The sequence below is a fragment of the Lacticaseibacillus camelliae DSM 22697 = JCM 13995 genome, from assembly GCF_001436615.1.
GTDB lineage: Bacteria > Bacillota > Bacilli > Lactobacillales > Lactobacillaceae > Lacticaseibacillus > Lacticaseibacillus camelliae.
Genome location: NZ_AYZJ01000067.1, coordinates 1 through 57,671, shown reverse-complemented (window position 1 = coordinate 57,671; position 57,671 = coordinate 1). Strand labels below are relative to the sequence as shown.

Annotated in this window: 53 protein-coding genes and 1 tRNA gene; 45 read left to right on the top strand and 9 right to left on the bottom strand. The window is 55.5% G+C overall.

What is annotated here, in order from left to right:
- Positions 1-85: 85 nt before the first annotated feature.
- Complete coding sequence (locus FC75_RS09755) at positions 86-724, bottom strand: YigZ family protein (RefSeq protein ID WP_056989778.1); 639 nt, start codon at positions 722-724, stop codon at positions 86-88.
- 27 nt (positions 725-751) lie between these two features.
- Here FC75_RS09755 and FC75_RS09750 point away from each other — a divergent pair, with 27 nt between their 5' ends.
- The 45 genes from FC75_RS09750 to smpB all read left to right on the top strand — a co-directional run bounded on the left by FC75_RS09750 (position 752) and on the right by smpB (position 48,889).
- Positions 752-2,011 carry a helicase-related protein gene (locus FC75_RS09750; protein ID WP_056989777.1) on the top strand — a complete coding sequence of 420 codons (1,260 nt, stop codon included), beginning with the start codon at positions 752-754 and terminating at the stop codon, positions 2,009-2,011.
- Positions 2,012-2,019: 8 nt separating this feature from the next.
- The gene (locus FC75_RS09745) at positions 2,020-2,670 is read left to right on the top strand and encodes a ComF family protein (RefSeq protein WP_235808731.1); all 651 of its coding nucleotides are present in this window, start codon (positions 2,020-2,022) and stop codon (positions 2,668-2,670) included.
- A gap of 112 nt (positions 2,671-2,782) precedes the next feature.
- The gene (hpf, locus tag FC75_RS09740; RefSeq protein ID WP_054661691.1) at positions 2,783-3,343 is read left to right on the top strand and encodes a ribosome hibernation-promoting factor, HPF/YfiA family; all 561 of its coding nucleotides are present in this window, start codon (positions 2,783-2,785) and stop codon (positions 3,341-3,343) included.
- A 138-nt stretch (positions 3,344-3,481) separates the two neighbouring features.
- On the top strand, positions 3,482-5,845 hold the full coding sequence (gene secA / locus FC75_RS09735; protein WP_056989776.1) for a preprotein translocase subunit SecA: 2,364 nt from the start codon (positions 3,482-3,484) through the stop codon (positions 5,843-5,845).
- A gap of 73 nt (positions 5,846-5,918) precedes the next feature.
- Positions 5,919-7,035, top strand: a protein-coding gene (gene prfB, locus FC75_RS09730) for a peptide chain release factor 2 (RefSeq protein WP_156314273.1) whose coding sequence is annotated in 2 segments (ribosomal slippage) — positions 5,919-5,990 and positions 5,992-7,035 — 1,116 coding nt in all. Because the reading frame shifts where the segments join, the coding sequence is not laid out codon by codon here.
- An 82-nt stretch (positions 7,036-7,117) separates the two neighbouring features.
- Entirely contained in the window at positions 7,118-7,804 is a 687-nt protein-coding gene (ftsE, locus tag FC75_RS09725) for a cell division ATP-binding protein FtsE (RefSeq protein WP_056989775.1), read from the top strand.
- The gene (gene ftsX / locus FC75_RS09720; RefSeq protein WP_054661694.1) at positions 7,794-8,681 is read left to right on the top strand and encodes a permease-like cell division protein FtsX; all 888 of its coding nucleotides are present in this window, start codon (positions 7,794-7,796) and stop codon (positions 8,679-8,681) included. Before ftsE ends, ftsX begins: the two co-directional genes overlap by 11 nt.
- Positions 8,682-8,799: 118 nt before the next feature.
- Complete coding sequence (locus FC75_RS09715; RefSeq protein ID WP_156403609.1) at positions 8,800-9,915, top strand: PDZ domain-containing protein; 1,116 nt, start codon at positions 8,800-8,802, stop codon at positions 9,913-9,915.
- A complete protein-coding gene (locus FC75_RS09710) occupies positions 9,912-10,616 on the top strand; it encodes a response regulator transcription factor (RefSeq protein WP_054661700.1) in 705 nt (234 codons plus the stop codon). The genes FC75_RS09715 and FC75_RS09710 overlap by 4 nt, the downstream gene beginning before the upstream one ends.
- On the top strand, positions 10,609-12,279 hold the full coding sequence (gene pnpS, locus FC75_RS09705; RefSeq protein ID WP_056989773.1) for a two-component system histidine kinase PnpS: 1,671 nt from the start codon (positions 10,609-10,611) through the stop codon (positions 12,277-12,279). The genes FC75_RS09710 and pnpS overlap by 8 nt, the downstream gene beginning before the upstream one ends.
- Positions 12,280-12,377: 98 nt before the next feature.
- Positions 12,378-13,262, top strand: coding sequence for a phosphate ABC transporter substrate-binding protein PstS family protein (locus FC75_RS09700; protein ID WP_054661703.1), 885 nt, complete (start codon positions 12,378-12,380; stop codon positions 13,260-13,262).
- Entirely contained in the window at positions 13,249-14,172 is a 924-nt protein-coding gene (gene pstC / locus FC75_RS09695) for a phosphate ABC transporter permease subunit PstC (protein ID WP_056989772.1), read from the top strand. The genes FC75_RS09700 and pstC overlap by 14 nt, the downstream gene beginning before the upstream one ends.
- Positions 14,169-15,053, top strand: a complete 885-nt coding sequence (pstA, locus tag FC75_RS09690; RefSeq protein WP_056989771.1) for a phosphate ABC transporter permease PstA — start codon at positions 14,169-14,171, stop codon at positions 15,051-15,053. The genes pstC and pstA overlap by 4 nt, the downstream gene beginning before the upstream one ends.
- An 18-nt stretch (positions 15,054-15,071) precedes the next feature.
- Positions 15,072-15,878 (top strand): phosphate ABC transporter ATP-binding protein PstB, encoded by an 807-nt coding sequence (pstB, locus tag FC75_RS09685; RefSeq protein WP_054661760.1) that lies wholly within the window; start codon positions 15,072-15,074, stop codon positions 15,876-15,878.
- A gap of 12 nt (positions 15,879-15,890) precedes the next feature.
- Complete coding sequence (gene pstB, locus FC75_RS09680; RefSeq protein ID WP_056989770.1) at positions 15,891-16,649, top strand: phosphate ABC transporter ATP-binding protein PstB; 759 nt, start codon at positions 15,891-15,893, stop codon at positions 16,647-16,649.
- Between the two features lie 24 nt (positions 16,650-16,673).
- Positions 16,674-17,351, top strand: a complete 678-nt coding sequence (phoU, locus tag FC75_RS09675; protein ID WP_054661709.1) for a phosphate signaling complex protein PhoU — start codon at positions 16,674-16,676, stop codon at positions 17,349-17,351.
- Between the two features lie 160 nt (positions 17,352-17,511).
- Positions 17,512-18,957 carry a daptomycin-sensing surface protein LiaX gene (gene liaX, locus FC75_RS09670; protein ID WP_056989769.1) on the top strand — a complete coding sequence of 482 codons (1,446 nt, stop codon included), beginning with the start codon at positions 17,512-17,514 and terminating at the stop codon, positions 18,955-18,957.
- A 12-nt stretch (positions 18,958-18,969) separates the two neighbouring features.
- Positions 18,970-19,269 (top strand): hypothetical protein, encoded by a 300-nt coding sequence (locus FC75_RS09665; RefSeq protein ID WP_054661712.1) that lies wholly within the window; start codon positions 18,970-18,972, stop codon positions 19,267-19,269.
- The gene (locus FC75_RS09660; protein ID WP_056989768.1) at positions 19,269-19,613 is read left to right on the top strand and encodes a phage holin family protein; all 345 of its coding nucleotides are present in this window, start codon (positions 19,269-19,271) and stop codon (positions 19,611-19,613) included. The genes FC75_RS09665 and FC75_RS09660 overlap by 1 nt, the downstream gene beginning before the upstream one ends.
- Positions 19,614-19,721: 108 nt before the next feature.
- On the top strand, positions 19,722-20,696 hold the full coding sequence (gene hprK / locus FC75_RS09655; RefSeq protein WP_054661715.1) for an HPr(Ser) kinase/phosphatase: 975 nt from the start codon (positions 19,722-19,724) through the stop codon (positions 20,694-20,696).
- A gap of 1 nt (position 20,697) precedes the next feature.
- The gene (gene lgt, locus FC75_RS09650) at positions 20,698-21,519 is read left to right on the top strand and encodes a prolipoprotein diacylglyceryl transferase (RefSeq protein WP_056989767.1); all 822 of its coding nucleotides are present in this window, start codon (positions 20,698-20,700) and stop codon (positions 21,517-21,519) included.
- Between the two features lie 10 nt (positions 21,520-21,529).
- Positions 21,530-22,576, top strand: a complete 1,047-nt coding sequence (locus FC75_RS09645) for an NAD(P)H-dependent glycerol-3-phosphate dehydrogenase (RefSeq protein WP_054661718.1) — start codon at positions 21,530-21,532, stop codon at positions 22,574-22,576.
- Positions 22,577-22,627: 51 nt separating this feature from the next.
- Positions 22,628-23,596, top strand: a complete 969-nt coding sequence (gene trxB / locus FC75_RS09640) for a thioredoxin-disulfide reductase (protein ID WP_056989766.1) — start codon at positions 22,628-22,630, stop codon at positions 23,594-23,596.
- Positions 23,597-23,816: 220 nt separating this feature from the next.
- Complete coding sequence (locus tag FC75_RS09635; RefSeq protein WP_056989765.1) at positions 23,817-25,535, top strand: phospho-sugar mutase; 1,719 nt, start codon at positions 23,817-23,819, stop codon at positions 25,533-25,535.
- Positions 25,536-25,676: 141 nt separating this feature from the next.
- Positions 25,677-26,312: a YfbR-like 5'-deoxynucleotidase gene (locus FC75_RS09630; protein ID WP_056989764.1), complete on the top strand. Its 636-nt coding sequence runs from the start codon at positions 25,677-25,679 to the stop codon at positions 26,310-26,312.
- Positions 26,313-26,447: 135 nt separating this feature from the next.
- A complete protein-coding gene (uvrB, locus tag FC75_RS09625; protein ID WP_056989763.1) occupies positions 26,448-28,460 on the top strand; it encodes an excinuclease ABC subunit UvrB in 2,013 nt (670 codons plus the stop codon).
- A 6-nt stretch (positions 28,461-28,466) separates the two neighbouring features.
- Positions 28,467-31,334, top strand: coding sequence for an excinuclease ABC subunit UvrA (gene uvrA / locus FC75_RS09620; protein ID WP_056989762.1), 2,868 nt, complete (start codon positions 28,467-28,469; stop codon positions 31,332-31,334).
- Positions 31,335-31,401: 67 nt separating this feature from the next.
- Positions 31,402-31,941 carry an HdeD family acid-resistance protein gene (locus FC75_RS09615; protein WP_054661721.1) on the top strand — a complete coding sequence of 180 codons (540 nt, stop codon included), beginning with the start codon at positions 31,402-31,404 and terminating at the stop codon, positions 31,939-31,941.
- Positions 31,942-32,156: 215 nt separating this feature from the next.
- Positions 32,157-33,044 (top strand): RNase adapter RapZ, encoded by an 888-nt coding sequence (rapZ, locus tag FC75_RS09610; protein ID WP_056989761.1) that lies wholly within the window; start codon positions 32,157-32,159, stop codon positions 33,042-33,044.
- Positions 33,044-34,075 (top strand): gluconeogenesis factor YvcK family protein, encoded by a 1,032-nt coding sequence (locus FC75_RS09605; RefSeq protein WP_054661763.1) that lies wholly within the window; start codon positions 33,044-33,046, stop codon positions 34,073-34,075. Before rapZ ends, FC75_RS09605 begins: the two co-directional genes overlap by 1 nt.
- Before the next feature lie 4 nt (positions 34,076-34,079).
- Positions 34,080-35,027 (top strand): DNA-binding protein WhiA, encoded by a 948-nt coding sequence (gene whiA / locus FC75_RS09600; RefSeq protein WP_054661724.1) that lies wholly within the window; start codon positions 34,080-34,082, stop codon positions 35,025-35,027.
- Positions 35,028-35,104: 77 nt separating this feature from the next.
- Complete coding sequence (locus tag FC75_RS09595) at positions 35,105-35,554, top strand: MarR family winged helix-turn-helix transcriptional regulator (RefSeq protein ID WP_056989760.1); 450 nt, start codon at positions 35,105-35,107, stop codon at positions 35,552-35,554.
- An 82-nt stretch (positions 35,555-35,636) separates the two neighbouring features.
- Positions 35,637-35,708: transfer RNA gene (locus tag FC75_RS09590), tRNA-Arg, on the top strand.
- A gap of 201 nt (positions 35,709-35,909) precedes the next feature.
- Positions 35,910-36,500 carry an ATP-dependent Clp endopeptidase proteolytic subunit ClpP gene (gene clpP, locus FC75_RS09585; protein ID WP_056989759.1) on the top strand — a complete coding sequence of 197 codons (591 nt, stop codon included), beginning with the start codon at positions 35,910-35,912 and terminating at the stop codon, positions 36,498-36,500.
- A 71-nt stretch (positions 36,501-36,571) separates the two neighbouring features.
- Positions 36,572-36,751 carry a hypothetical protein gene (locus FC75_RS09580; RefSeq protein WP_056989758.1) on the top strand — a complete coding sequence of 60 codons (180 nt, stop codon included), beginning with the start codon at positions 36,572-36,574 and terminating at the stop codon, positions 36,749-36,751.
- An 86-nt stretch (positions 36,752-36,837) separates the two neighbouring features.
- Positions 36,838-37,875 carry a sugar-binding transcriptional regulator gene (locus FC75_RS09575; RefSeq protein WP_056989757.1) on the top strand — a complete coding sequence of 346 codons (1,038 nt, stop codon included), beginning with the start codon at positions 36,838-36,840 and terminating at the stop codon, positions 37,873-37,875.
- 37 nt (positions 37,876-37,912) lie between these two features.
- On the top strand, positions 37,913-38,935 hold the full coding sequence (gene gap, locus FC75_RS09570; protein ID WP_054661729.1) for a type I glyceraldehyde-3-phosphate dehydrogenase: 1,023 nt from the start codon (positions 37,913-37,915) through the stop codon (positions 38,933-38,935).
- A 229-nt stretch (positions 38,936-39,164) separates the two neighbouring features.
- Positions 39,165-40,355 (top strand): phosphoglycerate kinase, encoded by a 1,191-nt coding sequence (locus tag FC75_RS09565; protein WP_054661732.1) that lies wholly within the window; start codon positions 39,165-39,167, stop codon positions 40,353-40,355.
- 26 nt (positions 40,356-40,381) lie between these two features.
- A complete protein-coding gene (tpiA, locus tag FC75_RS09560; protein ID WP_054661735.1) occupies positions 40,382-41,137 on the top strand; it encodes a triose-phosphate isomerase in 756 nt (251 codons plus the stop codon).
- A gap of 73 nt (positions 41,138-41,210) precedes the next feature.
- On the top strand, positions 41,211-42,515 hold the full coding sequence (gene eno, locus FC75_RS09555) for a phosphopyruvate hydratase (RefSeq protein WP_056989756.1): 1,305 nt from the start codon (positions 41,211-41,213) through the stop codon (positions 42,513-42,515).
- A 174-nt stretch (positions 42,516-42,689) separates the two neighbouring features.
- Positions 42,690-43,907 (top strand): MFS transporter, encoded by a 1,218-nt coding sequence (locus FC75_RS09550; protein ID WP_056989755.1) that lies wholly within the window; start codon positions 42,690-42,692, stop codon positions 43,905-43,907.
- Between the two features lie 63 nt (positions 43,908-43,970).
- Entirely contained in the window at positions 43,971-45,515 is a 1,545-nt protein-coding gene (locus FC75_RS09545; RefSeq protein ID WP_056989754.1) for a ClC family H(+)/Cl(-) exchange transporter, read from the top strand.
- A gap of 100 nt (positions 45,516-45,615) precedes the next feature.
- The gene (gene secG, locus FC75_RS09540; protein WP_054661738.1) at positions 45,616-45,852 is read left to right on the top strand and encodes a preprotein translocase subunit SecG; all 237 of its coding nucleotides are present in this window, start codon (positions 45,616-45,618) and stop codon (positions 45,850-45,852) included.
- Positions 45,853-46,016: 164 nt separating this feature from the next.
- Positions 46,017-48,398, top strand: coding sequence for a ribonuclease R (rnr, locus tag FC75_RS09535; protein WP_056989753.1), 2,382 nt, complete (start codon positions 46,017-46,019; stop codon positions 48,396-48,398).
- A 17-nt stretch (positions 48,399-48,415) separates the two neighbouring features.
- Positions 48,416-48,889, top strand: coding sequence for an SsrA-binding protein SmpB (gene smpB, locus FC75_RS09530; protein WP_056989752.1), 474 nt, complete (start codon positions 48,416-48,418; stop codon positions 48,887-48,889).
- 44 nt (positions 48,890-48,933) lie between these two features.
- On the opposite strand, the gene FC75_RS09525 is transcribed toward smpB, so the two are convergent.
- From FC75_RS09525 to FC75_RS09490, 8 genes are all read right to left on the bottom strand, one after another.
- Positions 48,934-49,335 (bottom strand): HIRAN domain-containing protein, encoded by a 402-nt coding sequence (locus FC75_RS09525; RefSeq protein WP_054661741.1) that lies wholly within the window; start codon positions 49,333-49,335, stop codon positions 48,934-48,936.
- On the bottom strand, positions 49,328-50,140 hold the full coding sequence (locus tag FC75_RS09520) for a J domain-containing protein (protein WP_054661743.1): 813 nt from the start codon (positions 50,138-50,140) through the stop codon (positions 49,328-49,330). The genes FC75_RS09525 and FC75_RS09520 overlap by 8 nt, the downstream gene beginning before the upstream one ends.
- A 97-nt stretch (positions 50,141-50,237) precedes the next feature.
- Positions 50,238-51,422 carry an SAM-dependent methyltransferase gene (locus tag FC75_RS09515; RefSeq protein ID WP_054661745.1) on the bottom strand — a complete coding sequence of 395 codons (1,185 nt, stop codon included), beginning with the start codon at positions 51,420-51,422 and terminating at the stop codon, positions 50,238-50,240.
- Positions 51,423-51,584: 162 nt separating this feature from the next.
- Positions 51,585-52,826: an MBL fold metallo-hydrolase gene (locus FC75_RS09510; RefSeq protein WP_056989751.1), complete on the bottom strand. Its 1,242-nt coding sequence runs from the start codon at positions 52,824-52,826 to the stop codon at positions 51,585-51,587.
- A 184-nt stretch (positions 52,827-53,010) separates the two neighbouring features.
- Complete coding sequence (locus FC75_RS09505) at positions 53,011-54,312, bottom strand: ABC transporter substrate-binding protein (protein ID WP_056989750.1); 1,302 nt, start codon at positions 54,310-54,312, stop codon at positions 53,011-53,013.
- Between the two features lie 8 nt (positions 54,313-54,320).
- Positions 54,321-55,142, bottom strand: a complete 822-nt coding sequence (locus FC75_RS09500; protein WP_056989749.1) for a carbohydrate ABC transporter permease — start codon at positions 55,140-55,142, stop codon at positions 54,321-54,323.
- Between the two features lie 15 nt (positions 55,143-55,157).
- The gene (locus tag FC75_RS09495) at positions 55,158-56,051 is read right to left on the bottom strand and encodes a carbohydrate ABC transporter permease (protein WP_054661751.1); all 894 of its coding nucleotides are present in this window, start codon (positions 56,049-56,051) and stop codon (positions 55,158-55,160) included.
- Entirely contained in the window at positions 56,041-57,102 is a 1,062-nt protein-coding gene (locus FC75_RS09490; RefSeq protein WP_056989748.1) for an ABC transporter ATP-binding protein, read from the bottom strand. The genes FC75_RS09495 and FC75_RS09490 overlap by 11 nt, the downstream gene beginning before the upstream one ends.
- Between the last annotated feature and the right edge of the window lie 569 nt (positions 57,103-57,671).

The window sequence follows — 57,671 nt, the reverse complement described above, 5'->3', positions numbered from 1 at the left end:
TCATCAACTCCAAAGATGATCCAAGCCCAACCGCTGACGATAAAGACGATCAGTAAGCAAAAATCCCAGGCGACCGCCTGGGATTTTACTGTGTCACGGGAATCAGGGATGGAATCAAGTGACCGCTTTGCGGGGTCACTTTGCCCGCCGTCAAATCGAGAATACTGCGGCTGACGGCTGCCGCCTCACCGGCGGGCACGTTGACCTTCAGCGTGACGACGACCTGATAATCACTGGCAGAGATGGCTAGGCTTTGCTCAGCCAGAAAGTGGGTCACGCGGTCGAGCAGGGCGTAGGGCACACTGAGTGTCAGCTGGCGCATCATGCGGCGTTGACTAATGCCTGCTTGCTGAACCGCGGCGGTGATGCTGCCCGCATAGGCGCGGATCAGCCCACCGGCGCCGAGCTTAATCCCGCCGAAATAGCGCGTCGTGACGGCGACGACATCATGGAGTCCCATTTCTTGCAGTGTGTGCAGCATCGGCACGCCGGCAGTCCCTGCCGGCTCGCCGGCGTCGCTTGCCCGCTGAATGTGGTCATCATCGCCTAGCAGATATACCGGGACGTGATGATTGGCCTTAGGATGGGCCGTCTGGATACGCGCGATGAACGCTTTGGCTTCGTCTTCACTGGCGACTGGGGCGACGGCGCAGATGAAGCGCGATTTTTTAATGACCTTTTCAGCCTGACCGGGTTTGGTCAGTGTGTAATAAGTGGCTGCCATGGCGTAATCTCCTTTGAGGTGAAACCAATGATACCAACCGGAATGCAGCTGAGCGATGAAGAAGTCAGCGCAGCGGCGGTAACTGAGTCAAGTTTAGCACAGGCCGAGGTCGGACCAGGGATTGTTGAAGGAGTTTGCCAGCGCTGCCGGCAGCGCGCCTTGGTCAGTCTGCCGGATGGACGTCAGTATTGTCGGGCCTGCATCGGTTTGGGCCGAATCACCAGCACCACCCGGCTTTGGCGCTTTCCCAGCAGTGCTAGTGAAGGTGGCCGGTTGACTTGGACGGGCACGCTGACGCCCCCTCAAGCGGCCGCCGCGCAGGCCGCCATCGCTTCCGTGGCCACTGGCCGCGATCACCTGCTGTGGGCGGTGACTGGGGCCGGCAAGACGGAGATGCTGTTTCCGCTGATTGCGCATGAGCTGGGACTGAATCATCGGGTAGCAGTCGTCACCCCGCGCATTGACGTGGTCCTGGAACTGGCACCGCGGCTTCAGGCGGCGTTTGCAGGGACGAGCATGGCAGTGCAGTATGGCGGCACCCCTTGGCCTGAGGCACCGACTTCGCTGTTGGTCGCCACCACGCACCAACTGTTACGCTATTATCACCATTTTGATCTAGTCATTGTCGATGAGGTGGATGCTTTTCCGTTCAGTCAAACGCCAATGCTGGCAGCTGCGGTGGCGCAAGCAAACCGTGGCCCCACGGTTTATTTAAGTGCAACGCCACCGCGGCGTTTAAAAAGGGCGGCCAGGCGTGGGCAGATGGGGGTCAGTTTTTTGGTGCGGCGGTTTCACGGGTTCCCGTTGCCAGTGCCAAAACTGGTCGTAGCCCCGCTGAAGCAGGTACCGACGAAACTCTCAAACGCGGTTTTGGCCCTGCTGAGGGTTGGCACTCAAGGCCGGCAGTGCCTCCTGTTTGTCCCCCGAATCGAATGGCTTGGGCCGCTGGCCCAGGCGCTGAGTCAGGCCGGCTACTCGGTTGAGACGGCCCACGCGGCAGATCCCGACCGGGTGGCGAAAGTTCAACAGTTTCGCGATGGGACCTTCACTGTCCTGGTGACAACCACGATCTTGGAACGCGGGGTCACTATTCCGCGTTGCAGTGTGCTTGTCTTGGCCGCAGATGACCGGCAGTTTGGCGCCAGCGGCTTGATTCAGATGGCAGGGCGCGCCGGGCGCAGTCAGGCCAGTCCCGACGACCCGGTTTGGTTTGTCGGCCGCCACATGACCTTAGCCATGCTGGTTGCGCGGCATGAGATCCAGGTGATAAACGGGCGAAAGCCATGAGGTGCCTATTGTGCAATCAGCCACTACGAGACGACCAGCCGCTGGCCCGGCTGCTCAGTGGCCAGACAACGCGGCTGCCCGCGCTTTGCCGGCGGTGTTTGGCTCAGTTTGAGTTGATCGACCAGCAGGATGCGTGCCCTGGCTGCGGCCGCGGCAGCTCATCAACGCTTTGTCAGGACTGTCAGCGGTGGGCGGCGCAGGGGGAAACGCTGCTGCACCATCGCGCCTGGTTTCGCTACACCGCGCCGATGAAAGCATTTATTCAGCAGTACAAGGGCCTAGGCGACTACCGTCTGCACTCGGCGTTTGCGGATGTCTTGCAACTGGCTTCTCGAAACCAGGCGTTAGTGCCGATCCCCAGTGAGCCCGGGCACTACGCTCGGCGCGGGTTTGATCCGGTGCTGGGCTTGTTTGGTCACTTGCCTTTGGCCTTGTGGCTCACTAAGGGGGAGACGGCAGTCCCTCAGGCGCAAAAGACGCGCGCCGAGCGCCTGGTCACCGCGCAAAGTTTTACGGCTCATCTGCCGGCAGTGGTGCCACCGCGGATTGTCCTGCTAGATGATTTGTACACGACCGGGCGGACGTTGTATCACGCGAAGGCGGCCCTGCGCGCTGCGGGGTATCAAGGCGAAGTGATCAGCCGCTCGCTGATCAGATAAATATTTGTTTCACCGCGGTCAGTTCGATATAATAAAGTCGAAGGGTGAAAGGGCTTTACCAGCTCATTTACCTGTGTGCAACGAGTTGCACGGATGAAAGGGGAGAAGTTTTATGCTCACATACAACGTTCGTGGCGAAAACATCGAAGTCACTGATGCCATTCGCAGTTATGTTGAGAAGCGGATCAGCAAGCTGAACAAGTTCTTCGAAAGTTCAGTCGAGGCGATCGCGCACGTCAACTTGAAGGTTTATCAGGATAAAACCGCCAAGGTCGAAGTGACCATCCCATTGTCTTATTTGACTTTGCGGGCTGAGGAAACCAGTCCGGATCTGTACGCCAGCGTCGATTTGGTCACTGATAAGCTGGAGCGTCAGGTGCGTAAGTACAAGACCAAGATCAACCGCAAGTCGCGTGAAAAGGGCTTTGCACCAATCGATGTGGCACCGGAAGGCACACCAGCACCAACTAGTACCGATGACAACGAGGACGATTTGTCCGTCGTTCGGACCAAGCGGGTATCGCTGAAGCCGATGGATTCGCAGGAAGCCATTTTGCAGATGGACATGTTGGGGCATAACTTCTTCATCTTTGAGGATGCCGATACTAACGGCACCAGTATCGTCTACAAGCGCCGCGATGGGCGTTACGGCCTGATTGAAACTGACGAGTAAACGTCAGTAGGACGCGCCGCAGATCTTTAAGATCTGCGGTTTTTTTTGGCTAAACGTGTAAAGACCCAGGAACAATGATAGAATAACTTAGATACTGTCAGAAGTATGCAAAGTTGGATGACAGGAGAGGATTACTGAATGGCAAACGTATTAAAATCTTGGGTCGAAAGCGATAAACGCGAAGTCAACCGTCTCGGAAAAATTGCCGATCAGGTGATGGCTTATGAGGATGAGTATGCTGCGCTGAGCGATGAGGACCTGCAAGCGAAAACCCCTGAGTTAAAAGCCCGGCTAGAGCAGGGCGAGACCCTTGACGATATCTTGCCGGAAGCGTTTGCGACTGCCCGTGAAGGCGCCAAACGCGTTTTGGGTCTGTTCCCGTTTCGGGTTCAAATCATTGGTGGGATCACCCTTCACGAAGGCAATATTGCCGAAATGAAAACCGGTGAAGGGAAAACCCTGACGGCCACGATGCCTGTCTACTTAAACGCGTTAGCCGGCAAAGGCGTTCACGTTGTCACCGTCAACGAGTACTTGTCCGGCCGTGATGCCACTGAAATGGGCGAGCTCTATAACTGGCTTGGTCTGACCGTTGGCCTCAACACCCACGACTTGTCGTCTGAGGAGAAACAGGCGGCGTACAACGCCGACATCACTTACTCGACGAACAGTGAACTGGGGTTTGACTATTTGCGTGACAACATGGTTGTCTACAAGCAGCAGATGGTTCAGCGGCCGCTGAACTACGCCATTGTCGATGAAGTTGACTCGATTTTGATTGATGAAGCGCGGACGCCGCTGATCATCTCTGGCGGGGCGGAAAAGTCGACGGGGCTGTACATTCGCGCGGACCGGTTTGTGAAGACCCTCAAAGAAGAGGACGATTACAAGATCGATTGGCCGACGAAAACCGTTGCGCTGACTGAAAACGGCATTCGCAAGGCGGAAAAGATCTTCGGGTTGAAGAACCTCTACGACACTGAAAACACCGCCCTGACTCACCATTTGGATCAGGCGCTGCGGGCTAACTACATCATGCTCAAGGATATCGACTACATGGTCCAAGATGGCGAAGTGCTGATCGTTGACCAGTTCACCGGCCGGGCTATGGAAGGCCGGCGTTTCTCCGACGGCCTGCACCAGGCAATCGAGGCCAAGGAAGGCGTCGAGATCCAGGACGAAAATGCGACCATGGCCACGATCACGTATCAGAACTTCTTCCGGATGTACAACAAGCTGGCCGGCATGACCGGGACGGCGAAAACCGAAGAGGAAGAATTCCGTGAGATCTACAACATGGAAGTCATTTCGATTCCGACTAACAAGCCGGTCATCCGGGTGGATTCACCCGACATTCTGTACCCGACTTTGGATGCGAAGTTCAAGGCGGTGACTCGGGATATTAAGGCTCGTCACGCCAAGGGCCAGCCGATCCTGGTCGGGACGGTGGCCATCGAATCTTCCGAGCGGCTGTCCAAGCTGCTGGATGAAGAAGGCATTCCGCACAGCGTCTTGAACGCGAAGAACCATGCCAAGGAAGCCGAGATCATCATGAACGCGGGCCAGCGCGGTGCGGTCACGATCGCGACCAACATGGCCGGGCGGGGGACCGATATCAAGCTCGGCCCTGGCGTCACGGCCGTTGGCGGGCTGGCAGTTATCGGGACAGAGCGGCACGAGAGCCGCCGGATCGATAACCAGCTGCGTGGCCGCTCTGGGCGGCAAGGCGATCCTGGCGCGACCCAGTTTTATCTGTCGCTTGAGGATGACCTGATGAAGCGGTTCGGCTCGGAACGAATCAAGCAGATGCTTGACCGCTTTAAGTTGGATGACGATGAGCAGGTGATCCGCAGTCGAATGATCTCGCGCTCCGTTGAATCTGCGCAAAAGCGCGTTGAAGGGAACAACTACGATACGCGTAAAAATACCCTGCAGTACGATGACGTCATGCGCGAACAGCGTGAGGTCATTTACAAACAGCGGCAGCAGGTGATCAACGAAGATGAGACCCTCAAACCGGTGCTGATGGCCATGATCGATCGCTGCATCACGCGCATGGTGCAGGCGCACACCCAAGGCGAGAAGGCCGAATGGGAACTCGACAAGATTTACGATTACGTGACGACAAACATGGTCACGGATGAAGACTTCAAGAAGAGCGACCTGGCTAAGCGCTCAAGCGATGAGATCATCAAGACCCTTGAGCAGTTGGCTGAGGACAACTACACCAGCAAACTGAACCAGCTTGGCGACAAAGCCCAAATGTTGGAGTTTGAAAAAGTCGTGATCCTGCGCGTGGTCGACAGCTTGTGGACAGAGCATATCGATGCGCTTGATCAGCTGCGGCAAAGTGTTGGCCTGCGCGGCTACGGGCAGATGAACCCGCTGGTCGAGTACCAGGAAGAAGCGTACCGGATGTTTGAGGAAATGATTGGCAACATGGACGACGGGGTCACCCGCCTGTTCATGAAGGCACAGATTCGTCAGAACATTCGTCGTTGATCAAGACGCCAGGGCAGACAGTAGTCGCCTTGGCGTTTTTGACGAAATCACGGATCGGGAAAGGAACGACACGATGGAAATCGCTGAAATACGCACCACGCTCGCTGAAATGCGGGCCAAAATAAATCACTTTAGGGGGTCGCTTTGACCTCGATGCCTTGAACGAACGCATCGCTGAAAACGAGGGGCGGATGGCCGAACCAGGATTTTGGGACGACCAGGAGGCCGCACAAAAACTGATCGATCAAAACAATCAGCTGAAGGTCAAACACGACAACTTCATTGCGTTGCAAAGTAAACTCGATGATCTCGACGTGGCGTTTGAGCTGCTTCAAGAAGAACCGGACAAAGAACTGCAGCAGGAGCTGGAACACGACATGGCGGCCCTGCAGGACAAGCTCAGCAAGTACGAAATGGCGCTGCTTCTCAATGGTAAATACGACCATAACAATGCCATTATCGAAATTCACCCCGGCGCCGGTGGCACTGAAGCGCAAGATTGGGGCTCAATGCTGACGCGCATGTACGAGCGCTGGGCGGAGCAGAACGGCTACACCGTCGAAGTGGCGGATTATCAGGCCGGCGATGAGGCCGGCATCAAAAGTGTGACGCTGCTGATCAATGGTGAGAACGCTTATGGCATGTTGCGTTCGGAAAAAGGGGTGCACCGGCTGGTCCGCATCTCGCCGTTTGACGCGGCGGGCCGGCGGCACACGAGTTTTGCTTCAGTCGATGTGATGCCTGAGTTGGATGACACGATCGACGTTGACCTGCGGCCGGAAGACATCAAAATGGAGGTCTTCCGCTCCAGCGGGGCCGGTGGTCAGCACATTAACAAGACCTCCAGTGCGGTCCGACTGATCCATATTCCGACGGGCATCGTGACCTCGAGTCAGGCTCAGCGCAGTCAGTTTCAGAACAAGGCGACTGCGATGGCCATGCTGAAAGCCAAACTGTATCAACGTGAACAGGAGAAAAAGGCGGAACAGGCCGCGGCTATCAAGGGCCAGCAAATGGATGTGGCGTTTGGTTCGCAGATCCGTTCCTACGTTTTCCACCCGTACACGATGGTGAAGGATCACCGCACCAACTACTCGACCAGCAACGGTCAGGCGGTGATGGACGGTGCGCTTAACCCGTTTATCTATGCCTATTTGCAGTGGGAACTCGCCAGCGCCAACCCGGCGTAATCAAATGTAATCTGGCTGCAATCAGTCTGACGTATTGCTTTGCTATACTCAGCGATAGTGTTTTAAATAAAGGAGCGAAGTCATGATTCAGATGAAAAACGTGATGAAGCAGTACGACAATGGCGTCATCGCGATCAAGGATTTGAGTTTGACCGTCGACCCGGGGGAATTTTTGTACGTGATCGGACCCAGCGGTGCCGGCAAGTCGACCGTGATCAAGATGCTTTACCACGAATTGAAGCCAACGCATGGCACCATCCAGGTCGGCAATTACGACTTGGCCAAAATGGCGCCCAAGGAAGTGCCGTATTTTCGGCGCGGCATCGGCATTGTCTTTCAGGATTTCAAACTCCTGCCACGGCTGACGGTGTACGAGAATGTCGCCTATGCGATGCAGGTGGTTGAGGCCAAAGAGGCAGACATTAAGCCGCGCGTGCTGCATGTCCTCAAGCTGGTAGGCCTGGAGCAAAAAATTCGGCGGTTCCCTAATGAGTTGTCCGGCGGCGAACAGCAGCGGGTCTCCATTGCCCGGGCCATCGTGAACGCGCCTGACGTCGTGATCGCCGATGAACCGACGGGCAATCTGGATCCGGATACCTCAGAAGGCATCATGGACATTTTAGAGAAGATCAACTCGGAAGGTACCACTGTGATCATGGCGACGCATAACCGCGAAATCGTCAACGAGCGGCCGCACCGTCTGCTGGAAATTGCCGGCGGCCGGCTGGTCCGGGACGAGCAAGGAGGCAGCTACAGCGATGAAAACTAATATCTTTATGCGTCACGTGAAGGACTCACTCAAGAGCCTGAAGCGTAACGGCTGGATGTCAGTGGCTGCAGTGTCCGCCGTGACGGTGACGCTGCTGTTGGTGGGGATCTTTCTGGCCCTACTGATGAACGTGAACCGAGTTTCGACGCAGGTCGAAAACGATGTGCGCGTCCGGGTCTACATTCAAAAAGGAACCAGCAAAAAGCAGCAGGCCAACCTGAAGCAGAACTTGGAAGGGTTAGCCAAGGTGAAGAAAGTCACCTACCGGTCAGCCAGCCAAGAACTGAATTCGATTGTTGGCAGTTACGGCTCGCAATGGGCCATGTTTCGCGGGGATCAAAACCCCTTGAACAATATTTTCATGGTCGATACCGATTCTGCGAAGGACACCATCAGCGTGGCCAAACAGGCGGAAAAAATGCCTCGCGTGTCAGAGGCCACATACGGTGGGACAACGGCCAAAAAGCTTTTCCGGACGGTGGCCACGATTCAGCGGTGGGGTGCCTTCTTTATGATCCTGTTGCTGTTTGTGGCAGTGTTCCTGATTTCGAACACGATTCGCATCACGATTTTGTCGCGCAGTGATGAGATCAAAGTCATGCGGCTGGTCGGGGCGACCAACGCCTATATTCGGTGGCCGTTCCTACTGGAAGGCGCGTGGACGGGGCTTTTCGGCTCGCTATTGCCTATGCTGATCGTCGATTTTGGGTACAGCCTGGTGGCCCGTAACGCGCATTTCACCGAAGCGGCTAATGGTTTCTCGCTGTATCCGAACATGCCGTTTCTACTGTGGCTTGATTTGGGGATGGCCTTGATCGGCGTGATCATTGGCGGCCTTGGCTCAGTGGTCTCGATGCGCCGGTACCTCAAAGCTTGATCAATTAATCCGCTTACAACCGTTTTGCCATGAGGCAGGACGGTTTTTTGGTAGTCCTGGGCTTTTGGTGCGCAGAAAATCCATGCTATACTTACGATGAATAGTGAGGAAGGTGCGTATGGGACATTTGCTGGTCACGATATTTCTGAGTCCGGTAACGGTGTGTGGGTTACTCGTGGCACTTTTTTGGCGCGAACATCGGATCAGGCAAGAACGAGCGGTGTTTGGGACCAGTATCGACCGTCACTGGACGAACTGGTGGGCGGGCCTGCTTGGGGGGATCGGCTGTGGGCTGATTCTCAGTCTGATGTTGGTCCTCTTAGGGGCAACTTTGCCCCAGCCCGTCATGCTGATGTCTGGTCTTCTTGAGGTGCTGGCGTTGCTGCTCTCGGGGCTGGGGTTTGCGCCATGGTTTTTGGCGCTTGCCGGTCTGATCGTGGTGCTGCCGGCCTGGTTCGGGCCAGTGCCTGCCCCTGCGCGCTGGGCTGGCGGTTATGTGGCCATGGTCGCGCTGGTGTGGTTGGCCAATGCGCTGCTGCTGCGCTTTCTGAATCCTGCGGTTGATGTGCCCAAGCTGCGACCGGGCAAGCGTGGGGCGCGCATCGCGACTTACAGTCGGCGGCAGTGGTACTGGCTGCCGTTGGTGCTGCCGGTGCCTGGCGACTGGCTGCAGGCGTTTGGGTGGTGGCCAACTTTGGGCATCGGGGCGACTCGTTTTGCCTTGGTTGGGCTGCCGCTGATTGTCGGCGCGGCCTTGACCACCCGCAAGCAGCTGCCGACGCGGGCCACCGATGCGTGGGCGTGGCAGTACTTGGGGGCCGGACTGGTTGCCTTGATTGTGGCCGGCTTGGTGTACTGGCGGCCGGCCGCCGGTCAAATGGCCATTTTTGCTTTGGCGGCGCTGGGCTGCATTCTTGGGCTCGCCAACTGGGCGGCGACCCGGCGCGGCACTGGCCTGATTTCACAGACCAGCACCGGGGTTCGAATCGTGGCGGTGCAGCCGGACACCCCGGCCAGCAAGATGGGTCTTGTCGCAGGCGACATTGTCCTGACCTGCAACCATCAGGCCGTCCACACGGAAAATGAACTATACGCGGCGCTCCAAACGTCTCCGACCTACTGCCGGCTGAAGGTGATGCGGCTTGACGGCGCCATCCGACTGGCCGAAACAGCGGTTTTTAACGGCGTCCCGCACGAACTGGGAATGATCACATTTGCGGAGGAACAAGCATGAAAAAGATTCTTGTCGTCGATGATGAACCAGCAATCGTCACCCTGCTTCAGTACAATTTGGAGAAGGAGCACTACGACGTGACCACTGCGGAAGATGGGGATACAGCGCTCAGCCTGGCTCTGCAGCAAAGCTTTGATTTCATCATTTTAGATCTAATGCTGCCCGGCCTGGATGGGCTTGAGGTGACCAAAAAGCTGCGGGCCGCCAATTTAGAAACACCGATCATGATCCTGACGGCCAAGGATAGTGAAACGGATAAGATTGTGGGGCTGGAGCTTGGCGCTGATGACTATGTGACCAAGCCGTTTTCGCCGCGTGAAATCATTGCGCGGATCAAAGCCATTGAACGCCGCGTGGATAAGCCGCGCCAAAGCGGGCCTAAACCGCCTGCGCAAGCATTGGTGGTGGGTGAGCTGACCATTGACCCCGAAAATTACCGCGCCAGCAAGGCTGGGGTCCGCTTGCAACTAACCCCCAAAGAGTTCGAACTGCTAGTGTACTTTGCTAAGCGGGTGGGCAAGGTGCTTTCCCGCGATGCCCTTTTGAATGGGGTCTGGGGGTTTGAGTATCCGGCCGAAACGCGGATGGTCGACATTCAGGTCAGCCACTTGCGCGATAAAATCGAGAAGGATCCGAAGCATCCGGATTACATCAAAACGGTGCGCGGGTTCGGTTATCAGATGGAGGCGCCTCATGAGTAAGCATGTGCGTCGAATTGCCTGGGTTAGCATACTCGCTATCGCAGGCTTTTTTGCCCTGTGGGTCGCCATTGATCGCGTGTTGTACACCCAGCAGGGGACCCACTTGGCGGCGCTTTACCAGACGTTCAGTGACGATCAGCCTGGCACTGCCTCGACCAAGCAACTGGCGATGGACAACCACGTGACCTTTACGGTGCTCAATGGCCGGGAAAGCGGCACGCGGGCCAGGCTACTGACGAAACTGGTGGATCAGCAGCGAACGATTCTCGGCCACAGTACGACGATGACAGTCAACGGCCAGTCGGAGCAGGTTTACGTTGGCCGGCGCCACAATCAGTTCGTCGGCGTCTGGCAAAAAAGGGCAACGCTGTTCAGCGTGGCGCCGGCGGTGGCCTGGGGGATGATTGGGGTGGCGATTCTTGGGCTGGTCGCACTGCTCGCCTTGATGGCGCGGCGTCACCGGTACTGGACGGGGCATTTGGCGAAAATGACCAGCAACCTGGCGCGCATCGAGGCCGGTGGTGCCCCTGAACCAATCATTCTCACGCCTGATTCGCCGTTTTTGGCGATGGGGAAGCAAATCGAGTCGCTTCACGCGGCCACGCAAACCCTGCAGTCCCAGGTGGAGATCCGCCAGGCCACGTTCGGCCGCCTCATCGATCATCTGCCGCTTGGCGTCATGCTGCTGGATGCAAACCGCCAGGTGCTGCTGGCTAATTCCGCCATGGCGGAGTTGGTCGGGCACCCGATTCAGGAGACCAAGCACGATTATTTTGACGACATCAAAACTTACCGCCTGGCGCGCATGATCGAGCATACTTACCGCAATCAGAAGACGCACCATAAGGAGCTGACCATGCTGAACACGCAGAAGTCGGTCGATGCCAGTGTGATTGCCTTAAACCGCGGCACTGCCGAGCTGCAGGTGTTAGTCATCTTGTACGACGTGACCTACCTGCGCCAGGTCGAGCAAATGCAGCTGGACTTTGTCGGCAACGTGTCGCACGAGTTAAAGACGCCGGTGACTGCGATTAGCGGGTTTGCCGAGACCCTGCTGGCCGGCGCAAAAGACGACCCCAAGACGTTGGACCAGTTTCTGCAGATCATCTACGACGAAAGTTCTCGCCTGACCCAGCTGATCACCGACATTCTGACCCTTTCCCGGCCTGATTCAGGGCAAGCTCAGGCCAAGGCAGTGAACGTGCTGGACCTGGTGAATGACGCGCTGAAGAGCCTGAAACAGCCGATTGCCGAAAAAGGGCTTGAGGTGAAGACGGATGTGCCTAAAGACCTGACCATCACCACTGTCCCTGCTAAATTTTCTCAAGTGGTCAGAAACCTCTTGAACAATGCGGTGTTCTATAATCGCAAAGACGGCGTCGTCACCGTGACCGCAACGGCGGACGAAAAGAATCTGAAGCTGAGCGTCCAAGATACGGGCATCGGGATCGCGGAGAACGATCAGGAACGCATTTTTGAGCGCTTTTACCGGGTCGATAAAGCCCGCAGCCGCCACAATGGCGGGACCGGCTTGGGCCTTGCCATTGTTCACGACATGGTGATGCAACTTGGCGGTGAGGTCACATTGGCCAGTCAGGTGGGCGTTGGGTCGACCTTTACGGTGAGTCTGCCGTTGGCTGATTTACCCAGGTTTTACAAATGATGCGGCAACAATTTACATCACATTGATACACTTTTCTTGTTATGGATTAACGCGAAAGCAACCACAACTGGGCCGATGACGGTCGTGGAGGGGTGAACATGAAAAAGCGCCATTTATTGTTATTCGCCTTAGCCGGACTTCTGGCCTTGGCCGGGTGTGGGACGAGTCAGAGCAGCGGCGAGTCGATCACGGCGGTCGGCTCAAGTGCGCTGCAACCGCTGGTGGAAGCCGCGGCTGAGCAGTATCAGACCGATCACACAGGCGTGTTCATCAACGTGCAGGGAGGCGGCACAGGGACCGGCCTGTCGCAGATTCAGCAAGGCGCAGTGGAAATCGGCAACTCAGACCTGTTTGCCGAGGAAAAGCCTGGGATCAACGCGGGCAAACTGGTCGATCACAAGGTGGCGGTCGTGGGCATCACCCCCATTGCCAACAAACAGGTGGGGGTCAAAGACCTCACCGTCGTCCAGCTCCGGCGTCTGTTCACTGGCGAGATCACGAATTGGAAACAGGTCGGTGGCAAAGACCTCCCAGTCGTCGTGGTCAACCGCGCCCAGGGGTCGGGGACTCGTGCGACCTTTGAACGGTGGGTCCTTGGTGATCGCCAGCCGATGCCGGCGCAGGAGCAGGACTCGACCGGGATGGTCCGGTCGATTGTGGCCAGCACGCCAGGGGCCGTTTCTTACGTGGCGTTTTCCTATGTTGATGCCACGGTCCAGGCATTATCGCTCAGTGGGGTCAAGCCGACGGACCAAAATGTTACGACGAACGATTGGCCGATTTGGTCTTACGAGCATATGTACACCAAGGGTCAGCCCAAGGGCTTGACCAAACAGTTCCTGGCGTACATCCAAAGCCCGCAAACGCAAAAGCGGTTGGTCGGCAAGATGGGTTATATCCCGATCACCGCGATGAAGGTCACGCGGGATGCCAAGGGGAACGTGATCGCCGAGCAGGGGGAAAAGAACAATGGATCCAATTAAAGCGGCAATGCTTAAACGCTCCCGTTCTGCCAAGCTTGAGCGGCGGGGGAAGCTGATCAGCCTGTTTTGTATCAGTCTGATCGTGATCGTTGTGGTCGCGATTTTCTTCTTTGTCGCGTCCCGCGGGCTGGCCACTTTTTTTGAAGATAAGGTGAACCTGTGGTCGTTTCTCAGTAAAAGTGTTTGGTCGCCCTCTGTGAAGGATGCGCACGGTAATCCCCAAGTTGGGGCGCTGCCGATGATTGTTGGCTCGTTCGGGGTGACCTTCCTGTCCGCGGTGGTGGCCACTCCTTTTGCCGTCGGTGCGGCGATCTTCATGACGGAGATTTCACCTAAGATGGGCAAAAAGATCCTCCAGCCGGTGATCGAATTACTGGTTGGCATTCCCAGTGTGGTATACGGCTTCATCGGTTTGTCGGTGGTCGTCCCGGCGATTCGCCACGTGTTCGGGGGCACCGGCTTTGGGATCCTGGCGGGCACTTTTGTTCTGTTTGTCATGATCCTGCCGACGGTGACCTCGATGACGGCGGATGCCCTGAACGCCGTGCCGCGCTATTACCGCGAGGCCAGCTTGGCGCTCGGCGCCACGCGCTGGCAAACCATCAGTCGCGTGGTTTTGCGCGCCGCCCTGCCAGGCATCCTGACCGGGGTCGTCTTCGGCATGGCGCGGGCGTTTGGTGAGGCGCTGGCGGTGCAGATGGTCATCGGGAACGCGGCGCTTTTGCCGCACAACTTGATCAGCCCGGCCTCGACCTTGACTTCAGTTCTGACCTCCGGCATTGGGAATACGGTCATGGGGTCGCTGGAAAACAACGCCCTGTGGTCGCTGGCGCTGTTGCTACTGCTGATGTCTTTGGCCTTTAACCTCGTGATTCGGTGGATCGGGAAGAAAGGAGAGATGAAACGATGAACGCCAAGCAAAAAGATCGGTTGGCCACCGCGGTGCTGTACGGCATCGCCGTGCTCATCGTTTTGATCCTTGCCAGCCTGCTGGGCTACATTTTGGTTGAGGGGCTGCCTCATGTGTCATGGCACTTTCTGACTAGTCCGGCCAAAGCGTTTGAGGCTGGCGGTGGGATCGGGATTCAGTTGTTCAACTCGTTTTACTTGCTCCTGCTCGCGATGCTGATCTCGGTACCGATTTCACTTGGCGCCGGCATTTACCTGGCCGAGTATGCCAAGGCCAACCGGCTGACCGACATTATTCGCACCGCAATCGAGATCCTGAGCTCGTTGCCGTCGGTGGTGGTTGGGTTGTTCGGGTTTCTGGTCTTCGTGCTGCAATTCCAATTTGGCTTCTCAATTTTGTCCGGCGCACTGGCGCTGACGATGTTCAACCTGCCGCTGCTGACGCGGAACATCGAGGATTCTCTTCGGCAGGTGGACTTTGCGCAGCGCGAAGCGGGCCTGGCCCTGGGCCTGTCACGCTGGGAGACCGTGATTCACGTGGTGATTCCCGAGGCGCTGCCGGGTATCATCACGGGGATGATTCTCGGCGCCGGCCGGGTCTTTGGCGAAGCCGCGGCGTTGATTTACACCGCTGGCCAAAGCGCGCCAGCCCTCAATTTCGGCGACTGGAATCCATTAGATATTGCCAGCCCCTTGAATATTTTCCGGCCGGCTGAGACGTTGGCTGTGCACATCTGGAAAATCAATTCAGAGGGCATTCAGCCCGATGCGGCCGCGGTGTCTGCCGGGGCCAGTGCCGTGTTGATCCTCGCAGTGTTGCTGTTCAACGTCTTGGCCCGTTTTCTGGGGCAACGCCTGTACAAAAAAATGACCGCCGAATAAGGGCAGAAAGGTCGCCACATGAACAATTATTCTTTAACCGATACCTTTATCAGGCCATTTGACGACAATCAGGAAATCGCCCTGGCAACGCATGACGTCAAGGTGTTTTACGGTGACAATGAGGCCCTTCACGGGGTTTCCTTACCGTTTGAACGCTACAAGATCACTGCCTTGATTGGGGCTTCCGGCTCCGGCAAATCCACTTTTCTGCGGTCGCTCAACCGGATGAATGACACCATTGAAGGCACGCGGGTCACCGGCCAAATCATGTATCGCGGCGTTGATATCAACTCCCAGCAGGTCGATGTTTACGAAATGCGCAAGCACATCGGCATGGTGTTTCAGCGGCCCAATCCGTTTGCCAAATCGATTTACGACAACATCACGTTTGCTCCGCGCCGCTTTGGCGAGCACAATAAGGAAAAGCTGGATCAGTTAGTCGAGCAGAGCCTTAAGGACGCTGCACTTTGGGACCAGGTGAAAGATGACCTCAACCAGAGTGGGCTGGCCCTTTCCGGCGGCCAGCAGCAGCGGCTGTGCATCGCCCGCGCCATTGCCATGAAGCCTGATATTTTGCTGCTGGACGAACCGGCGAGTGCGCTTGATCCGATCTCCACCTCGGTCGTGGAAGACACGTTGCTGCAGCTGAAGGCACACTACACGATCATTATCGTGACGCACAACATGCAGCAGGCGGCGCGAATCAGCGACTACACCGCGTTCTTTTATTCCGGGACGGCCATTGAGTACGATGAGACCAGAAAAATTTTCACGCGGCCAAAGATTCAGGCGACGGACGATTATGTTTCTGGCCACTTTGGCTAGCAGGAGGCGCCCATGAAAAATCAAGTGATCACCAGCAAAGACGTTCACTTGTTCTACGGCAAGTTTGAGGCACTGACGGGCATTGATCTGGACTTCAATGAGCACGAGATCACGGCCATGATCGGCCCCAGCGGCTGTGGCAAGTCGACTTACCTGCGGATCCTGAACCGCATGAACGACCTGATTCCAGGTGTCAAGATCACCGGGGAGATTCGGTTGGAAAATCAGGATATCTACGCGCCGGACACCGATGTGGTCGCCTTGCGCAAACGCGTGGGGATGGTGTTTCAGCAGCCCAATCCGTTCCCGTTCTCCATCTACGACAACGTGGTCTACGGGCTGCGCCTGGCCGGGGTCAAGGACCGCGCGACGTTAGACGCGGCTGTTGAGGCCAGTCTGAAGCAGGCGGCCATTTGGGACGAGGTCAAGGACAACCTTCACGACAGCGCGCTGTCACTTTCCGGGGGCCAGCAGCAACGGGTCTGCATTGCCCGGGTCTTGGCCGTGCAGCCGGAAGTCATTTTGCTCGATGAGCCGACCTCGGCGCTGGACCCAATTTCTAGCACCCAGATTGAAAATATGCTGCTGGAGCTGCGCGATCAGTATACAATCATCATTGTGACGCACAACATGCATCAGGCATCGCGAATTTCCGACAAAACCGCGTTTTTCCTTCAAGGTCGGTTGGTCGAATTCGATGACACGAAAAAAATGTTTCTGAACCCGAAGGAAAAAGAAACCGAAGACTACCTGAGCGGCCGTTTCGGCTGAGTTCGGGCCAAGGAGGGAATCGTCATGCGGCGACTATTTTCAGATGAGCTTAATGACCTACACGCACGTTTTTCGGAGATGGGCATGATGGTCAACGAGGCCATTTTTGACTCGGTGAAGGCCTTCGTTAATCACGATAAGACGCTGGCCCATGCTGTGATCGATCACGACTTTCACATCAACAAGCGAGAGGTGGACCTGGAAAAACGCAGCTTTGAGATGATTGCGCTGCAGCAACCCGTGACGTCCGATTTGCGCATGATCGTGACAATCATGAAGGCGAGTTCCGACTTGGAGCGCATGGGCGATCACGCCGTGTCCATCGCCAAGTCCACGATTCGCGTCAAGGGTGAGACGCGAGTGCCTGAAATCGAGCAAGTGATCGCGCAAATGGCGGCCGCGGTCAAGGAGATGGTCGAGCAGGTGCTCGATGCCTACGTCAAGGAAGACGTTGATGCGGCCCGGCAAATCGCTGAGGAGGACCACGGCATTAATGATTTTTCCAGCCAAATCTACTATCTGTGCATCGACGAAATGACCCGTGATGCGGATACCATCGTTGGCTCGATGGATTATATGTTGGTTTCCTCGTACCTGGAGCGAATCGGCGACTACGTGACCAACATCTGTGAGTGGATCTTGTACCTCAAAACCGGCAAGTTGCTGGAACTCAATTCGAATGCGAAAGAAGACGGCTTCTAATCTGCATGAAAGGCGGGGAAACCGCCTTTTTTCGTGTCCTCTGCCCGCCTCCTGCGCCTTGGGCTGGGGGTAAAATCAACCTTAGGACCTATGCATTTTTGGCCAGGACCGACCATACTATAACTACAAGCAGTAGTCAGAAACCCTGGAGGTAAATCTCATGAATGAACGTGAACGGATCCTAGACTTAGTTAAACAAGGTGTGATCACGAGTGAAGAGGCGTTGGTCCTCTTAGAGAACCTGGCCAAGAAGCAGAGCGCCCCACAGGGCAAGCAGTCTCAGCCTGACGCGACAACCGGCCAGACGCAGGCGGCGCCTGACGAAGACTCGGCCCTCACCAAACTAAATACTAAAATCGCGGAAGTCAGTGGCAGTTTGGACGCCACGAGCAATCAGATCAAGAAAACTCAGGCCAAGGTTGCCGCGAACAAGGAGCAGATCATTGTGCTCGACACGATGGAGGACCTTGACACGTTGACCGCGGCGAAATACGAAGAGCGCGGGACGTTGAAGCGGGAAAATGCGCAGTTAGGTGAGAAGTTGGTGCAACTTGCTGATCAGCAGGAACAGCTGCGTCAGACGCTCGCGGATCTGCACCGCCAGAAGCGCCAGCTGACTAAGCAAAGCCTTGCCGGCATCTTGCCAGACGACTGGCAGGATCAAACCAAGGATGCCTTGAACGATTTAGGCAAGACCGTCAGCGTGACGACGAACCAAATCGGGTCGATGGTCAAGAAGACCGTCAGCTCCGTTCTTGATAACGTGGATTGGAAAGACGTGAACATTAAGGTCCCGGGGCTGGCGACAGAGAAGTTCAGCCACACCTTTAGCTACCCGGACAGTCAGGCATCGATCATCGACGTTAAGGTGGCCAATGGTGATGTGACCCTAGTAGAAGGCGACGGCCGCGATGTGGTCATTCAAGCCGACATCAAGCTTTATGGTAAAATGGCCGGCGAGTCGCCGCTCCAGTCGTTTCTCGACCGGAGTCGGGTCGAAGTGACAGATGATCACCTCATTTTCCAAGTGCCGAACAAGCGGATTCAGGCGGATCTCATCATTACCGTGCCCAAGCGCGATTACGACCATGTTTCGCTGCGACTGCTGAACGGCAACCTAAAGGTCAACGCGCTTTCTGGCAAGGACTTTTTCGCCAAGAGCACGAATGGCGACCTGACGTTTTCAGGGTTGACTGCGGTCATGCTGGAAACCGAGGGCGTCAATGGCAGCGTGAAGGTCAACGGCCAAGTTCACGACTTGGTGGTTGACGCCGTCAATGGCGACATTAAATTTAAAGGCGACGCGAAGACGCTGGAACTCAAGACCGTTAACGGGACGATTCGGACCACACTGGTGAGCGACTTCAAAGCGCTGACAGCAAGCTCAGTTAACGGTGATGTGAAGCTTGCCATGCCGGCCAGCGTTGCGGTGACCGGCGAGGCGCGGACTCGGTTTGGCAGCATTAAGAGCCGAATGAGCGGCGTTGAAGCTGATGCGAAGACCAAAGCGCTGTCGCTTGACCGGCCTGGCACCGGCGCCGGCACCTTGAAGGCCAGCGTGTCCTCAGGCACGATTCAGCTCAAAGACACCGACTTATCGAAGTAAAGGGGTGACATGATGCCACTGTTGTTCTTACCAATCATTCTGATCATTGTGGGGATCGTGTTAGTCCTAGTGATTGGGTTCAGCTTCTTCATTGGGATCGCCTTGTTGCATATTCTGATCTGGCCGGTCCTGATTGGCTTGCTGATTTGGTGGCTGGTCCGGCGGCAGTCAGGCCACACCAGTCGGTCGCGGCGCCACGATCACCGCGACTGGCAGGAATACATCAAGCCGGGGCCGAAACCTGCCCAGCACGTCAAGGAAGAATCTCATCATGAGCGGCAGGCGCACCATGATGACTGGAGTGATTTTTAATGGGTTTTATCCGCAAAGTCATTTTGACCATGGTCGTGTTCATTGTTTACGCCGAGCTGCTGCCCAATCAGCTGTACGTGGCTGATTGGCAGGCGGCGCTCACCGGGGCAGTGATTCTCGGCCTGCTGAACGGGCTGCTCAAGCCGATTTTAAAACTACTGACCTTTCCACTGACCATTCTCACCCTGGGGCTGTCGCTGCTGGTGCTTAACGCGCTGATGGTCGTCTTGATGACTCAGGTCGTGCCGGGGATCACGTTTTTCAGCTTTGGTAGTGAATTGATTTTTGCTTTGGTGGTCAGTATCGTAAACGCGACGCTGGGTGAGCCCAGAAAGGACCGCTAAGCTAGAGCCAGGCAGGATTGCCTGGCTTTTTCTGATGGGCGCGGCCCTGTTAAGTTGCCAGCAGTGATGATACACTATTAACAATGAGTGAAAGGCGGGGTGGATCCAATGGCAGACCAAGTCTCAGTCAAGCAGCTGGTCAAAGACATTAACTTACTCGTGTATAGTGGTGAACCGTACTTAGCAGAGCGCCAGGTGGTCGTCAGCGATATTTCGCGGCCAGGCCTCGAGCTGACCGGTTACTTTAACTATTATCCCCATGAACGGATTCAACTTTTCGGGCGCACCGAAAGTGCCTTCGCGCGTAACATGACCGCTGCCGAGCGGCTGGTGATTCTTAAACGCATGGCGGCCGAAGATACGCCGGCGTTCTTGGTGTCGCGCGGGATCGCACCGCTGCCGGAAATGCTGGAGGCGGCCGATGCGGCCCACGTGCCGGTACTAGGCTCAAAGCTGCCGACGACGCGACTGTCCAGCTTGCTGACGGACTACCTTGAAAGCCGTCTGGCCGAGCGGCAAAGCATGCATGGCGTTTTGGTCGACCTTTACGGTTTGGGGGTCATGATCACGGGTGATTCCGGGGTCGGCAAGTCGGAAACCGCGCTGGAGCTGATTCAGCGCGGCCACCGGCTGATTGCGGACGATCGCGTGGATGTCTACCAGAAGGACGAGCAAACGATCGTCGGCGAGGCGCCAGCCATTTTGTCCCACCTGCTGGAGATTCGCGGCCTGGGCATTATTGACGTCATGAACCTGTTCGGCGCCGGTGCGGTGCGGTCGCATGCCAACATTGATTTAATCGTCCACTTGGAGAATTGGACGAAGGACAAGCAGTTTGACCGCTTGGGCTCCGGCGAACAGAGTCAGCAGATTTTTGACGTGAGTGTGCCGAAAATCACCATTCCGGTCAAAGTCGGGCGGAACCTGGCCTCGATCATTGAGGTCGCGGCGATGAACTTCCGCGCCAAATCGATGGGCTACGACGCCACGAAGACGTTTGAAAACAATTTGAATCAGTTAATTAAATCAAATGAACAGGCCGATCGGGCAGACGCCAAGGATTCGACCGATAGCGAGGGATAGTATGATTGCAGCTTTAAATCCAATTGCACTCAGGCTCGGCGGGCTCGAGATCCACTGGTACGGTGTGATTATTGCCTGCGGGGTCCTGCTGGCCGTGTGGCTGGCGACACGTGAGGCGAACGCCCGCGGGATCGGGGAAGATCACATCATCAACCTTGTCCTGTGGGCGTTGCCGTTTGCGCTGATCGGCGCGCGGTTGTATTACGTGGCCTTTGAGTGGCCGTATTACAGTGCACATCCCGATCAGATCATCGCGATTTGGAACGGCGGAATCGCCATTTACGGCGCGCTGATCGCGAGTGTTATTGTTTTCCTGATTTACTGCCGGGTAAAGTGGCTGCCAGCCTGGCTCGTGTTGGACATCGCTGCGCCAACCGTTATGATCGCGCAAAGCATCGGGCGCTGGGGCAACTTCATGAACCAGGAGGCCTTCGGGGCCAAGACCACGCTAACCTACCTGCGCGGCTTGCACCTGCCTGAGTTCATCATTCAGCAGATGAACATCGGTGGTGCGTACCGGCAGCCGACTTTCCTGTACGAATCCATGTGGAATCTGATCGGCTTCGTGCTGATCATGAGCGTCCGGCGCCACAAGGGCTGGTTCAAGCGCGGCGAAATTGTGCTCAGTTACGTCATGTGGTACAGCTTTGGCCGCTTCTTTGTTGAAGGCATGCGGACGGACAGTTTGTACCTGATGCCTGGGCTGCGCGTGTCTCAGCTGCTTTCGGTGGTCTTGTTTGTGGCCGCGTTAGGGCTTGTGATTTGGCGGCGCCACAAGAATGTGCCATGGTACATGGACGGCTTTTCCCTGAACAACTTATAGGAGTGATCTTTTGACTGATAAAATTGCGGTACTCGGCGCCGGTTCTTGGGGCACGGTACTGGCCAACCTGTTGGTGGAAAACGGCTTGAACGTCGCGCTTTGGACCCACAATCCCAAACAGATTCCCGAAATCAATGAGACGCACCACAATCAGCACTACTTGCCTGATTTTGTGTTGCACGATTGTTTGCGCGCGACGACTGATCTGGCGGCGGCCGTTGCTGGGGCCACGGTGATTTTATTTGTGGTGCCGACCAACGCGATTCGCAGCGTGGCCGAGCAAGTCGCGCCGTTGTTAACAGATCAACAGCCAATCATTGCCCATGCGGCCAAGGGCCTGGAGCTTAACACGAAGCTGCGGGTGTCTCAGGTCCTGACCGCCGTGCTGCCCAAAGGCGCCTTCCGCGGGCCGGTGGTGATCTCCGGGCCGAGTCACGCGGAGGATGTCGCAACCAGGGATATCACGACGCTGACCGTGGCGTCGACGGACCTGCAAGCGGCGCAGACGGTCCAGAAGCTGTTCATGAACGACTATTTCCGGCTTTATACCAACACCGACGTGCTCGGCGTCGAGCTGGGCGCGGCACTGAAAAATGTGATCGCGATCGGGGCCGGTGCGCTGCACGGCTTGGGTTACGGTGACAATACCAAGGCCGCGTTAATGACGCGGGGCTTGGCCGAAATTACTCGGCTTGGCACGCACATGGGGGCGAACCCGATGACGTTTATCGGCCTGTCTGGCGTCGGGGATCTAATCGTCACCTGCACCAGTGTCCACAGCCGCAACTGGCGGGCGGGCAACGCGTTGGGCCAAGGCGAAAAGTTGCCCGATGTGTTGGCGCACATGGGCATGGTGGTCGAAGGCGTCTCCACCGCGAAGGTCGTGCACGAGCTTGCCAAGGATCAGGACTGCGACATGCCGATTTCCGAAGGCATCTACCAAGTGCTGTATCAAGGCGCGCCAATTAAAACCGTGATCACTGACCTGATGGCGCGAGAAGGCAAGCCGGAATTTGATTTTGGCCTGACTTTACAAAATGCCTCGAAGCAGGTATAGTGGCTTAAGACTTACAAAACGTAAGCAAAATGCTGCGAAGGAGTGTTTGCCATGGCAAAACAATATGATGTGATCGTGATCGGTGCTGGCCCTGGTGGGATGACGGCGGCGCTGTATGCGTCACGCGCGAACCTGTCGGTGCTCATGCTTGACCGGGGAATTTACGGCGGCCAAATGAACAACACTGCGGCTGTGGAGAACTATCCTGGCTTTAAGTCCATTCTAGGGCCGGAACTGGGCCAGCAGATGTACGATGGGGCCACGCAGTTTGGAGCCGAGTATGCATACGGCAACGTGACTGATTTGACGACTGATGGCCAAATCAAAACCGTGGTCACGGATGAAGGCGAGTACCAGGCCAAGGCAGTGATCATCGCGACCGGGGCCGAGCACCGCAAGCTTGGGGTGCCTGGTGAAGAAGACTATGGCGGCCGTGGGGTCTCGTACTGTGCCGTCTGCGACGGGGCCTTTTTCAAAGGCCAGGAGGTTGCCGTGATCGGCGGCGGGGATTCCGCTGTTGAGGAAGGCCTCTACCTGGCAGGACTTGCTTCAAAAGTGACCGTGATTCACCGCCGCGACCAGCTTCGCGCGCAGAAGATCATTCAGCAGCGGGCGTTTGCCAACGATAAGATGCACTTTGTTTGGAACGCACAAACGGAGGAAATTCTTGGCGACGACAACAAGGTCACTGGTGTGCGGTATCGCGACAAGGTCACCGGCGAGGAGAAGGTTTTGCCGGCTGCCGGCGTGTTCATCTACGTTGGCATTAAGCCGCTGACGGACAGCTTTAAGCACGTTGACGTGCTCGATGACGCTGGCTGGATCCCGACTAACGAGCTGATGGAAACGCGGGTCCCGGGCATTTTTGCCATCGGTGACGTCCGCGCGAAGAACCTGCGGCAGATTGCGACTGCGGTAGGCGAAGGCGGCCAAGCGGGACAAAGCGCGTTCAATTACATTCAAGGCTTGCAGGACGACCAGCTGCAGGCCGGTGCTGTGCCTTCAGCCGAGGAAAAGTAAATGTTAGCACCAATCGGTAAACGCTGATTGGTGCTTTTTTCTTGGCTGCGGATGAGAGTTTGGACCGGCCGATTGAATCAGGAGGCGGCTGTGCGATAATAAACGAGTAAACCCTCGGGTGTGAATTGCTTGAGGAGGCGCTTGTGCGCGCTTTATTTTGAATCCAGGGTTACAATAAGCGTGTCAATCGCAGCCTGAATAATAGACAGGAGCTGATCACATGGGATATAAGGAGAACTATCAGGCGTGGCTAAATGAGCCCACACTCGATGCCACACTGAAGAAAGAGTTACAGACAATGGACGATGCCACGCAGCAAGAAGCCTTTACCGCGCCGCTGAGTTTTGGGACCGCAGGGATGCGCGGAATCATTGGTGCCGGCATTGGGCGGATGAATATTTACACTGTTCGTCAGGCCACTGAGGGCTTGGCCCGGTTCATGGACACGCTGCCAGCTGCGCAGAAGCAACAAGGCGTGGCCGTCTCGTTCGACTCGCGCTACATGAGCCAGCAGTTTGCCACTGAGGCGGCGGCGGTTCTTGGGGTGCACGGGATTCCGAGTTTTGTTTTCGATAGTTTGCGGCCGACACCGGAGTTGTCATTTGCGGTGCGCCACCTTAAAACCTATGCGGGTATCATGATCACGGCCAGCCACAACCCGAAACAGTACAATGGCTACAAAATTTATGGGCCAGATGGCGGGCAAATGCCACCGGCTGAATCCGATAAGATCACCGAGTATGTTCGCAGTGTCACGGATCTGCTCGGCATCCAAGTGATGGATGTGCACACGCTGCGCGAAAAGGACCTCATGCACATCATCGGGGAAGGCGTGGATGAGGCTTATTACCGCGCCGTGGGTACCGTGACGATCAATGCCGACCTGGTCAAGACGGTTGGCAAAGATATGAGCCTGATCTACTCGCCGCTGAATGGGACTGGCCGGATCCCGGCCCAGATGGTGCTGCGCAACGCCGGTTTTGAAAACTTTGAGCTCGTTTTGCCGCAGTCCACAGCTGATCCGGAATTTCCGACAACCCCGTTTCCGAACCCGGAATTCCCGCAAACGTTCGATTTGGCGATCGAGATGGGAAAAAAGAGTCATGCGGATGTCCTGATCGCGACTGATCCGGATGCCGACCGATTGGGCACCGCGGTTTGGACTGGCAGCAGTTATCAGCTGCTGACCGGCAATCAGATTGCCAGTCTGCTGCTGCACTACATCCTTGAGGCCCGCAAGCAGGCCGGCACGCTGCCGGCTAACGGGGCCGTGGTGAAGTCGATTGTTTCCACCGAGCTGGCAACGGCGATTGCCAAGGATTACGGCGTTGAGATGATCAACGTGGAAACCGGCTTTAAGTTCATCGGCGATCAGATCAAACAATACGAGGAAACCGGCAGCCACGAGTTTCTTTTCGGGTTTGAGGAGAGCTACGGTTACCTGATCAAGCCGTTTGTGCGTGACAAGGACGCCATTCAGTCCACAGTGCTGCTGGCGGAAGTGGCCGCGTACTACAAGTCCCAAGGTAAGACGCTGTGGGATGGCATTCAGGGCCTGTATGATCGTTACGGGCACTACGCGGAAAAAACGGTTGGCTTAGACTTCCCAGGCCTTGAGGGGCCAAAAGAAATGGCGGCCTTGATGACCAAGTTCCGTGAGGAAAGCCCGGCTGATTTTGCGGGCGTCAAAGTGGTTTCGACCGAGGATTACAAGTTGCAGCGCAAGACCAACGCGGATGGCACCAGCACGGCGATCGACATGCCGGTTTCCGACGTGCTGAAGTATCTTCTTGCTGATGGCACCTGGATCGCGATCCGGCCGTCCGGCACCGAGCCGAAGGTCAAGTTCTACGTGGGTACGGTGGCGGATTCGAAGGATGCCGCAGACAAAAAGCTGGCGGACTTTGAGACTGCACTGACCAATTTTAAAAACTCATGATGAAGTCAGGGCCTGGCACTAGAGGCCCTGTTTTTGTCCCGTGGGGTGAGTCTGGTCACGCCACTGGCAGGGGTGCCGAGGGTTGAATCATGACCATCGGCGTGGTAAGCTTTTTAAAATTTGCGTGAGGAGGCCAGCATCATGGGCATGCATCAATATATTCAAGGATTGGGCAATTTGGAGACGCTGCGGCGGGCACCGGGGTTCTTCAAGTACGCGGAGCACAGCGTTGCGGCGCACTCGTTCAAAGTGGCCGAGATCGCCCAGATGCTGGGCGACATTGAGGAACACGCGGGCAACGCGGTCAACTGGCAGATGCTCTACGAAAAGGCGTTGAACCACGACTACACCGAGCGATTTATCGGTGACATCAAGACGCCAGTCAAATACGCGACCCCGGCCTTGCGGTCCATGCTGGCGGACGTCGAGGAATCGATGACCGAAAACTTCATTCAAAACGAGATTCCTGCCGAGTACCAGGACGTCTACCGCCGCCGGCTTGGCGAAGGCAAAGACGACACGCTGGAGGGGCAGATCCTCAGCATTTCGGATAAGGTGGATCTGCTTTACGAATCGTTCGGCGAGATTGAAAAGGGCAATCCAGAGCGCGTGTTTGTCAATATTTACACAGAGAGTCTCAGCGTGATCATGAGCTTTGAGGCCCGGCCGAGTGTCCAGTATTTCTTGAAAGAGATCCTGCCGGACATGCTCAATGAGGAGTTTGCCGACCGCGATATGCTGAAGAAATTGACGCGGTCCGTGATGGCAAAAAAATAGTGAGGGTGAGCACGAATATTTGTTCGCTATGGTATAATAAGTGTCAGTCAAAAGTTGGGATCTCGGTTCCGACTTTTTTGTTGCAGGGCCTAGCTTTGGCGCCGATTGCGACGCCGGGCCACTGGAGGTAATCATATGATCACACGAATCGCTGATAAGAAATTTGAATTGGTCTCACCATACGCCCCGGCCGGGGATCAGCCTCAGGCCATCGCCAAGCTCACCAAGGGCTTCAAGGCGGGCAAAAAAGAGCAGATCTTGCTGGGGGCCACGGGGACTGGGAAGACCTTCACCATGAGCAACGTCATCGCGAACCTCAATAAACCCACGCTGATTTTGTCACACAACAAAACCTTGGCAGGGCAACTCTACGGCGAGTTCAAGCAGTTCTTTCCCCACAACGCGGTCGAGTATTTCGTCTCCTACTATGATTACTATCAGCCAGAGGCGTATGTGCCGAGTTCCGACACGTACATCGAAAAAGACTCGGCGATCAATGATGAGATTGATAAGCTGCGGCACAGTGCGACGGCGGCACTGCTGGAGCGTAACGATGTGATCGTGGTGGCCTCAGTGTCCTCGATTTTCGGACTGGGCTCACCAACGGAGTACCGAGACCATGTGCTTTCCATCAGGAAGGGCATGGAAATTGACCGGAACACGCTGTTGCGGCAGCTGGTCGACATCCAGTTCGAACGGAACGACATTGATTTTCAGCGCGGTCGGTTCCGGGTGCGCGGCGACGTCGTGGAAATTTTCCCGGCGAGTCGCGACGATCACGCCATTCGCGTCGAGTTTTTTGGTGATGAGGTGGATCGCATCACCGAGGTCGACGCCCTGACCGGTGAGGTTGTTGGCGAGCGGGAGCAAGTCTCCATCTTCCCGGCGACTCACTTTATGACCTCAGATGACGCGATGGAACGCGGGATCGAAGGCATCTCTAAGGAATTGACCCAGCGGTTAAAGGAATTGCAAGATCAGGGTAAGCTGCTTGAAGCGCAGCGCTTGGAGCAGCGGACGAATTACGACATTGAAATGCTGCGCGAAATGGGCTACACCAACGGGATCGAAAACTACTCCCGGCACATGGAGGGGCGCAAGGCCGGCGAACCGCCTTACACCTTGTTGGACTTTTTCCCCAAAGACTTCATGATCATGGTCGACGAAAGCCATGTCACCATGCCTCAGGTCCGCGCCATGTACAACGGCGACCGCGCCCGCAAGCAGACCCTGATCGACTATGGGTTCAGGCTGCCTTCTGCCTTGGACAACCGGCCGCTTAAGCTCAATGAGTTTGAGCAGCACGTGAACCAGATTCTCTACGTCAGCGCGACCCCTGGCCCGTACGAGCTGGACCGCGTGCCGAAGGAAGACGTTGCCGAGCAAATCATTCGGCCGACCGGGCTGTTGGATCCGGAAATCGAAGTGCGGCCGATTATGGGGCAGATCGATGACCTGACCTCGGAAATCAACAAGCGGGTCGAGCAGAACGAGCGCGTCTTTGTCACCACGCTCACCAAAAAAATGGCGGAGGATCTGACCGATTACCTCAAGGAAGAGGGCATTAAGGTCGCCTACCTGCACTCCGACATTAAAACGCTGGAGCGGACGCAAATCATCCGCGACTTGCGCTTGGGTAAGTACGACGTGCTGGTCGGCATCAACCTGTTGCGTGAAGGGATCGATGTGCCTGAAGTCTCTTTGATCGCGATTCTGGATGCCGACAAGGAAGGCTTCCTGCGCGCCGAGCGGTCGCTGATTCAGACGATTGGGCGGGCGAGTCGCAACGAGCACGGGAAGGTCATCATGTACGCGGATTCCGTCACGGATTCGATGAAAGGTGCGATCGATGAGACCAAACGGCGGCGGACGATTCAAATGGCGTTCAACGAGAAACACCACGTCACCCCAAAGACCATTGTGAAACCGATACGGGATGCGATCACGGCGGTCGATACCAGCGGTAGTGCGGATCCGGACAAGGACCGCAGCTTTGCCGAGGTGGATCTGCACGACATGAGCAAGGCCGACCGGAAGCAGCTGATCGGCAACCTGCGGACGCAGATGCAGGCGGCGGCGAAGAAACTCGACTTTGAGCAGGCGGCCACGCTGCGTGACACAATACTGGAACTAGAAGCAGAAAAGTGAGGATTTATGGCTAACGATAAAATTGTGATCCACGGGGCAAGAGCCCATAACCTGAAGAACATCGATGTGACCATTCCCAAAAATAAACTGGTGGTCATGACGGGGCTGAGTGGTTCCGGCAAGTCCAGTTTGGCTTTCGACACACTGTACGCTGAAGGCCAGCGCCGTTACGTGGAGAGCCTTTCCGCGTACGCCCGCCAATTTTTAGGGCAAATGGACAAACCGGACGTTGACTCAATCGACGGCCTCAGTCCAGCCATTTCGATTGATCAGAAAACAACGTCGAAAAACCCGCGGTCAACGGTCGGCACGGTAACGGAAATTAATGATTACCTGCGTTTATTGTGGGCGCGCATTGGCACACCCATCTGCCCCAACGATGGCACGGTGATTTCCAGTCAAAGCGTTGAGCAGATGGTCGACCGCGTGCAGAAGCTGCCCGACAAGAGCCGCATTCAGATCCTGTCACCGGTGGTTCGCCGCAAAAAAGGGGCCCACAAAAAAGTCCTCGAGAAAATCGTCCGTGAGGGTTACGTGCGGATGCGCGTGGATGGCGAGATCATGGACGCGAGTGCCGACGTCGACTTGGATAAAAACAAGAATCACGATATCGATATCGTGATCGACCGCATCGTGGTGAAGCACGGGGATGCCGACAATCGCTCCCGGCTGTTTGACTCGTTTGAAGCTGCACTGCGCCTGTCTGACGGCTACGCGAACGTGGACGTGATCGGCGGGGAGCCGCTGGTCTTCTCCGAGCACTTTGCCTGCCCGCTGTGCGGCTTTACGATTGGTGTGCTTGAGCCGCGGCTGTTTTCGTTCAACGCGCCGTTTGGGGCCTGCCCCGAGTGTGACGGGTTGGGCGAGAAGCTGACCGTCGATGTTGATTTGGTCGTGCCGGATCCGACCAAGTCGATTCAGCAGGGGGCCGTTGCCGCTTGGTACTCGGCCTCCTCGACGTATTACCCGGCCATGCTGGAACAGGCTTGCAAGGCGTTTAAGATTCCAATTGACAAGCCATTCAACAAGCTGACCGAGCGGCAGCGCGACATCGTCCTGAACGGCAGTCACGGGAAGAAGTTCCATTTTCACGCCGACTCTGATTTTGGCGGGGTCCGCGACGTGACGGCGCCGTTTGAAGGCGTGCTGCCAAACATTGAACGGCGCTACCACGCGAATAATTCGCCGTTCGGCTCCGATCAAATGCGGCAGTACATGACCGCGTTGGTTTGCCCCGTGTGCCACGGCAAGCGGCTGAACCGTCAGGCGTTGGCCGTGAAGGTCGCAGGCAAGGATATCGCAGATGCCTCGAACCTCTCGATCAAGCACGCCCTGCCGTTCTTCAAGAGCATTAAGCTGACCCCCAACCAGCAGGTGATCGCCCAGCCAATCGTGAAGGAAGTCAACGATCGCCTGACGTTCCTGGAAAACGTGGGTCTGGATTACCTCACCTTGTCCCGCTCCGCCGGCACGTTATCCGGCGGAGAGGCCCAGCGCATTCGGTTGGCCACTCAAATCGGGTCTAACTTGTCTGGGGTGCTGTACATCTTGGATGAGCCTTCAATTGGCCTGCATCAGCGCGATAACGACCGGTTGATCGCCTCGCTGAAGAAAATGCGCGATCTGGGCAATACGCTCATCGTGGTTGAACACGATGAGGACACCATGCTGGCCGCCGATTATCTCATCGATGTTGGACCCGGTGCCGGCGATAACGGTGGTCACATCATGGCCGCAGGAACGCCGAAGCAGGTCATGCGGTCGGCAAAGTCTCTGACTGGTCAGTACCTGGCAGGCAAGAAGTTTATTCCTGTGCCTAAAACCAGACGGCCGGGCAACGGCAAGGTGATCCGGGTCGAAGGTGCGGCCGAGCATAATCTGAAGCACATCAACGTGGACTTTCCCCTGGGGAAGTTTATCGGGGTGACCGGTGTCTCTGGCTCCGGTAAATCCACCCTTGTCAATTCGATCCTAAAGCGCGCGCTGGCGCAAAAACTGTACCGCAATTCGGAAAAGCCGGGCAAATACGCCAAGCTGATGGGGTGGCAGAACATTGAGAAGCTGGTCGATATCGATCAGAGTCCCATTGGGCGCACGCCTCGCAGCAACCCTGCGACCTACACGGGCGTCTTCAACGATATCCGTGCGCTGTTCGCCCAAACCAATGAGGCCAAGCTGCGCGGGTACACGCAAGGCCGGTTCTCATTCAACGTGAAGGGGGGCCGGTGCGAGCATTGCAAAGGCGACGGGATCATCAAAATCGAAATGAATTTCCTGCCAGATGTCTATGTGCCTTGCGAAGTCTGTCATGGGACGCGGTATAACTCGGAAACGCTCGAAGTCACCTACAAGGGCAAGAGTATTGCCGACGTGTTGAACATGACAGTCGACGAGGCCGTGAAGTTTTTTGCGGCGATCCCGAAGATCGCGCGCAAACTGCAAACCATTGTCGATGTTGGCTTAGGGTACGTCCAGATGGGCCAAAGCGCCACGACGCTTTCCGGCGGCGAGGCGCAGCGCATGAAGCTTGCCTCTGAGTTGCAGAAGATCTCGACCGGACGTAACTTCTACATTTTGGATGAGCCGACCACCGGCCTGCACACTGACGACATCCGCAAGCTCTTGGATGTGCTTCAGCGGCTGGTCGACGAAGGCAATACGGTCCTGGTGATTGAGCATAATCTCGATGTGATCAAGACGGCCGATTGGCTGATCGACCTGGGCCCCGAAGGCGGGGACGGCGGCGGCCAGGTGATCGCCACTGGCACCCCTGAGCAGGTGGCAAAGGTCAAAGCCTCGTACACCGGTCAGTACCTTGGCCCGATTCTGACCAGGGACAAGGCCCGGGCCGCTAGTCAAGCGGCAGCGCGGTAGGCAGCGCTCAGTTTGCCTTGTGGATTAATGGTCGAGTCAGTATGATGAACTCAAGAGGTGGCAAATTATGTTTAGACAGACACACTTTGGCTTTGACTGGGGCGAATTGTTCACCGGGATTGCATTGATCCTGGCGGCAATCGTCGTTCTGAATCACCCAGGTGCCACGATGGCAACCTTGACCTTTCTGTTTGCGTTAGTCGCGATTATCCGCGGCATCGCGATTTTAGCCAGCTTTACGAAGCTGCGCGCCTTGACCGGCGGCCTGGCTTGGATCAGCCTGATTGCCGGAATCTTCGATGTCCTGCTGGGGCTCGTCTTCTTGTTTGATCTCGAGTCTGGTGCGATCACGCTGGCTTACCTGTTTGCGATTTGGTTTCTGGTCGACAGTATTGCCAATCTGGTCAACGCGGGTCACATGCGCGAAGCTGGGACCGGCTGGTTTATTCTGACGCTGATTCTTGATATTTTCGCCGTGGTGGTCAGCCTGCTGCTGATCATGCAGCCGGTGGTGGCAGCCGTCGGATTGATTATTTTGCTGGCGACAGCCTTCTTCATTCTCGGGGTCAATGCGATCCTCACCGCCTTTGCGCGGCGTCAAATCTGATTGTTGCTGAGGCTGTGAGATAAAGCAGTTTTAGCCCAAAAGTACATGCGCCTTTGCGCCACGATTCGGGTTTAAAGTCGTGGAGCAGAGGCGTTTGTGCACGTGGCGGGGTTTGGTGGACCGGCGCTAGGCGATTTTCGCCTTGCGCGGAGAGACGCCAGGACTGTTGATGACACGCCCGGCATGTTACAATAGCAAAAGAAAGAAGGGATAGGATGGCAGACTCGATTAACCTCGTGGTGATCACCGGGATGTCTGGGGCCGGAAAGACTGTTGCCATGCAGTCATTTGAGGACCTTGGCTATTTTACCGTCGACAACATGCCCCCGGCGCTATTACCCAAGTTCTGGGAGTTGATGAAAGAAAATGGCAAAATCACAAAGATCGCGCTTGTGGTGGATCTTCGCAGTCATGCTTTCTACGACCAGATCAACGACATGCTCGCCAATTTGGACAACACCTCCTTTGTGACCACCAAGATCCTGTTTCTTGACGCCACCGACGCTGAGCTGGTGTCCCGGTACAAGGAAACCAGGCGCAGCCATCCGCTAGCCCAAGAGGGCCGACTGATGGATGGCATCAAGGAGGAACGGGGCCTGCTGACTGAGCTGCGCAACCGCGCCCAGGTGGTGATCGACACCACCAACCTGTCGCCGCGGCAGCTGCGTGAGAAGCTGTTTGTCATCTTTAAAACGGCTGACCATCCGACCTTTCATCTTGAGGTCATGTCCTTTGGGTTCAAGTACGGCCTGCCCATTGATGCCGACATCGTGATGGATGTGCGGTTTTTGCCCAACCCCTACTATGTCCAAAAGTTCCGCAATCGCGACGGTCGTGATCAGGAAGTCTACGACTACGTGATGGATAATCCTGCAGCCGAGGATTTTTACAAGAAGTTTTACGACCTGCTGGCCAGTATCACGCCTCAATATAAAAAAGAGGGCAAAAGCAGCGTGACGATCGCCATCGGCTGCACCGGCGGTCAACACCGCAGCGTTGCCTTCACGGAGAGAATCGGGCAGGCCTTCAAGACGGCGGGGTACCCAGTTGATATTACCCACCGTGATGTCAATAAACGGAAAGCGACGGTGAACCGCTCATGATGCCGAATGAAACAAAAACGATCCGCGTGATTCGCGGCAGACGCCCCAAAGTCGTCGTCATCGGCGGCGGGACCGGGTTGCCGGTGATCGTCAAGAGCCTGCGCGAGCAAAATGCCGATGTGACGGCGGTGGTCACTGTGGCCGACGACGGCGGTTCCAGCGGGGTGATCCGCAACTACATCAACGTGGTCCCGCCTGGTGATATTCGCAATGTTCTCGTGGCCTTATCTGACATGCCTGAACTGGAAAAGCAGGTTTTTCAGTACCGGTTCGAGAGCGGTGACAGTTTTTTTGCCGGGCATGCGATCGGCAACTTAATTATTGCGGCTCTCTCGGAAATGGGCGGCGGGATTTTTCAGGCGGTTCAGACCTTGTCGTCAATGATGAAGGTTGATGGCCATGTCTACCCCGCCAGTGATCGGCCGCTGACGCTGCACGCCGAATTTACCGACGGCTCCACGCTGGCCGGTGAAGCGGAAATCACGGCTGCCGGTAAACACATCAAGCGCGTCTGGGTGACCGACACCGATGATGACCTTGAACCCAAGGCCATGCCTGAGGTGGTCGACGCCATTCTCGCGGCCGATGTGGTGGTGATGGGGCCGGGGAGTCTGTTTACCAGTGTGCTGCCCAACCTGATGATCAAGAACTTGGGTCAGGCGGTGCTCAAGACCCGGGCCGAGGTGATTTACGTCGTCAACATCATGACGCAAAAAGGGGAGACTGAACACTTTACTGATGCCGATCACGTCCGGGTGCTCAATCGCCACTTGGGTGCCAATTTTGTCGATACCGTGCTGGTCAACATCGCACAAGTGCCAAAGAACGCGCTCGATGCGCAAAAGTACAACGAAATCCTGGTGCCCGTCCGGCCGGATTATCAAGGCTTGCGCGATTTAGGCTGCCGGGTGATTTCCGCGGACTTTTTGAAGCTGCGGGACCGTGGCGTCTTTCACGATGGCGACAAGGTGGCCTCGGAGATCCTGAATTTAGCCTTTCAAGTCGGCACGATGAAAAAGAGAAAGCGGTGAGTGGATGGCCAGTTTTGCCAGTACAGTCAAAAAAGAGCTCACCCAACTTGAGGTCCATCCCGAGCACGCCAAAGCTGAGCTGTCCGCGTTGATTCGGATGAACGGCAGTTTAACGATTCAGGACCACCAATTTGTCCTGAATGTTCAAACCGAGAATCCGGCCATTGCCCGGCGCATCTATAGCCTCATTCGCCAGGTGTATCATCATGAGGCCAACCTGATCGTCCGGCGGAAAATGAAGCTCAAAAAGAACAATCAGTATGTGGTCCGCCTCGCCACCGGCGTCAATGCGGTGCTTGAAGACCTGGACATTCTAGATGGGCGCAACATGGCCATCATGACGGCGGTGTCGCGCAAAGTGCTGAATGAACCGCAGCGAGAGCGGTCATATTTACGGGGCGCGTTCTTGGCCGGCGGATCAGTCAACAGCCCAGAGACGTCACGGTATCACCTGGAGATTTATTCCCTGTACAAGGATCACAACGACGACGTGCTCAAGATGATGAATGACTTTGGCCTCAATGCCCGGACGGTAGAGCGGCGCAGTGGCTGGATTGTTTACTTGAAGGAAGCAGAAAAGATTGCCGATTTTCTTCGGGTGATTGGGGCCACGACGGCGATGCTCAAATTCGAAGATGTCCGGATCGTTCGCGATATGCGCAACTCGGTGAACCGGTTGGTCAACTGTGAAACGGCTAATCTGAACAAAACCATTGATGCGGCCCAGCGTCAAATCGAAAATATCAACTACCTCAGAGACCGCGGGCTGTTGGAAGGGTTGCCGCCTAAGCTGAAGGAAATTGCCGAGATGCGCCTGGCCCATCCCGATGTTTCCCTGAAGGAACTGGGGGAAATGGTGCCAAGCGGGGTGATCTCGAAATCAGGCATCAATCACCGGCTGCGGAAGCTTAATCAGATTGCAGAGGGGAGTCGCCAGCCCAGCGAAAGTTGACACTTCCATTACCTAATTAAATCGTCTACAATAAACTCGATAGAACCGTTGGGTATGACGTCACTGGAGGCGAGCATATGACTAAACCGATTCGATTGAATGAACAGCTGTGTTTTTCCATTTACAAAGCACAGAAGCAGTTTAATCATTTTTATTCTCAAGCACTGGCTAAGTACAAGCTGACCTATCCGCAGTACATCACCTTGCTTTCCCTTTATGAGCACGGGACGATGTCGGTCAAAGAGGTGGGGCAGACGCTGAATCTAGACTCTGGGACTCTAACGCCGTTGATGAAGCGGATGGAGAAGGACGGCTGGATCTCACGGAAGCGCTCGGCGCAAGACGAACGCCGGGTTGATGTCAGCTTGACTCAGAAAGCCAAGGACATGCGCGATGAGATCTATGACCATGTGGGCTCATGCATGGCCTACCTGAACTTCCCGAGCGAAAAGTACGAAGCCATCAAGGCGCAGGTCGATACGGTCGATCAGCACCTGACGGCCATTCCGGACGAGAAGCTTCAGTAAGCACGCAATGCCTCGATTTTGAGGGGAATTTGCGCTGACGCTTGCATTTTGCGGCGCGCTCCCGTAAAATAATTGAGTACTTGCGCGGTTAGTGTAATGGATCGCACGTGAGATTCCGGTTCTCGAAATCCGGGTTCGACTCCCGGGCTGCGCAGCATTCAAAAGAGAAACGCCACTTGGTTGGCGTTTTTTTGTTGGCTGAAAGGCGCTTACCAGCGCACCTGGCAAGTGGAATATGCTAAACTAACGCTGACCGAAAAAAACTTTGGTCAAAGACTTTGACCTTTTTTGACGTTAGTGCTAAGCTTAGCACTGTAGTTTTAAGAGTGCTAAATACTCGTTAGGAGGTTCCACTATGCTAGTTCCGACAGTTATTGAACAAACCAGCCGCGGCGAGCGTTCGTATGACATATACTCTCGCTTGCTTAAAGACCGGATCATTATGCTGTCTGGGGAAATCAACGACCAAGTTGCCAATTCGGTCATTGCCCAGCTTCTGTTCCTGGACGCACAAGATCCTGATAAAGACATTTACCTTTACATCAACAGCCCTGGCGGTGTGATCACCTCCGGTCTGGCGATGCTGGACACCATGAACCTGATCCACGCGGATGTTCAGACCATCGCCATTGGCATGGCAGCGTCCATGGCTTCCGTGCTGTTGGCGGGCGGAGCCAAGGGCAAGCGCTTTGCGCTGCCAAACTCAGAGATCCTGATTCACCAGCCATCCGGTGGTGCTCAGGGCCAGCAAACAGAAATCGAAATTGCGGCGGAAGAAATCTTGAAGTCACGCAAGAAGTTGAACAAGATTTTGTCTGACGCGACCGGCCAGACTGAAGCCAAGATCAAGAAGGACACTGAGCGGGATAACTACATGACCGCGCAGGAGGCCAAGGATTACGGCTTGATCGACGATATCTTGACGTCGAAGGCCGACCAGAAGTAAGGGGTCATCTAAGTACCGGCGTTAACGTGCCGGTGCTTTTTTTAATGAAAAACAGGTGAGAAGGGTCCCGAATGACCAAGTTTGAAAATCGCGCCACTAAATTTGGAAATCGGTTTCTTTACGAAAAAAAGCGGTATTTGGGCAACAATTCTTCTAATATGGGAAGAGTTTTCGCCTTTTGGGCAAATCTCTTGCACCGTTTTCACGAGGCGGCTATAATAGAAAGCGTTGGTAAGGGAGATCCGGGTTAGCTGGGGTCCCAAAATTTTTTTGCCACCACTGGGTCACTAGGTGACACGGTAGGACGTCAAACGACCCACAAGAAGGACAATGAGCAATGCATTCTGAGTTCGCTTGGATCGAAGCAATCGCCCCAGACTTTATGGGTGTGATTACGCAACGTTATCAGATCTTGCAGTTCATCAGCTGGATGTCGCCGGTCGGTAGACGGGCGTTAGCCGAGCAGATGAAACTAAGCGAACGGGTCCTGCGGACGGAGACCGAGTTTCTCCGGAAGCAAGGCCTGATCAAAAGCTCGAAGTCTGGAATGGTCCTTACCAGCCAGGGCATCGAAGTCTTTCAAGGCCTGGAGCAGTTTATGAATCGACTGCTGGGGTTTAAGGAAGACGAGAAGCACCTCGCCGATAAGCTCGGCATTGACCACTGCTTGATTGTCAGTGGGGACGCTGATCAAAGCAGCCGGGTGTTGGACGAAATGGGCAAGGAACTGAATTCAACGCTGCAGCTGATTTTGCCTAGCGGTCAGCTGACCATCGCAGTGATGGGCGGCACGACAATGGCGCGCGTGGCTCAGCAGATGACTTACAAGCTGTCTGCCGGGCGTGAGCTCACGTTTGTGCCGGCCCGCGGCGGGGTCGGCGAGGCGGTGGCGATTCAGGCCAATTCCGTGGCGGCCAGCATGGCCGAAGCGACGGACAGCAAGTACCGCGTGTTGTACATTCCTGAAAACGTGAGTGCGAAAACTTACCAGCCATTACTTCAGGAACCCTCCGTGCGCGAAGTGCTGCAATTGATTGACAATGCCCAGGTAGTGATTCATAGTATAGGGGATGCATTGGTCATGGCCAAGCGCCGATCAATGTCTCCTGAGGCCATTGCCAAGCTCACCAAGCAACATGCTGTTTCAGAAACTTTCGGCACGTTCTTTGATGCGAGCGGCAAGGTGATTTACAAGATCCCAAGAATTGGGTTGCAGATTCCGGATCTTGATCATATCCCATATGTGTTTGCGGTTGCCGGGGGCCGTTCCAAGGCTAAGGCGATCACGGCATATATGAAAAATGCGCCAAGTCGGACGTGGCTCATCACGGACGTTGGCGCCTCAAATGCGATTTTAACTGGGGAAACCCGTTAGAATAAAACTCTTATTTCCTAAAGGAGGAAATTTTAGCATGACTGTTAAAATTGGTATCAATGGTTTTGGCCGTATCGGTCGTTTGGCCTTCCGTCGCATCTTTGAATTAGGTGCCAAGAGCAACGATATTGAAGTTGTTGCCATCAACGATCTGACCAGCCCAGCGATGTTGGCTCACCTGCTGAAGTACGATTCTACTCATGGTACATTCCCTGGTGAAGTCAGCGCTACCGACAACGGTATCGTTGTTAACGGCAAGGAATACCGTGTTTATGCTGAACCTCAGGCTCAGAACATTCCTTGGGTTAAGAACGACGGCGTTCAGTACGTTCTGGAATGCACAGGCTTCTACACCTCAGCTGAAAAGGCTCAGGCTCACTTGGATGCCGGCGCAGAACGTGTTCTGATTTCCGCACCTGCTGGCAAGATCAAGACCATCGTTTACAACGTCAACGATGACACCTTGGACGCAAACGACAAGATTGTTTCTGCCGGCTCTTGCACGACCAACTGCTTGGCCCCAATGGCTTACTTCCTGAACAAGGAATTCGGCATCGAAGTTGGTACCATGACAACGGTTCACGCTTACACCTCCACTCAGATGCTGCTTGACGGCCCTGTTCGCGGTGGCAACCTGCGCGCTGCGCGTTCTGCTGCTGTTAACACCATCCCTCACTCAACTGGTGCGGCTAAGGCTATCGGCATCGTTATCCCAGAACTGAACGGCAAGCTTCAGGGCCACGCACAGCGTGTCTCCGTTGTTGACGGCTCCCTGACCGAATTGGTTTCCATCCTGAAGACCAAGAACGTGACGGCTGACCAGGTCAACGCTGCGATCAAGAAGCACACTGACGGCAACCCAAGCTTTGGCTACAACGCTGACGAGATCGTTTCGTCTGACGTTATCGGCACAACCTACGGCTCAATCTTCGACCCTACCCAGACCGAAGTAACGACCGCCGGTGACTACCAGCTGGTTAAGACGGTTGCTTGGTACGACAACGAATATGGCTTCACTTGCCAGATGATTCGTACCCTGCTGAAGTTCGCGACTCTCTAATTTAAAACCTTAGAGCATTAACGATTTCAACCGTTATGAAGGGGGCGGAGGGAGTATCTCCCTCCGCCTTCTTTTTATGACAGAATGTGCAAAAACACACGCGCATTTCCCGGCCTATTGTGGGCTGGGCTTGCCGTGCCAAACCGCTGGTTTGGTAGGGCAAACCTAGTCCCCAGTGGCCAGGTGGATGTGCACAAAGCATTCCAACATTTTAGGAGGGTTTTATTCAATGGCTAAATTGATCGTTTCTGATCTAGACGTGAAGGACAAAAAAGTCCTGATCCGCGTTGATTTCAACGTGCCGATCAAAGACGGCGTCATCGGTGATGACAACCGTATCGTGGCAGCACTGCCAACGATCCAATACGTGATCGACCATGGCGGCAAGGCAATCCTGCTGTCTCACTTGGGCCGCGTGAAGACCGAAGAAGACAAGGCTAAGTTGAGCCTGCGTCCAGTTGCAGAGCGTCTTTCCGAACTGCTGAAGAAGCCGGTTACCTTTGTCCCAGCCACTCGTGGCAAGGAACTTGAAGACGCAATCGCTAAGATGAACGACGGCGACGTTCTCGTCATGGAGAATACGCGCTTTGAAGACCTTGACGGCAAGAAAGAATCCGGCAACGATCCTGAACTGGGCAAGTACTGGGCATCCCTGGGCGACCTGTTCGTCAACGATGCGTTCGGTACCGCTCACCGTCAGCACGCTTCCAACGTCGGCATTGCGTCCAACATGCCGCAAACGGCTGCTGGTTTCTTGATGGAAAAGGAAATCAAGTTCTTGGGCAACGCGGTTGAAAACCCGAAGCGCCCATTCGTTGCCATCTTAGGTGGGGCGAAGGTTTCTGACAAGATCGGCGTGATCCGCAACCTGGTTCCTAAGGCTGACAAGATCATCGTCGGTGGCGGTATGACATACACCTTCTACGCGGCTAAGGGCCTGTCGGTTGGCAAGTCACTGGTTGAGAAGGATAAGATTGACCTGGCAAAGCAGATTATGGACGAAGCCGGCGACAAGCTTTTGCTGCCAGTTGACAACGTGGTCGCAACCGAGTTCTCGAATGATGCGCCGCACAAAGTTGTTGAAGGCGCCATTCCTGACGGTTACATGGCTTTGGATATCGGTCCTAAGTCCATTCAGGACATCAAGGATGCGCTTAATGGTGCCAAGACGGTTGTTTGGAACGGCCCAATGGGCGTGTTCGAAATGCCGAACTATGCTAAAGGCACCTTGGAAGTCGGCACAGCCCTTGGCGATCTCAAAGACGCAACCACGATCATTGGTGGTGGTGATTCGACCGCCGCTGCCAAGCAGCTCGGCATCGCACCGAAGATCACTCACATCTCCACTGGCGGTGGCGCAAGCCTTGAATACCTGGAAGGTAAGACTCTGCCAGGCATCGCGGCAATTTCCGACAAGTAAGCTTCAGTTCTGAAAGGAAGTTAATTATGCGCACACCTATCATGGCCGGGAACTGGAAAATGAACAAGAACCCGGAAGAAACACAAGCATTCCTGGACGGCGTTAAGGGTAAGCTCCCTGAATCCAGCAAGGTTCAGACCGTCATTGCTGCTCCTGCAATTGACCTGACCACACTGGTGGCCGGCGCCAAGGGCACACCACTTCAGACTGCGGCAGAAAACTGCTACTTCGAAGATGCTGGTGCCTTCACTGGTGAAACCAGCCCGAAAGCCCTCAAGGACATGGGTCTGGACTATGTCGTGATCGGCCACAGCGAACGCCGCGGCTATTTCCACGAGACTGACCAGGACATCAACAAAAAGGCGAAGGCCATTTTGAAGAATGGCCTGCTGCCAATCATCTGCTGTGGTGAAAGTCTCGACCAGCGTGAAGCTGGCCAGACCAACGACTGGGTTGCTTCTCAAGTTGAAGCAGCACTGGCTGGCATCTCGGCTGCTGACGTGAAAAACAGCGTCATCGCGTACGAACCGATTTGGGCCATTGGCACAGGCAAGACTGCCTCTGCTGATCAGGCACAAGAAGTCGTTGCGCACATTCGTTCAATCGTTGCGAAGCTTTACGATGCCGAGACTGCGGATGCTGTCCGCATTCTTTACGGCGGTTCCGTTAAGCCTGCAAACGTCAAGGAATTGATGGCCAAGCCTGATATCGATGGCGGCTTGGTTGGCGGTGCATCGATGGATCCAGAAAGCTTCGTTGCCTTGGCCAACTACCAAGACTAATCCCACAGTTTTTCTGTGGTAAACTAAAAACGATAAATTCTGCCTGTTAAAGGCGATTAAAAGGAGAAAACATATGTCTATTATTACAGATGTTTTGGCCCGCGAGGTTCTTGATTCCCGTGGCAACCCGACTGTTGAAGTTGAACTTTACACGGAAGACGGCGGCTTTGGCCGTGCGCTTGTTCCGTCAGGTGCTTCCACCGGTGAACACGAAGCCGTTGAGCTTCGTGACGGCGACAAGTCCCGTTTCGGCGGCAAGGGTGTTCTGAAGGCCGTTGCCAACGTGAACGACGTCATCTCCAAGGCCGTTATCGGCTTGGACGCAACTGAACAACGCCTGATCGACCAGACCATGATCGATCTTGATGGTACCCCGAACAAGGGCAAGCTTGGCGCCAATGCGATTCTTGGCGTTTCCCTGGCTGCAGCCCGTGCTGCTGCGTCCGAAGTTGGTCTGCCACTCTACGAGTACCTTGGCGGCCCTAACGCGCACGTGATGCCAACACCGATGATGAACGTCCTCAATGGTGGCGCGCACTCCACGAACACCGTTGACTTCCAGGAATTCATGATCATGCCTGTTGGTGCGAAGTCCATGCGTGAAGCGATTCGCATGGGTTCTGAAACCTTCCACGCGCTGCAAGCTGAGCTGAAGGCTAAGGGCGACATCACTTCCGTCGGCGACGAAGGCGGCTTTGCTCCTAACCTGAAGGACAACGAGGAAGCCTTTGAGCTGCTTGTTGAAGCCATTCAGAAGGCCGGCTACAAGCCGGGCGAAGACGTTGCGATCGCCTTTGATGTTGCTTCTTCTGAGTTCTACGACCCAGAGACCAAGAAGTACACCCTGAAGTGGTCTGACCCTGATACTTCCTACACGACCGACGAATTCATCGATCTGCTGGCGAAGTACATCGACAAGTACCCGATTGTTTCAGTCGAGGATCCGATCGACGAAAACGACTGGGAAGGCTGGCAGAAGTTCACCGCCAAGATGGGCGACAAAGTCCAAATCGTCGGCGATGATCTGTTCGTTACCAACACCGATTACCTGAAGAAGGGTATCGATATGGGTGTTGCCAACTCCATCCTGATCAAGCTGAACCAAATCGGGACGTTGACCGAAACCTTCGAAGCCATCGAAATGGCCAAGGAAGCCGGTTACACCGCGGTTGTTTCTCACCGTTCTGGTGAAACTGAAGATACGACGATCGCTGACTTGGTTGTTGCAACCAACGCCGGCGAGATCAAGACTGGTTCCATGAGCCGGACTGATCGGATCGCGAAGTACAACCAGTTGATGCGGATCGAAGACGAACTCGGCAAGTCTGCAACGTACAAGGGCCGCAAGTCCTTCTACAACGTTAAGGCAATCGACTAGTCTGGCCCGCGCCAGTGCACATTTAACGTTGAGTTAAGTGCGATAAAGCATCCTGCGATTCTGCAGGGTGCTTTTTTTGATTGGTCAGCCGAAAAATTCACACTTTCTTCACAATTCACTCGCACACTATTATGTGACTGTTTTTATTCTACCAACTCACGGGGGAGTGACATCATGAACGAAGAACAAAGGGAAAAAAGCCCATGGCGGCGCAACCTGAACGTCTTGTGGGGGTGCACGTTTATTGCCGGGATCGCGTTTTCCGAAATCACCCCGTTCATGTCACTGTATGTCGGTGAGCTGGGCAATTTCACCAAGGCACAAGTCTCCCTGTACTCCGGCCTCGTGTTCGCCGCGACTTTTTTTGTGACCGCCATTGTGTCGCCGCTGTGGGGCGCGCTGGCCGATCGTAAGGGCCGCAAGATCATGCTGATCCGCGCAGCGGTCGGCATGGCCGTCGCGATGTTTCTGATGGGGCTGGTCACCAACGTCTGGCAGCTGATCGGTCTGCGAGCGCTGCAGGGCCTGTTTTCGGGGTTCATTTCGAATGCGCAGGCGTTGATCGCCTCGCAGACGCCACGCAACCACGCCGGCAGGGCACTTGGCACGCTGGTGACGGGTTCCACCTCTGGCATGCTGATGGGGCCGGTGATTGGCGGGCTGCTGGCCCAGTTCATGTCGATCCGGGTGACCTTCTTTATCACTGCCGGGCTGTTGATGTTGGCGGGCCTTGCCTCAGGCCTGTTCGTCAAAGAGTACTTTGTGCCGGCACCGCGTAAGAAAGGCGGCAAATCAGGTTTGGCCGGGTTGCTGGGCCAATTTGCGAACCCTAAGCTGATCATTGTGCTGCTAATTTCGACCATGATCGTTCAGCTGGGTAACGCGTCGATTTCGCCAATCATCAGCCTTTACATCAAAGAGTTGATGCACAACGCCGGGCCAGTGGCCTTGGTGGCCGGGATCATTGCCGCCTTGCCTGGGCTGTCCAACATCTTAGCGGCGCCGCGGCTAGGTGACTATGGGGACAAACACGGCTCCGGCAAAGTGCTGATTGCGGGTTACTTGTTCGCGGTCGTCATGTACTTTCCCCAAGGCTTTGTCACCAGTGTTGTTCTGCTCGGGGTCCTGCGGTTTGCCATTGGGATCTCCGATGGGGCACTGTTCCCCACGATTCAAACGCTGCTGACTAAGAACTCGCCGGCCTCGGCGACCTCAGCGATTTTCTCCTGGAACCAGTCGTTTCAGGCGCTGGGCAACATGTTTGGGGGCCTGCTGGGCGGGCTGCTCGGCGGGATCTTTAACTACAATGTCGTGTTTATCTCCACGGCCGCGTTGTTGCTCATCAACTTCATCATTTTGTGGTTCACGGAGCCGTCGCTTCGGCGCGGTTAGGTTCGCATTTTATGCGGCCCTTTTTTTGCTGTATAATGGAATAAGTTTCTTTGGAGGTGTGACATGCAAAAGGCTTCAAAAACCGTCGATCCCACGCGGCTGCGCTTCGTCCTTTTTGGACTATTGGTGGGCCTTTTGACTGGCGCTGTGGTGGCGGCGTTTAGATTATCGATCGAGCGGATCTTGTCCTTCATGCAGTCGCTGTATCGCGCGGCGACCCCAGGGCTCTTGGCCCTGATCGTGCTGGGCAGTATTGCCGCCGGCCTCGTCGTTGCCTGGATGCTGAAGAGTGAGCCGAATATCTCAGGGTCCGGGATCCCGCAGGTCGAAGGGCAGCTGCAAGGGGAGCTTGAGTTTCATTGGTGGTCGATCCTCTGGAAAAAGTTTGTCGCCGGGATCATCAGTATCGGCCCGGGGCTATTTCTGGGCCGGGAAGGGCCATCGATTCAGCTGGGTGCCGCCGTGGGTCAAGGCGTCGCCCAAGGGTTTAAGAAACACGGGTCAGACCGGCGCATCATGATCGCCGCCGGGGCCGCCGGGGGCTTAGCCGCCGCGTTCAACGCGCCAATTGCCGGCACCATGTTTGTGCTTGAAGAGGTTTACCATAACTTTAGCCCACTGGTATGGATCACCAGTTTGGCAAGCGCCGTGGGGGCCAACTTCATTTCACTGAACGTCTTTGGTGAAGTGCCGGTTCTGCACTTGGTTTACGATCGCCCCTTGCCGGTTTCTTTGTACTGGCATTTGCTCCTTCTGGGGGTCCTGCTTGGTGTTTTAGGGTTCGCGTATCAAAAAACGTTGCTCGCGATGCCCAAGCTGTATTCCTACACGCACATTCCGCGGGCGCTGCAGGGGCTGGTGCCGTTTCTTCTGGTGATTCCGATTGGCCTGCTGGATCCGGCCATTTTAGGCGGTGGCAACGGGCTGATCACTGGGTTTAACAGGAGCATTCCCGCGTTTGGGGTGCTGCTGGTGATTTTTGCGCTGCGGTTCGTTTTTTCCATGGTTTCGTATGGGTCCGGGCTCCCCGGCGGGATTTTTCTACCGATCCTGTCGCTTGGTGCGGTGATTGGGGCGGCTTACGCGGTGCTGATGGGCGACATCGGCTGGCTGCCGCGCGCCTACGAGATGAATCTGATCATTTTTGCCATGGCCGGGTACTTCGCCGGCATCGGCAAGGCGCCGTTTACCGCCATTTTGCTAATCACCGAGATGGTGGGCAACTTGACCAACCTGATGGCCATGGCGGTGCTGTCTTTGGTCGCCTATGTGGTGGTCGACCTGTTGGGTGGGGCCCCGATTTATGAGTCGCTGCTGCGGCGGATGACAACCAAGAACCGGCTGCAGGCGATTCACCGCATGGACCGCCTGGAGCTGCCGGTGTACGCCGGTAGTGTTCTGGACGGCATGGCGGTGCGCGATTTTAAGTGGCCCAAGGAAACGCTGCTGATGGCGATCAGACGCGGCGAGGACAGCCTGTTGCCGCATGGTGACACCGTGATCCACGGCGGGGATACCCTGGTCATATTGACCGATGCCAGCCGGCGGGCGGCAGTGCGCAAGCGGCTGCACGAGCTGGCGGAAAAAATGAGTGAGCAGGAGTCTTAACGAGGTTGCCCAGCGCGTGGTGATGCGCAAACTCGACTGGTCTTGACGCTGAGTTTGTGATAATCTACTACTAGTAACCATTTGCAAGGGAGGGAAAAACTTGCAGACCCTTTTTACGAATTTACTCATCATCGACTCGATCCTCATCGTGATCGCGACCCTGATGCAGCCAAGTAAGCAGCAAGATGCTTTAAGTGCGCTGTCTGGCGGCGCCACCGACTTGTTTGGTAAGCAAAAATCACGGGGCTTTGAAGCGTTTATGGAAAAGGTGACCGTTGTACTGGGCGTCCTTTTCTTCGCCTTCTCGCTCGTCTTAGTGTATCTGGCATCCCACTAACGAAGGTCTCCTGGTGAACAGGGGCCTTTTTTTGGAGGCAGGCACGTACGCAGCTGATTAAGCAAGCCGAAATTGCGGTGAGTGGTTTGGCTGGCCTGCGCTTGGATGCGGCCAATTAATTTAGAGATTGAAAGATTTTTATCAAAAGAAAACGAGGGACATGTATGACCACAGTCGGCCACTTAAGAAATGAATTACTGGCGACGTTTCGGCGCAACCCGCAGATCGGTTTTTCCACTGCGTCGCTGAATCGCGCGCTCAAATTGACGTCTGCCGAGGACTTTAAGGTGATGGTGCAGGCGCTCACCGGGCTCGAAAATGATGACTTGATTCATCAAGACGATAATCAGCGCTACATGCTCGGCGGCAAGCCGCAGAGCCTGGAAGGCGTGTTCCACGGCAACGAAAAGGGCTTCGGCTTTGTTGCCATCGAAGACCAGGACAATGATATGTTCATTGCCCCGCCGAACACCAAGTTTGCCATGGACGGCGACACTGTCGAAGTGACGGTGGTGCACCAGGCCCGGCCCGGCGACACCCGCGGCCCTGAAGGCGCGGTCACGAAGGTGGTCGAGCGCAAGAATACGCGCTTGGTCGGCGAGTACGCGCCGCTGTCTGATGCGGAGCACAGTCGGACCGGGTTCATTGGCACGGTCACCAGTCATGAGAAAAAATTGGCGCGCTATCCGATTTTTATCAAGGATAACGGCACCGTGCCGGAACGCGGCGACATGATCATGGCCGAGATCACCGAGTTTCCGAACGCCGACCGGCCGAACAGCATGGTCGGTTTGATCGTTCAGAACCTGGGCAACAAGAACGCGCCTGGGGTCGACATCATGTCGCTGGTGCTGGCCAACGATATTTACGTGGATTACCCGGATGACGCGATGGCCCAGGCCAACGGCATTCCGGATCACGTGACGGCTGAGGACCGGTTGGGTCGCCGTGACATCACCGATCAGCCGGTGGTCACCATCGACGGCGATGACTCCAAGGACTTCGATGACGCGGTGGTGGCATGGAAGCTGCCCAACGGCAATTACCATTTGGGTGTCCACATTGCGGATGTGTCCTACTACGTCACGGAAGGCTCGCCGCTGGACAAAGAAACATACAAGCGCGGCACCTCGACTTACTTGGTCGACCGTGTCATTCCGATGCTGCCATTCCGGCTCAGTAACGGTATCTGCTCGCTGAACCCGAATGAGGATCGCTTGGCCATGTCGTGTGACATGGAGATCGATGGCGAAGGCCATGTGGTCAGCCACGAGATTTACCAAAGCGTCATTCGGTCCCACGGCCGCTTGACCTACAACAAGGTCAACCAGGTGCTCGATGGCGATCCTGATGCGACTGCCGAATACGGCGACTTGGTCCCAATGCTCAAGCTGATGGCGGACCTGCACAAGATCCTTTACAAGATGCGCCATGGCCGCGGCGCCATTGACTTTGAGGAAAATGAAGCCAAAATCATTGTGGATGATGAAGGCCACCCGACCGACATCGTGCTGCGCGAGCGCGGCGTGTCCGAGCGCATGATCGAAAGTTTCATGCTGCAAGCGAACGAAACGGTCGCCGAGCATTACAACCGCATGCACGTGCCGTTCCTGTACCGGGTCCACGAGACGCCGGATGAGGACCGGATCAAGGACTTTGTTGATTTTCTGGCCACGTTCGGCCTGCAGGTCCCGATCAAAAAAGGGCAGCAGGTGACGCCAAAGATGCTGCAAAACGTCAACACCGAAGTCGCCGGCACACCAGAGGAAATGATGGTCAACGTCAAGATGCTGCGCAGCCTGAAGCAGGCGCGGTACTCTGACGAGCCCCTTGGCCACTTCGGGATCGCCGCCAAGTACTACTGCCACTTCACGAGCCCGATTCGCCGTTATCCTGACCTGGTCGTTCACCGGCTGATCCGGACTTACGCGATCGAAGGGACCGGTGACAACGTTCAAACCAAGTGGGCGGAGAAGCTGCCGGACATTGCGGCCCAGGCCTCGACCCGTGAGCGGCACAGTGTCGACGCCGAGCGCGCCGTGGACGACCTCAAGAAGGCCGAGTTCATGGCTGACAAGGTCGGCGAAGAGTTTGATGCCGTGGTTTCCGGCGTTGCCGGATTTGGGATGTTTGTGGCCCTGCCGAACACCGTTGAAGGGCTGGTCCACATCACCCGGATGACGGATGACTATTATGGCTTCCTGGAAAGCCAGATGGCGCTGATCGGCGAGCGCACCCACCATATCTACCGCATTGGGCAGCCGGTGCGGGTGAAGCTCGAAGCCGTCGACGTTGAACAGCGTCAGGTCGACTTTTCGCTGGTGCCGACGGCTGACACCCCGACAACCGATCTGGCCGTGCCGAAGCAGCCCCGCCGCCAGCCGCGGCACGATGACCACAAGGCCGGTGCGCCCAAGCCTGGCGATCAGGGCAAGCGGCACAATGCCAAGCGCCCGACCGGCCACGCCAAGCCGTTCCGCAACACGATCGGCAGCCAGGTCAAGGGTCACGCGACCCGTGGTGGTAATAAAGGAAACAGACATTAGCCAAGGAAGGTGAGCCGATGGCAAAGAAAATGAAGCCAAAGCCCGATAACCTACTGGCCCAAAACAAAAAGGCCTGGCACGATTACAACATTCTCGAAACTTACGAGGCGGGAATCGCCCTGACCGGGACTGAAATCAAGTCGGTGCGGGCAGGCAAGACCAACTTGCGTGATGGGTTCATTCGCATTACGAATAATGAGGCCTGGCTGGTCAATGTGCACATCAGTCCTTACAAAGAGGGCAATCAGTTCAATGTTGACCCGCTGCGTTCTCGCAAGCTCTTGCTGCATAAAAAAGAAATCGCCAAGCTGCTTGCTGCTTTGACCCAGCAGGGTAAAACCGCAGTGCCGCTGCGCATGTACCTGAAGCATGGCTACGCGAAGGTGCTGATTGGCGTGGCGGAAGGTAAGAAGCTTTATGATAAGCGTGAAGCCTTAAAGAAAAAGGACCAGAAGCGTGAAATGGCCCGGGCACTGAAAGAACGCTATTAACACAAAAAATCCAAGCCGGGTGGGCTTGGATTTTTTTGTCGTCTTCAGAGCCGCAGAAACACGTCGAGCCGAATGTAGGGCCAATTGCCTTTCATGGTCCAATCGGTGATCTTGGCGTAGACGTTCAGGCCGGCGTCTAACAGGCGCGCGATGACGATGTTTTCTTTCTTTGGGAGGTAACCGAGCTTGCGGCCGCTGGGCGTTTCGACTCTGGTCGCGAACGCGTCATAGGCGTTTTTCTCGCGCAGCAGTTTGACCTGCATGCCCAGTTCCAGGTCGCTGGTCAAAGTTTCTGGGTCGGCGACATGGGCGGTCCCTGCGACGTGATGGTTGATGAGAAGGATCTCGTCTCCTCCGGCAACATGCTCAGCTTGACTCGGCATCCCGCCATGCCAAGGGGTCAAGCCGCTACCACCGGCGACCGGCTTGATTTCAAATTCACTCATTGGTTTCATCTCCTAAGTCGCCCACCAGCTGCCCGTAAAGGACGATATTGGCGGCGACCTGCTGTTTCAGCTGGTTGAGGGTCAGTTGTAAGGTGGCCTGGTGATGCGCGCGCCAGGTCTCGTTTTGGAGCTCTTTCTCGATGGTGAGCGGCCACTTTTGATGGAGCTGGACGTTGCGCCTCCGCTCCCTGGCCAAATCGGTCAACAGCTTGGCCAGCTGCTGGTGCAACTCAGGCAGTGATAAGGCTTCATCATCGCCATCATCCAGAATCGCCGCGATGGTTTGCAAAACCGCCAGCAAGCCGTTTGCATAGGCATCAAGGACAATCAAAAATAATTTGGCATCGGCGGCGCTTTGATGAGGATGTAAATCGGGGTGCAACGCTTTGATCAGCTGCTTGTACAAGGCGTTCAGCTCGTCCGTCTGGGGAGCGGATAACATTGGCAGGGAGAGGTACTCCCTCGCAGTGGTCAGCTGACCGCGCATAACCGACAGCGAGTGGACCCGTTCTTCAAACTGCTGCGTCACCCGCACTTGAATTGCAGGGAGGTCGATGGGGAGACCGCGATTGAGGTACTGACGAATCAGCCGGATCCGGTAGGCCGTTTCGTCCCGCTTCAGCTCGGCCTCATAAAGCGCGATCTCCAGGGGGCCAAATTGGGTCCAGTAAAAGGCCTCGAGGTTGGGGAGGCGATGGTTGGCCAAGGCGTCATTTTCCTGGACCGCATCCAGGAGCAGTTCTCGCACAACGTCCAGGCGAAGACGCGCCAAAGCCAGCTCGGGCGAAGACATTAATTCGTACATGCGGCGCACCTCCTTTTAAATCTATTATCCAGCCACGAGAAACCGGTTGCAAGCCAGGCCTAAAAAAAGACCCGCTTGTAGCGGATCTGTGCTGCGCTTACGCGTAAATGTAATCGCGCGTCAACGGTAAACCGGTGCCTGACGGGGCCTTGGTGACCAGATACTGAATGACATCGATGTTGCCCGATTCGAATGAGGCACCAGCGGCCTGAAGGTAAAGGTCCCACATCCGGGTGAACTCGTACCCGAACTTCTGCTGGATCGTGTTGCGGTGGGCGTTGAAGTTTTCGTCCCACCGTTCAACGGTGTGCTGGTAATGGCGCCGCAGCGGCTCCAGATCGGAAATCTGCAGGCCGGCATTGATAATGTTATCAATGTTTTCGCTCAGACCGGGAATGTAGCCGCCTGGGAAGATGTACTTGTTGAGCCAGGCATTCGTGGCGCCGCCTTGCTGCCGGGTGATCCCGTGGATCAGAGCTGATCCGCCGTCGGCCAAGAGCTTGGTGACATCTTTGAAGTACAGGGGCAGGTTTTCCTTGCCGACATGTTCGAACATCCCGACTGAGGTGATGTAGTCGTACGGCCCATCAGTCAGTTCGCGGTAATCTTCGAGCAGGACCCTGGCGTGATCTTGCAGGCCCAAGTCCTTGATGCGCTGGTTGACGAAATCGTACTGCTCCTGCGAAAGGGTGATGCCCGTGACGTCGAGGTGGTAGCGCTTGGCGGCAGTCAGCATCAGCGTGCCCCAGCCGCAGCCGATATCCAGGAAGCGGCGGCCCGGCTGCGGGTCGAGCTTGCGGAGGATGTGATCGACTTTGTTTTGCTGCGCTGACGTCAGATCCTGATCCCAGTCGTCAAAGTAGGCGCAGGAATAGGTCATGGTGTCGTCCAGCCAGAGTTTGTAGAAATCATTGCCCAGGTCGTAATGCGCCTGAATGTCCTGTTTACTCTTTTTCTCCGTGTGTGATTGCTTCGGAATGAAGCGCATCAGCTTTTTGTTGCGCATAAACGAGCCGGCGCTTTCGTAAGCGGCCGTGATGACCTGCTGAAGCGGGAATTGACCGCCCCCGGTCACATCGACGTCACCGCGCATGTAAGCCTCGCCAAGGGCCAATGAGGCGTTTTTAAGCAGGTCCCTGACCGGGATGGCCTTTTTCATGTGAACGGTGATACTTGGGGTGCCTTCACCATATGTCTTTTGCGTATGGTCCCAGTATTCCACTGTCACCGGAATATTGAACGAATGCGCAAACATTTGGTCGTAAAATTGTTTCTCGAGCATGTGTGACCTCCTTAAAATCTGTTCTAAGTTACTTTACTCTTTTCACCGCGAAAAGAAAAATGACAACCCCTGAAAAACTGCGTGCAACATTGTGGGGATGCCACTTTCATCGGCATTGAAGCCGCCCGGTCAAAATTGTTTTCATAAAATAATTGGCGATTTTCAGGCCTCGTCGTCAGGCTCGTCAAGCGTGTAGTAAAGGTCCTTTTCCGGGAGCAGCACTTCCGCGCGGGTGGCGGCGTCAAGCGCCTTGGCCTCACGTTCCGGGTGGAAGCTGTGCCAAGGCACGATGATCCGCGGTGCGACCATTTGCGCCAGCTTGATCAGATCCGGGCGCGTGGCGTGGCCGGAGCAGGAGAGAAAGCGCAGCGGAATCTGATGCGCGGCGAGGAAGTCCTTCAGTTGCTGAAAGCGGGGATCATAATCGCCCAGTGGTTCGCCGTTGGTGTGGACGTACTGCGAAACCGGCAAAGTCGCCAGCCAGTCCAAGTGCGCAAAGGCGCTTTCCAGCACATACTGGGCTGGCGCTTGCCGAATCGTTGCCAGCTCGATGGTTTCGCCAATGACTTGGTCAGGGGCCTGGTCAGTCATCTCGGTCAGCACGGCTGCGTCCGGCTTTTCCCAAACCATCTGCCGGCCAGCCTGGTGGGCTACAGTTTGAATCGCCGCCAGCCGCGCGTAATTGCGGATGTAGGGGTTGATGGCCACAAGCGCCGGGGCTTGCTTCAGCACTGCCAGCAGGTGGTCCTGGAAGCCTTGCTCGGTCAGCGGCACGCTTGGATGGGCCTGGTCTTCAACCGGCGTTTCGGTGTCAAAGGAGAACGTGGTGCCTTCGATCATGAACATGGCGAGCTTTTTGTCGTGAAACACCTGGGCCCAGTGCGCGACGCGTTCGGGGTGTGGGCCATTGAGACGAACGTCACCGGAGTGCGCGTACCAGCGCTCACCATCGCCGACAAGCAGGGCCATGACGCCGGGCTCGTCGTGATCAGACGCGAAGCCTTCAACGGTGAACGCGCCAACGGTCACGGGAGTTTCAAACGGCAACGGGTGGAGATTGTGAACGGGCTTTTCGATGCCCAGTCTGATCAGCGTTTTGTACAGCTGGTAACTCGGCGCCGACAGGTAAATCGGAATGTCAGACTTGAGGTACTGCAGCGCGCCCATGTGGTCGATGTGCAGATGGGAAATAAAGATGGCCTCATGGGCCCAGGGATCTTCCGCTAGTCCAAAAAGTTCCGGCACGTTTGGCAGTTTGCCGTGGTCGATCGCCGAAGCAACGGTTTCGTCGGTGAGGTCCGCCGCCACCCCAAAGTCCATGATCACCCGACTGTCGTCAGTTGAAAATTCGACGATGTTGCCGCCAATTGTGGTGAGTCCATTCAAGAATCTGATTTGCGTCATGATATCCTCCTGGTTAGCGGCGGTGCAGGCCGCGCTTGTACCGCCTAATCGTAATGGTTCATTTTACGCCACTTTGCGGCCAAGGTCACGCGGTGAGCGCAGAGCGCGGCCGGTCAAAAATTGGGGACTGGGGGTTTGACAAAAAAAGAGCCGGCCGAGGCCGACTCTTTGTCGTTCATTTTGGTTACTTGGCATCTTTCAGAATTGCTTCTGTCTTCTTCTGCAGCGTGCCCATGGCATCGACTGGCTTGGTGTGCTTAGTGGTCATGGAATCAACCGCGTCAAGCAAGTCGTTACGGTACTCGGTAAAGCCTTTAAAGGCAGTGGACTGGAAACCGGAATCCAGTGAGTCAACGGCCGCCTTGTTCACTTCGTGCTTTTGCAGGTAACTCTGGAAGCCGGCATCCTTGACCGCGGACTTGCGCAGCGGCACGTACCCAGTCTGTTCAGCCCACTTGATGGTTTCCTTCTTAGAGGTGAGGAACTTCATGAAGGCCCAAGCACCTTTGCGCTGATCCGTCGAAGCGGACTTGAACATCACAAGGTCATTGCCGGCCAGTTCAGTGGCTTTCTTGCCCTTGTAAGAAGGTACCGGGGTGGTGTTCCATTCAAAGCCCTTCGGTGCATCTTCCTGCATCGAGGAAACACCGGCTGAGGAGCCGATGTAGAAGAGGGTCTTGCCAGAGGTGAAGTTCTTGTCGCCGTAAATATCTTCACCGGCGGTCTTGGCTTCGCCGTCCTGCAGCATGTTGAAAATCATGTTGGTGACTTGCATGGTCTTCTTGGAGTTCAGGTTAGCCTTCAGTCCGGTCGTGACTAGCGCATTGCCATTTTGACGCGCCAAGGCTTCGAGCTCCATATCGAAGGATTGGTCAAAGCCGACCACTGCCACGCCCTTGCTCTTGAGCGTCTTGCCCAGGGCTTGAAGTTCTTCCCAAGTCGTTGGCACTTTAGTGACACCCAGCTTCTTCATGAGCGCTGGCTGGTAGTACATGATGCGAGTCGACTTGGAAAACGGCATGGAGTAATACTTGCCCTGATACTTCGAGCTGGAAATAAACGCTGGGTAGATGTCGTTCAGTGAACTCTGACTCAACTTATCACTGCCCTTGAGCATGTATGGATCCAGCGGGGTGATGAAACCGTTGGAAACATAGTCGGGAACGGTGGTGTAGGTCGTCTGCGCGATGGTCGGCAGTGACTTGGACTTGGCGCCGGCCATGATCTTCTGCTGCAAGGCGGTGTAATTGCCCTGCGCAGTGCCTTTGACGACGTACTTGTTTTGCGAGTTATTGAAGTCCTTAATAATGCCATCAAGTGCGGTCTTGTAAGGGCCATTCATTCCGTGCCAGAAAGTGATCGTCACTTTCTTATCACTTGTGCCGCTGTTACTTGAAGAATTCGAATTGCCGCAAGCGGCAAGGGTCAAGCCGAGCAAAACGGCGGCTGCCCCTAGTAATGATTTACCCCAAACACTCTTTTTCATGAGTTAAACTATCCTTTCAATCCAGCTTTTGAGATACCAGCAATAATGTATTTCTGTAAGAAGATGTAAACAATCACCATCGGAATGATGACGAAGGTCGAAGCCGCCATCAGCAGCTGATACTGCGTCCCGGCATCGGTGGTGAAGGCTTGCAGCCCAACCGGCAGGGTGCGCATGTTCTCGCTGTTGGTCACGATCAGCGGCCACATGAAGGAGTTCCACGAACCGATGACCTCCAAAACGGTCACGGCGGTAATGGTGGACTTGCTCATCGGGACTAAGACGGTCCACAGGTACTTCCAGTCCGATGCCCCGTCCATTTTGGCAGCGTAATAAATCTGGTCAGGGGTGGACTGAAACGTCTGCCGGAGCGTGAACACGGTAAAGAAACTGGCCAACCAGGGCAGAATCAAGGCCCCGTAGGTGTTGATCAAGCTCATTTTGGACAAGGTGACGAAGTTGGGGATGATCAACATCTCTCCGGGGATCATCATGGTGCCCAGGAAAATCATGAACAGTAAGTTCTTGCCCCAGAACTTGAGCCGGGCGAACGCAAAGGCCGCCAGGATACTCGTCAGCAGTTGGCCAGCGGTCGTGACCACCGTGACGATCACTGAGTTAATGAAGTAACGCAGGAACGGGGCGGCGTGGAAGGCTTCGACGTAATTGTGCCAGCGCAGCACCTTGGGAATCCAAACCGGTGGGACCTTGATGGTTTCCGGGCCGGACTTCAGCGAGGTCGAGATCATCCACAGGAAGGGCACGAGCATCGTCAAGGCCCCGATCGAAATAATCAGGTAAAGTAAGATACGGCTGATTTTTTTTGCCATTGTATGACCTCCTTGTTAGTAGTGCACGTGCTTGCGGGAGTACCACAATTGCACGAACGTGACGAGGAGGATCAACACAAACAGGACAACGCCACTGGCGGCCGCGATTGGGTATTTGTACTCGGTGTAGAACTTCTGGTACAGGTAGTACACGATCGTCAAGTCGGCCTTGCCTGGGCCCGGCGTGCCTTGGAACAGGGCGAAGATCTCGTCAAAGACCTTGAATGAACTGATGACACCATTCACGGAGACCAGGAAGGTGATTGGCGAAATCATCGGAATGGTCACGTTCCAGAACCGTTGCCAAGCGTTTGCACCGTCAATTTCGGCCGCCTGATAGTAGCCTTTATCGATGTTGTTCAGCCCCACCAAGAACAAGATGATGTTGAACCCAAGGCCTTTCCAAATGCTCATGATGATCAGGGCCAGCAGTGACCAGTGGGGATCGGTCAACCAGTTGATGGGGTGGATGCCGACAAGGCTGAGAAAGTAGTTCATCAGCCCGTAGTCGGAGTGATAGATCCAGTTCCACACCATCGCGATCGCGACGGTCGAAGTCACGAACGGGAGAAAGTAAACAGTCCGGAAGAAGCCCGAGAGCCATTTGATTTGGTTGAGCATGAGCGCAATCACGAGTGACAAGACCACCGTGATTGGGACGACCCCCGCCACGAAAATCAGCGTGTTGCGGACCGCCAAGTGAAAGTCCGGGTCATTCCACAGGTAGACGAAGTTGTCGAACCCCATTTTGCTGACTTTATCCGTGTAGAAGTTGTACTTGGTGTAAAAACTCATCAGCAGCGATGAGATGATCGGCCAAATACTAAAGTTGACGGAGATCACCAGCATCGGCAGTAGATAGAGGTAGGCTTTGAGCGATGATTTGAGCGTTGGCTTCTCATTCATCATGAGAATCACCGCCAAAAATCAGAGCGCCTTTGTCGTCGAAAAGGAAGAACCCGGCCTTGGTCAGGAAAAAGTCGCCTTCTTGCTGATCCGCCGGCAGCCCGGCCATTTCGGTGGACAACAGTGTCTCACCGTTGTAGGTCAGGTTGGCCGTCGACTCGCGCCCGTACTTTCTGGCCTGCTTCAACCCGGCGTGGATCTTCGCGACCATGCCCTGGCCGTTGTCGAAGGGGACAATGGCTTCGCTGCGAATACCGGCCGTTTTGGCCTGCGCCAAAATGCTTGCCGGCACGCTGGCGACCAGGTCGGCCTTCAGCGCCTCGGCGGGCAGGGTGTTGATCACCGGCTCGCCAATAAATTTGGCGACAAACAGGTTGGCCGGTCGGTCGTATAAGACATCCGGGGTTGAGAACTGCTGAATGGTGCCGTGCGCCAGCACCATGATATTGTCGGAAATGTGCAGCGCCTCGTCCTGGTCATGGGTCACGAAAATGGTCGTGACGCCAGTTTCCTGCTGGATGCGGCGAATTTCCTGACGCATTTCGATGCGCAGGCGCGCGTCAAGGTTTGACAACGGTTCATCAAGAAGCAAGAGCGACGGCGATTTGGCCAGGGCCCGCGCGATGGCGACGCGCTGCTGCTGCCCACCGGACAGGCCACCAGGCTTCTTGTCGAGCTGATCGTCCACGTGGACAAGCTTGGCAAGTTCCTCGGCCCGCTTGTACCGCTCGGCCTTCTTGACCTTCTGCATCTTCAGCGGGAAGGCGATATTGTCGCGCACCGTTAAGTGCGGGTAAAGTGAGTAGTTCTGAAAGACCATACCGACCTTGCGGGCCAAGGCGTCTTTTTTCGTGACGTCTTCGTCCCCAAAATAGATATGGCCAGAGGTCGCCGGCAGGAGGCCGGAGATCAGGTTAAGGGTCGTGGTTTTGCCCCCGCCGCTTGGCCCTAATAAAGAAACAAGGGTGCCATCAGGAATCTGAAAATTCAGATGCTTGAGGGTATCTTTCTTTCCATCGTAGGACAAAGTGACGTCTTTAAACGTTACTTTCAACCCAGTTACGCTCCTTCAACTGTATTCGAGTGCCGCCAACTGCCATGAGCGACACTAGATATATCGTAGCAAAGATACGCTCATGCCACAAGATACAGTATGATGACAGATTTAGCTTACCAGATGTGGCAGATGAGAAGGAATGCCTTTGATTCTATCGCATTTATCGAATGGAGACCGTTTCTGTTTACCCTAAGAGTAGGGAGGCAGTGGGCCAGGATTTAAAAACTCTTTGGCCTGTTTTGCCAAAGTCGGCAGTGACACCGATAATGCTTAAAATAATAACAATAGAGGATTTCACTTATGCTTACGATTACCCGACGACAGGGGATGATGAGACGGTTTAATCAATTTTGGGATGGCCAGAGCCGCCGTATCGGCCTTTGAAAAGATAAAACGCCTATCCTCGCATTTGGGCTGAGGCGAAAACTTTGCTATACTCAGTAGGCGAATGGCCAGCGAGCAAGGAGGGGATGTTGCGGCGGCGCTGGCTGGATCAATAAGGCCGCAACAATTACCTCAATTTTCAAGTCAAGTGCAACGATGATAACGAATCCTTGATAGTGGTC

What these genes read in the sequence shown, in the direction of transcription:
- FC75_RS09755 (WP_056989778.1), bottom strand. Translation starts at nt 724, where the DNA reads ATGGCAGCCACTTATTACACACTGACCAAACCCGGTCAGGCTGAAAAG.
- FC75_RS09750 (WP_056989777.1), top strand. Translation starts at nt 752, where the DNA reads ATGATACCAACCGGAATGCAGCTGAGCGATGAAGAAGTCAGCGCAGCG.
- hpf (WP_054661691.1), top strand. Translation starts at nt 2,783, where the DNA reads ATGCTCACATACAACGTTCGTGGCGAAAACATCGAAGTCACTGATGCC.
- secA (WP_056989776.1), top strand. Translation starts at nt 3,482, where the DNA reads ATGGCAAACGTATTAAAATCTTGGGTCGAAAGCGATAAACGCGAAGTC.
- ftsE (WP_056989775.1), top strand. Translation starts at nt 7,118, where the DNA reads ATGATTCAGATGAAAAACGTGATGAAGCAGTACGACAATGGCGTCATC.
- ftsX (WP_054661694.1), top strand. Translation starts at nt 7,794, where the DNA reads ATGAAAACTAATATCTTTATGCGTCACGTGAAGGACTCACTCAAGAGC.
- FC75_RS09715 (WP_156403609.1), top strand. Translation starts at nt 8,800, where the DNA reads ATGGGACATTTGCTGGTCACGATATTTCTGAGTCCGGTAACGGTGTGT.
- FC75_RS09710 (WP_054661700.1), top strand. Translation starts at nt 9,912, where the DNA reads ATGAAAAAGATTCTTGTCGTCGATGATGAACCAGCAATCGTCACCCTG.
- pnpS (WP_056989773.1), top strand. Translation starts at nt 10,609, where the DNA reads ATGAGTAAGCATGTGCGTCGAATTGCCTGGGTTAGCATACTCGCTATC.
- FC75_RS09700 (WP_054661703.1), top strand. Translation starts at nt 12,378, where the DNA reads ATGAAAAAGCGCCATTTATTGTTATTCGCCTTAGCCGGACTTCTGGCC.
- pstC (WP_056989772.1), top strand. Translation starts at nt 13,249, where the DNA reads ATGGATCCAATTAAAGCGGCAATGCTTAAACGCTCCCGTTCTGCCAAG.
- pstA (WP_056989771.1), top strand. Translation starts at nt 14,169, where the DNA reads ATGAACGCCAAGCAAAAAGATCGGTTGGCCACCGCGGTGCTGTACGGC.
- pstB (WP_054661760.1), top strand. Translation starts at nt 15,072, where the DNA reads ATGAACAATTATTCTTTAACCGATACCTTTATCAGGCCATTTGACGAC.
- pstB (WP_056989770.1), top strand. Translation starts at nt 15,891, where the DNA reads ATGAAAAATCAAGTGATCACCAGCAAAGACGTTCACTTGTTCTACGGC.
- phoU (WP_054661709.1), top strand. Translation starts at nt 16,674, where the DNA reads ATGCGGCGACTATTTTCAGATGAGCTTAATGACCTACACGCACGTTTT.
- liaX (WP_056989769.1), top strand. Translation starts at nt 17,512, where the DNA reads ATGAATGAACGTGAACGGATCCTAGACTTAGTTAAACAAGGTGTGATC.
- FC75_RS09665 (WP_054661712.1), top strand. Translation starts at nt 18,970, where the DNA reads ATGCCACTGTTGTTCTTACCAATCATTCTGATCATTGTGGGGATCGTG.
- FC75_RS09660 (WP_056989768.1), top strand. Translation starts at nt 19,269, where the DNA reads ATGGGTTTTATCCGCAAAGTCATTTTGACCATGGTCGTGTTCATTGTT.
- hprK (WP_054661715.1), top strand. Translation starts at nt 19,722, where the DNA reads ATGGCAGACCAAGTCTCAGTCAAGCAGCTGGTCAAAGACATTAACTTA.
- lgt (WP_056989767.1), top strand. Translation starts at nt 20,698, where the DNA reads ATGATTGCAGCTTTAAATCCAATTGCACTCAGGCTCGGCGGGCTCGAG.
- trxB (WP_056989766.1), top strand. Translation starts at nt 22,628, where the DNA reads ATGGCAAAACAATATGATGTGATCGTGATCGGTGCTGGCCCTGGTGGG.
- FC75_RS09635 (WP_056989765.1), top strand. Translation starts at nt 23,817, where the DNA reads ATGGGATATAAGGAGAACTATCAGGCGTGGCTAAATGAGCCCACACTC.
- FC75_RS09630 (WP_056989764.1), top strand. Translation starts at nt 25,677, where the DNA reads ATGGGCATGCATCAATATATTCAAGGATTGGGCAATTTGGAGACGCTG.
- uvrB (WP_056989763.1), top strand. Translation starts at nt 26,448, where the DNA reads ATGATCACACGAATCGCTGATAAGAAATTTGAATTGGTCTCACCATAC.
- uvrA (WP_056989762.1), top strand. Translation starts at nt 28,467, where the DNA reads ATGGCTAACGATAAAATTGTGATCCACGGGGCAAGAGCCCATAACCTG.
- FC75_RS09615 (WP_054661721.1), top strand. Translation starts at nt 31,402, where the DNA reads ATGTTTAGACAGACACACTTTGGCTTTGACTGGGGCGAATTGTTCACC.
- rapZ (WP_056989761.1), top strand. Translation starts at nt 32,157, where the DNA reads ATGGCAGACTCGATTAACCTCGTGGTGATCACCGGGATGTCTGGGGCC.
- FC75_RS09605 (WP_054661763.1), top strand. Translation starts at nt 33,044, where the DNA reads ATGCCGAATGAAACAAAAACGATCCGCGTGATTCGCGGCAGACGCCCC.
- whiA (WP_054661724.1), top strand. Translation starts at nt 34,080, where the DNA reads ATGGCCAGTTTTGCCAGTACAGTCAAAAAAGAGCTCACCCAACTTGAG.
- FC75_RS09595 (WP_056989760.1), top strand. Translation starts at nt 35,105, where the DNA reads ATGACTAAACCGATTCGATTGAATGAACAGCTGTGTTTTTCCATTTAC.
- clpP (WP_056989759.1), top strand. Translation starts at nt 35,910, where the DNA reads ATGCTAGTTCCGACAGTTATTGAACAAACCAGCCGCGGCGAGCGTTCG.
- FC75_RS09580 (WP_056989758.1), top strand. Translation starts at nt 36,572, where the DNA reads ATGACCAAGTTTGAAAATCGCGCCACTAAATTTGGAAATCGGTTTCTT.
- FC75_RS09575 (WP_056989757.1), top strand. Translation starts at nt 36,838, where the DNA reads ATGCATTCTGAGTTCGCTTGGATCGAAGCAATCGCCCCAGACTTTATG.
- gap (WP_054661729.1), top strand. Translation starts at nt 37,913, where the DNA reads ATGACTGTTAAAATTGGTATCAATGGTTTTGGCCGTATCGGTCGTTTG.
- FC75_RS09565 (WP_054661732.1), top strand. Translation starts at nt 39,165, where the DNA reads ATGGCTAAATTGATCGTTTCTGATCTAGACGTGAAGGACAAAAAAGTC.
- tpiA (WP_054661735.1), top strand. Translation starts at nt 40,382, where the DNA reads ATGCGCACACCTATCATGGCCGGGAACTGGAAAATGAACAAGAACCCG.
- eno (WP_056989756.1), top strand. Translation starts at nt 41,211, where the DNA reads ATGTCTATTATTACAGATGTTTTGGCCCGCGAGGTTCTTGATTCCCGT.
- FC75_RS09550 (WP_056989755.1), top strand. Translation starts at nt 42,690, where the DNA reads ATGAACGAAGAACAAAGGGAAAAAAGCCCATGGCGGCGCAACCTGAAC.
- FC75_RS09545 (WP_056989754.1), top strand. Translation starts at nt 43,971, where the DNA reads ATGCAAAAGGCTTCAAAAACCGTCGATCCCACGCGGCTGCGCTTCGTC.
- rnr (WP_056989753.1), top strand. Translation starts at nt 46,017, where the DNA reads ATGACCACAGTCGGCCACTTAAGAAATGAATTACTGGCGACGTTTCGG.
- smpB (WP_056989752.1), top strand. Translation starts at nt 48,416, where the DNA reads ATGGCAAAGAAAATGAAGCCAAAGCCCGATAACCTACTGGCCCAAAAC.
- FC75_RS09525 (WP_054661741.1), bottom strand. Translation starts at nt 49,335, where the DNA reads ATGAGTGAATTTGAAATCAAGCCGGTCGCCGGTGGTAGCGGCTTGACC.
- FC75_RS09520 (WP_054661743.1), bottom strand. Translation starts at nt 50,140, where the DNA reads ATGTACGAATTAATGTCTTCGCCCGAGCTGGCTTTGGCGCGTCTTCGC.
- FC75_RS09515 (WP_054661745.1), bottom strand. Translation starts at nt 51,422, where the DNA reads ATGCTCGAGAAACAATTTTACGACCAAATGTTTGCGCATTCGTTCAAT.
- FC75_RS09510 (WP_056989751.1), bottom strand. Translation starts at nt 52,826, where the DNA reads ATGACGCAAATCAGATTCTTGAATGGACTCACCACAATTGGCGGCAAC.
- FC75_RS09505 (WP_056989750.1), bottom strand. Translation starts at nt 54,312, where the DNA reads ATGAAAAAGAGTGTTTGGGGTAAATCATTACTAGGGGCAGCCGCCGTT.
- FC75_RS09500 (WP_056989749.1), bottom strand. Translation starts at nt 55,142, where the DNA reads ATGGCAAAAAAAATCAGCCGTATCTTACTTTACCTGATTATTTCGATC.
- FC75_RS09495 (WP_054661751.1), bottom strand. Translation starts at nt 56,051, where the DNA reads ATGATGAATGAGAAGCCAACGCTCAAATCATCGCTCAAAGCCTACCTC.